We start from the raw sequence: 44,965 nt of genomic DNA, 5'->3' as shown, positions 1-44,965 counted from the left end.
AGCCAGGAGCGCGAGACGATTGTTTTCAAGAAACAAGCGTCGAGCCTAGAACAACAAGGCCATTGGCTGGCCTGCCACGAACATTTGTCCGCAATGCCGGAAGGGCTGCCATCCCCTTAGCCAAAACAGGTGACGCCTCACGCACGATGAGGCGCGCCTTTATGATCGGAGCAGATCATGAATAACAACAACAACGACCAAAGCCTTACGCAAATTGAAACCCACGGGGTCGAACAGATCCCGGACCACGAACGCAGCGCAGGCCCGACGGACTTGTTCCGGATGATCTTCGGTGGTTCGAATACCTTTGCCACCGCCGTGCTCGGCAGTTTCCCGGTGCTGTTCGGTCTGTCTTTTCAGGCCGGCGTCTGGGCGATTGTGTCGGGCGTGCTGCTCGGCTCGCTGATCCTCGCACCGATGGGCCTGTTCGGCCCGCTCAACGGCACCAACAATGCCGTGTCGTCCGGTGCGCACTTCGGCGTGCACGGGCGGATCGTCGGTTCGTTCCTGTCGCTGTTGACCGCCATCGCGTTTTTCTCGCTCTCGGTGTGGAGTTCGGGGGATGCGCTGATCGGTGGTGCGAAACGCCTGATCGGCTTGCCGGAAACCGACCTGACTCTGGGCCTGGCCTACGGTCTGTTCGCGATCCTGGTGCTGACCGTATGCATCTACGGCTTCCGCTTTCTGCTGTGGGTGAACAAGATCGCGGTGTGGAGCGCCAGCCTGTTATTCCTGCTGGGCATCTTTGCCTTCGCCGGTCCTTTCGACGCGCATTACGCTGGCACCGTCAGCCTCGGTCAGCCGGGCTTCTGGGCCGCGTTCATCGGCGCCGCGCTGGTGGCGATGAGCAACCCGATTTCCTTCGGTGCGTTCCTCGGTGACTGGTCGCGCTACATCCCGCGTGACACCTCCAAGCAACGGATCATGGCGGCGGTGGTGCTGTCGCAGATTGCCACGTTCATCCCGTTCCTGTTCGGCCTGACCACCGCGACCATCGTCGCGATCAAGGCGCCGGACTATATAGCGGCGAACAACTATGTCGGCGGTTTGCTGGCTGTGTCGCCGAGCTGGTTCTTCTTGCCGGTGTGCCTGATCGCGGTGATCGGCGGCATGTCCACCGGCACTACCTCGCTGTATGGCACCGGGCTGGACATGTCCAGCGTGTTCCCCCGAGTGCTGTCGCGAGTAAAGGCGACATTGCTGATCGGCGTGCTGTCGATTGCCTTCATCTTCATCGGCCGCTTTGCGGCGAACCTGGTGCAGAGCGTGTCGACTTTCGCCGTGCTGATCATCACCTGCACCACGCCATGGATGGTGATCATGATCATCGGTCTGTTGGTGCGCCGCGGCTTCTACTGCCCGGATGACCTGCAAGTGTTCACCCGTGGCGAACAGGGCGGACGCTACTGGTTCAGCCACGGCTGGAACTGGCGTGGTCTGGGCGCATGGATCCCGAGCGCGGTGGTCGGTTTGTGCTTCGTCAATCTGCCGGGGCAATTCGTTGGCCCGCTGGGTGAAATGGCCGGTGGCATCGACATCAGCTTGCCGGTGACTCTGGGCCTGGCCTCGGTGGTGTACCTGACGCTGCTAAGCCTGTTCCCGGAACCGCGCGAAGTGTTCGGCCCGAAGGATGCACGCAGCCAAATCCTGGAAAAACCTGAACTGCGCCAGACCGCCTGACGCAGATCCCCCGTGGGAACGAGCCTGCTCGCGAAAGCAATTTGTCAGACACATCTTTGTTGAATGTGCTGACGCCTTCGTCGGATCGCCGCCCGGAGCAGGCTCGCTCCCACAGTGGGCAGCATTGCTGAACCAAATTTGTTTCACCATAAAAAAGACAATCGGAGACACGCCATCATGGCTTTGGATTTATTCGTCGTCCTCATCTACGCCGCCGGCATGCTCTTGCTCGGCTACTTCGGCATGCGCAAGGCCAAGACCAACGAGGACTTTCTCGTCGCCGGTCGTAACCTCGGCCCAAGCCTGTACATGGGCACCATGGCCGCGACCGTACTGGGTGGCGCGTCCACCGTCGGCACCGTGCGTCTGGGTTACGTGCACGGCATCTCCGGTTTCTGGCTGTGCGCAGCCCTCGGTTGCGGCATCGTCGCGCTGAACCTGTTCCTCGCCAAACCGCTGCTGAAACTGAAGATCTACACCGTTACCCAGGTGCTGGAAAAACGCTACAACCCGATGGCCCGCTCGGCGAGCGCGGCAATCATGCTCGCCTACGCACTGATGATCGGCGTGACCTCGATCCTGGCGATCGGCACCGTCCTGCAAGTGCTGTTTGACCTGCCATTCTGGGTGTCGGTACTCGTCGGTGGTGGCGTCGTGGTGATCTACTCGGCGATCGGCGGCATGTGGTCGCTGACCCTGACCGACATCGTCCAGTTCATCATCAAGACCGTGGGCCTGATGTTCATTCTGTTGCCGATCTGCCTGTACCGCGTCGGCGGCTGGGACGAACTGGTGCTGAAACTGCCGGCGACCGCCTTCAGCTTCACCACCATCGGCTGGGACACGATCATCACCTACTTCATGATCTACTTCTTCGGCATCCTGATCGGTCAGGACATCTGGCAACGGGTGTTCACCGTCAAGACCGCCAAAGTCGCGCAATACGCCGGCAGCATCGCGGGTATCTACTGCATCCTCTACGGCCTGGCCTGCGCGCTGATCGGCATGGCTGCACACGTGCTGATCCCGGATCTGGACAACGTCAACAACGCCTTCGCCGCCATCGTCAAACTGTCGCTGCCGGACGGCATCCGTGGTCTGGTGATCGCTGCGGCACTGGCGGCAATGATGTCCACCGCCAGCGCCGGCCTCCTCGCCGCTGCCACCACACTGACTGAAGATCTGCTGCCGAAACTGCGTGGCGGCAAACAGTCGAGCCTGGGCATCAACCGCCTGTTCACCCTGCTGACCGGTGTGGTCGTGCTGGGTATCGCCCTCGTTGTAAACGACGTGATCAGCGCCCTGACCCTCGCTTACAACCTGTTGGTGGGCGGCATGCTGATCCCGCTGATCGGCGCGATTTTCTGGAAACGCGCGACCACCGCCGGCGCCATTGCCTCCATGGGTCTGGGTTTCGCCACTTCGCTGCTGTTCATGTTCAAGGACGGTCTGGATGCCAACACGCCGATCTACTACAGCCTCGGCGCAGGTCTGGTGAGTTTTGTGGTCGTCAGCCTGTTCTCCCCTCGCCCGGCAACCGTGGCGAGTGCGATCTAAGCTCTGATGTAACGACTTGATGCTTTCTTCGACGGGTGTGGCACGGGCGTGTCCTCCCTTATTTCCTGCACCGCGTTGCGCCTAAAAGCGAGCCAGGCAAGGCGCAGTCCGTAGGTAAGGGTTGTTCCTTGCCAAGGACTGCAACGCAGCCTGGCTCGCTTTTAGGCACAACCCGGAGGGCCGGAGCTGATGTCGTGCAGGGCTGCGTTGCTCGGAGCTTATTTGGAAAAACCAAACTACGCTCCTCGCGCCTTGCCCTGCACGACATCAGATCCGGCGCGGTGCAGGAAATAAGGGAGGACACGCCCACTTGCCACACCCGTTTTTTTCGTCTGGAGAAAAGTGAATATGAAGATCGTTTCGCGCGATCAGTGGTTTGAAGTGCAACACTTGAGCGATGGCATTCGGCTGATCCATGAGCCGTATATTCGGCCGTTCTACCGCTGCAACCTGTGGCATGTGCAAGGCCGCGACAAAGACCTGTTGCTGGATAGCGGTTCGGGGCTGGTCAGCCTGCGCGAGCAGTTGCCATGGATCACCGAGCGGCCATTGATGGCGGTGGCCAGCCATTGCCATTTCGACCATATCGCCGGGCATCATGAATTTGCTGAACGGCTGGTGCACCCGGCCGAGGCGGACATTCTGGCGGCGCCGGATGGCGAGAATGATCTGAGCCGCGCATTCGTTGGCGATGACATGTTCGAGGCGCACCCGGACTGCCCGTTGTGCTACGCCGAATACCGGGTCAAAGCCGCGCCGGCCACCGGGTTTGTCGAGGACGGCGATGTGCTGGATCTGGGCAATCGCACGCTGCAAGTGCTACACACACCGGGGCATTCGCCGGGCGGCATCAGCCTGTATGAAGCGGCCACTGAAACCCTGTTCAGCGGCGACATCATCTACGACGGGCCGCTGATCGAAGACGCCTACCACTCCAATCTTGAGGATTACGCCAGCAGTCTGCGACGTTTGCAGGCGTTGCCGATTCGCACGGTGCATGGCGGGCATTTCGGCAGTTTTTCCGGCGAGCATTTGCGCTCGATGATTGACCAATGGTTGCGCGGCCACGCCTGAGGCCTGCTTCACTCAAGCAGAACAACCATCAGAAAAATCTGTCATGAGAAGAGCTGCCGTGCGTGCCGCCGTGCACCGATATATCCAGCGTTTGCTGGAAACCCGCGAATTCAACGACAACACCAGCCTGGTGCAACTGGGGCTGGAGAAAGCCGACATCGAGGATTTGATCTTTCATCTGGAAGATGAATTCGGACTGACGGCGTTCACCGCCGAGGAAGACCGCATGCTCAAGACCGCGAAGACTGCGAATGACTTGAGCCGGTTCTTGCTTGAGATTGGCCGGCACTGAAAGCAAAAGATCGCAGCCTTCGGCAGCTCCTGCATTGATTCGTGCAGGAACTGCCGCAGGCTGCGATCTCTTGATCTTGAATCCTGTGATCTCGGATCGGTGGCGTTACCGGCGCCGTTGTTGACGGCGACGCTGCTCGTCATCGGTGCGGATCGGGACAGGCTGCAGAGGCGGTTCGATCAAGCCGAGGGCAACACCCAAGTCGTGTAGCCAGTTTTGAATTTTCTCTTTCATCGTCATGCCCCCTTCAGGGTGGTGCTGAGCGGCCGGAATTCTGAGGCCGCTTCGCACTGATAATAGTCCGAAGTCCTACGCAATGCTCGGCCAAATCCGCAATGATCTGTTACTGAATTGAACAGAATTCGCCGGCATTGGTTCAGGCTGTTTCGCGGGTTTCGATCTGAGCCGCAGGATAGACAGCTTGCTGCACCTCGACCCAGGCATTGAGGTTGGCGCCGACCATGCCTTTGCGCCACATGAGCCACGTTGTCGCACCCACGAATGGCTCGGCCAACGGGTGCGCCGCGACGCTCTCGCGACCCGGCAGACTGGCAAGCATCGACTCCGCCATCAACGCCACGCCGCTGCCGGCGATCACGCAGGCGAGCATGCCCTGATACGACTCGATCTCCATCGCCCGGCCCATCGCTGCGTGATAGTGGGCGTACCAGGCCTCCAGGCGCATGCGATAGGAACAGCCCTGACGGAAGGTGAACACCGAACGCCCTTCGACATCCTTGGCACTGCGCACGGGCGGATGATCGGTTTCGGTAATCAGCACCAGCCGCTCTTCACACAACGGCACACCGTCGAGTCCGGCCAGTTCCAGCGGGCCATCGACCAGCGCCGCATCGAGTCGACCGGTAAGCAGACCTTCGAGCAACTCGCCACTCGGCGCCGACTGCACCTGCAGGTTCACCGCCGGGTATTGCTTGTGATAACGCGCGAGCAACGCCGGTAAATGGATCGCCGCCGTGCTGTACATGGTGCCGAGGACAAAATCCCCCGCCGGCTGCCCGCCCATCACCGCCGCACTGGCCTGATCGCGTAACGCAAACAACTTGCCGGTGTAGTCCAGCAGGACTTTTCCCGCAGGCGAAAGCTGCAAACGCTGACGCTCACGGACGAAAAGTTCGACACCCAACTGTTCTTCCAGCTGTTTAAGCCGCGTCGACAGATTGGAAGGCACCCGGTGCAAGCGTTCGGCGGCGCGGGTGATCGAACCTTCCTCGGCAACGGCCTGAAAGATCCGCAATTGGCTGAACTCCACAAGCTTTCTCCATAACAGAACAAGTTACTCACTATTATTCAATTTTAAAGAAAGTCAATCAGTCCTAGCCTGACGGTCATTGATCGTTCATAGGAATCCCGACCATGTCGCCCCTGATTCGCTTATCCGCTTGTTTCGTAGCCCTGATGATGGCCATGGGCATCGGGCGTTTCGCCCTCACGCCACAAATGCCGCACCTGCTCAGCGAAGGTCAGTTCGACCTGACGGCCGCCGGTCTGATCGCTGCGGCCAACTACCTCGGTTACTTGCTGGGCGCGGTGGATGCGATGTTTGCGCATCGCCCGCAGCAGGTGCAGCGACGCCTGCACGGCGGCTTGTGGCTGTGTGTTTTGCTGACGCTGGCGTCGTTTTGGGCCACGGGCTTTTGGTCGCACTTGGTGCTGCGCTTCGGCACCGGGGTGGCGAGTGCCTGGGTGCTGGTGATGATCACGTCTTTAAGCCAGCCACTGGCAGCGGCAGCGGGTCGTCCACGTTTGGGCGCGTTGGTATTTGCCGGGCCTGGGCTGGGGATTTTTCTGACGGGGTTGTTGGCGCTGGTCTCCCACCTGCTCAATCAGACCTCGGCGACGCTGTGGCTGATTTACGCCGCTGCGGCACTGGTGATGATGCTCGGCGTCTGGCGCATTTTGCCGCAGCCGGTCGGTGGCTTACCGGTGGTTGTGACTGACGCCAACCCACCGAATCAAGGTATCGGCCGTCTGGCGACCATTTATGCCCTGTATGGCATCGGCTACATCATCCCCGCGACGTTCCTCTCGCAAATGGCCAACGCACAGTTCCACGGACAGTGGCAGGCGGATCTGTTCTGGCCGTGCTTTGGTCTGGCCGCCGCGCTCGGCGTGTTGCTGGTGAGCCTGCGTCGTCACGACCCCGCGACCACCCGGCATTGGTTGATGGCAACGTTATGGCTGCAAGCGGCGGGAGTATTCGCCTGCCTGCTGAGCAGCGGCCTCGGTCTGGCGCTGGGGGTCATTCTGTGTGGTACGCCGTTCCTCGCCTGCATGCAATTGGTCATGCAACGCTCACGGGAAATCGCGCCCCACGCAACGCAGCGCAACGCCGGACTGCTGACCGCGTGCTTTGCCGTCGGCCAGCTCAGCGGCCCATTACTGGCAGCATTGAGCAGCCATTTCAGCGGTGGCCTGCAACCGGCGCTGGTGATCGCCGGCAGCGGTTTGCTGATCGCCGGCGGCCTGGCGATGCAATCGACTAACGCTGGCCCAGCGCTTGGCGCAAACGCCTGCGCAGCCACTGCTCGGCGCTGACAAAGGTGATGCCGAGCAACACCAGCACGGCGCCGATGACGAAATTCACGCTCAGTTGTTCGCCCAACAGAATCACGCCGAAGGTGACGCCGAACAGCGGCGTCATGAACGAGAACACCGCCAGGTTGGCGGCCAGATAACGGCGCAGCAGCCAGAACCAGATCAGGTAGCTGAAGAACGACACCACCAGGCCCTGGAACAGCACGCTGGCCACCGCTACGGGCGTCAGGCTGACATGGGTGATCTGACCACTGAACAAGGCGATCAACAGCAGGCCGACAAAGCCGACCATCAATTGATAGAACAGGGTCAATGTCACCGGGGCTTCCGACAGTCGCGAGGCACGAACGACCACGGTGGTGGCCCCCCAACAGGCGCCGGCCAATATGCCGAAGGCATCGCCGAGCAGCATACGCCGGTCGAGGTTGTCCCACGACACACCGCCGGCGAAGGCGATTGCGATACCGATGAACGCCAGTAGAATCCCCAGCCACTGCAACGGCCGCAGGCGCTCGCTGGCCAAAAGAAAATGCACGCCCAACGCGGTAAAAATCGGCGCGGTGTAGAGGAAGACCGACATGTGCGCGGCGGTGGTCAGTTGCAAACCTTCAGCAATGAAGAAAAACTCCAGACCGAACAGCGCACCGGCCAGCAAACCGCCGCGCCAAGTAACGCCGACCTGGTCCCAGCCGCCCCTCCAGCAGATCAGCAAGCCGACCAGCAGTGCGGAAATCCCCGAGCGCGCCGCCGCTTGCATCACGGGTGCAATGTCTGGCGCGGCCCACTTGATCATTACTTGCTGCACGCCCCAGATCAGGCACAAGCCGATCATCACCTGCAAGGCAAAACGGTCGGCATTGCGCCGCTCGCTACTCACCGCAACACCTCGAACACACACAACATGGCAGGCCATCCAATGGTCAGAAATCAGTGTCGAGGATTATCAATCAGTCGGGCGGAAAAAGCCGTCTGGAAAAGACATTTTGTGCTTCAGTGGCGTCAGCGCTGAATGGCTGTCGGCTGCGCCGCCAATCGCGAGCAGGCTCGCTCCTACAGTTGATCGCGTTCCCCGGTAGGAGTGAGCCTGCTCGCGATGGCGTCAGTTCAATCGACGCGGGTTAGCGATCAGCTCCAGCAAACCGCCTCGCCAGCAAAAACCCGACAGCACAGGCGACCGCCGTGGCAAACGTGCCCCACGCCCAATCCATCAGCGTCACCTGCACCGACCAGCCACGCAACGTCGCCCAATTGGTCAGGTCGTACGTGCCATACGCCACCAGCCCCAGCAACGCGCCCCGCTTCGCCGCCCATTGCCATGTCACGGCCGGCAGCACCACAAACACCACACAACCGAAAACATACAGGCAATAAAAAACCGCTGCCGGAACCAGCAGCGGTTTATCGAGCATCAGCGGACCGAGCAGTTCGCGATAGGTCGGCGCCATCAACAGGCCGAGCCAGATGCCGTCGAGCAGCAGAAACGCAATCAGCGTCGCAACATATGCAACCAGAGTTTTCTTCATAACACCCGCCCTCATGTAGGAGCTGCCGCAGGCTGCGATCTTTTGACTTTGTTTTTAAAAGACAAGATCAACAGATCACAGCCTGCGGCAGCTCCTACATGGGGCCAGCGGTGGCTCAGGTTAGTTCAATGCGATCGGCGTGGATAACGATCTTGCCTTCCTTGTACAGCGCACCGATGGCCTTCTTGAAGTTGCCTTTGCTGACGCCGAACAGGCTGCTGATCAGCGCCGGATCGCTCTTGTCGCTGACCGGCAGCGTGCCGCTGTTATCACGCAACTTGGCGAGGATCTTCGAGTTGAGGCTGCTGGCCGCTTCCTGGCCAACCGGTTGCAGGCTCAGGGCAATTTTGCCGTCGGCGCGCACTTCCTTGATGTAGCCCTTCTCGCTCATGCCGGCGCGCATGAACTTGAAGATTTCGTTCTTGTGGATCAAACCCCAATGCTTGTTGTTGATGATCGCCTTGAAGCCCATGTCAGTGGCTTCGGCAACCAGCAGATCAACTTCCTGACCCAGGCTGTAGTTCGCCGGGGTCTTGTCGAGGTAGCGATCCAGACGCGCAGTGGCGGTGATGCGGCGGGTGTGCTTGTCGAGGTAGACGTGCACCACGCAATATTCACCGGCAGTCATCTGCCGTTTTTCTTCGGAGTACGGCAGCAACAGGTCTTTCGGCAAACCCCAATCGAGGAACACGCCGATGCTGTTGACTTCAACAACTTTCAGGCTGGCAAATTCACCGACCTGAACTTTTGGTTTTTCAGTGGTAGCGAGAAGTTTGTCTTCGCTGTCCAGATAAACAAATACGTTGAGCCAGTCTTCATCTTCGCTGGGAATATCTTTAGGGATATAACGGTTGGGCAAAAGAATCTCGCCATCGGCACCGCCGTCCAGATATAAACCGAAGTTAGTGTGTTTAACCACTTGCAAACTGTTGTAACGCCCGACTAAAGCCATTTCCAGAACCCTCATTGCGTGGGCGGCATTCTACCCGTTTTTGCCTGCGACGTCGGGCGGTAGATCGGCGGTTGCCGGGAATTCTGCGCAACGCCTTGATTTTCCTTGATCTGCGCCGCACCGGGTGCCACTCGTCAGTCGGCTGTGCGCCCTCGCGGCATATCGCCACACCGCTGAAATCCATTAATCTTCTTATTTAAAACAGCAGGTTAGCCAAGTATTTCGAATATTGAATCGAGCATACTGCAGTGCAGCGCTAGGTTATTCCCGGGGATATTTACCAAGCAATTGTCAAGTTATTCCTGTACGATGCCTGGCCGAGTTACTTTTCTACAGGTTAATGGCCGCCATGCGTGTAAAAGCATCCACCAGCAAAGCAAAGCCAGCTCCAGCCGTTGAAACCAGCGAATCGATCAACGATCAGATCGCAGCGTTCCTCAAGTCCGGCGGCGAGATCCAGCAAATTGCCAAAGGCGTCAGTGGCCAGACGTTCGGCCCGTCCAAGCAGATCAGCCTGGGCAAGAAGTAACACCCGGTTTTACCCCCGTCCAGAGGCGCTTTGAGCTTCGAAGCGCCTGGACTGGCACCGCGAAACACCCTCCCCGCTTTAAACAAATCAAATACCAAAAATTCTGAAAATCGACGAACGGCCATCAATGCCGAACATTCGCCGGTATCCTTGCACGCGTCTGGATCAAGCGTTTCAGCAGGCCCGCCGTCCTGCACTCGCTGTTCATGGAGTGACGCATGCGCAAAACATCCTGTTTATTACTCGTTGGCCTGCTGGCCGGTCCAACCGCGCACGCGCAAGTTTTCCAGCGTGAAATGGGCGACTTCGACCTCAAGCTCGGCACCACGCCAACGCGCAGCATGGCCCAAGGCCTGGTCAAACCCTCGGCGGCCGGGTCGTTTCATGGCGGCCTCGATCTGAGCCACGACAGCGGCCTCTATGTCGGCCAATACGCGCCGAGCATGGGCATCACGCCGGGCAAGAATCTCGAAATCGATTCCTACGTCGGTTTTAAACAACCCTTCGATCAAACCCTCGGCTACGAAGTCGGCATGATCCACTACAGCTATCCCAGCGTGGAAACCCTCGACAGCCAGGAGCTGTTCGGTGGCCTGACCCTGCTTGGCAGTCGTTTCGGCGTGGCATTGAGCAACGACCCGGATAAGCAGAACAACACCTTGTTTGCCGACCTTGGCGGCAATCAGCCGTTCGGCATCGGCGTCAGCATGAAATACACCACCCACCAATTGAACAAACCGGTGGCCGTGGACGGTGGTTATGTCAGCAGTTTCACCGATTGGTCAGTACAACTGTCGCGGCCGTTCATGGGTGTCGACCTTGACCTGATCTACAGCAACTCCAGCCTCAGCGGCAGCGATTGCTCGGCCTACTCCGGGCACAACAGCCAGTGCGACGGTCTCGTCACCCTCAAGGCCGAACGCGCATTCTATTGATCGGCTGAACTGCCGCGCGCATCCTGCATCACATAAGAATCAGACTCCCGAAGCCAGGCCATGCAAGGATTCGCTCATGTCTCGCTGGTTCAAACACATTGCCGCACTGTTGGTCTTCACCCTCGCCCTCGGCGCCTGCAGCCGAGTCGGCCTGGCTTATCGCAATCTCGACGTGATCATTCCGTGGACGCTCGGCGACTACCTGGATATGAACGGCGAGCAGAAAGACTGGTTCAACGAACGGCTCAAGGATCACCTGAGCTGGCATTGCACCACGCAATTACCGGGCTATCTGGACTGGCTGGATCGCTTGCAGACCATGGTCGAAACCAATCAGGTCACCGATGCCGCGCTACAGGCGCGCACCGTCGAAGCCAAGCAAGCGATTGCGCAAACGGCGAAGGAAATCACGCCTTCGGCCATCGAATTATTGCAAGGTCTGGATGACAAGCAAGTGGCCGAGATGAATGAGGCGTTTGCCAAGGATCTGCGCAAGCGTCAGCAGGAGTACCTGAAACCACCGCTTGATCAACAGATTGCCGAGCGTGGCGCGCGCATGGTCAAGCGCCTCAACGATTGGCTTGGGCCATTGAGCGCCACACAAGAGCAGCGGGTCATGGCGTGGTCGACCGCCCTGGGCGATCAGTACACCCAATGGATTGCCAACCGGGCCCATTGGCAGAAGCAGTTCAGTGCGGCTGTAGCGCAACGCAAAAGTCCCGAATTCCCACAGAGAATCGAGACCCTTCTGGTCAATCGCGAGAGTTTATGGACAGCGGATTACCGCAAGGCCTTCGCCGATACTGAGGCGCAGGGACGCTCGCTGGCGGTTGATCTGATGGCTGAGAGCTCGCCGCAACAGCGCCAGCGGTTGTTGAAGAAGATCGAGGGGGTGCGTAAAGACTTCAACGACCTCAAATGCCTCAAAGCCGCGAAGCAGAACTAGAAACAAAGATCGCAGCCTTCGGCAGCTCCTACAGAGATCGGTGTAGGAGCTGCCGAAGGCTGCGATCTTCTGCTTTCAGAGCCTCAGGCGATCTGGGCCTTCGAAGCCACTTCATCAAACGTCGCCTCGGCCAGCGGATCGTCCTGTTCATCCAGCACCTCACGCGGATGATCATTGCCGGGAATGCTGCTGTCTATCAGGCTCAACAGGCTGGAACCGCGAGGCGTCAGCACAAAATTGTTGCCGGTGCTGCCCTCTTCATCCGGACGCGGTGCGATGTAGCCACGCAACAACAGCAAGCGTTCATAGTCGCAAGCCAGCGTTTTCAGATGATCAAGGTTCTCGATCGGCTCGCCCGCACTGGCTTTCTCCGCCGCATAGTCTTCGGCGTAAGCCCGAGGGGCAAAACTGTGGCCGGCGCTGTTTTGCACTTCATGCAGCAAGCGTTCAATCAAATCCCAGTTATAAGTCGTCATCCTGATACAACCTCCGGTGCGCGTGATTTATGGCGCGTTCATAGGTTGTGACCGGAGCCGCTCGCAGCCGTTCAGCCGCATGTTGCGCGACCACCGACCGGCGGTCTGTCGATTTCCCGCAGGGTTAAACGACTAGTCTGAAACAGACGGTTTCAACCCCGCAGGAGAAATCATCATGAACGTTGAGAATCATCCGGTGGTATCGCGCGAAGAATGGCTCGCCGCCCGTAAGCAACATCTGGCCCACGAGAAAGCCTTCACCAAGGAACGCGACCGCCTCAGCGCAGAACGTCGCGCGCTGCCATGGCTGAAAGTCGACAAGGATTACCATTTTCAAGGCCCGAACGGCGAACTGAAACTCGCCGACCTATTCGGTAAACACAGCCAGTTGATCGTTTACCACTTCATGTTTGCCAAGGATTGGGAGGAAGGCTGTCAGGGCTGCTCTTTCCTCAGTGACCATATCGATGGCGCCAACCAGCATCTGGCGCATCACGACATTGCGCTGGTGGCTGTGTCCCATGCGCCATTCAACGAGTTTCAGGCGTTCAAACAACGGATGGGCTGGAAATTCGACTGGGTGTCGTCAGAAGGCTGCGACTTCAACTATGACTTCGGCGTGTGTGCCCGTGCCGACGATGTCGCGGCGGGAACGGCTACCTACAACTACGAAAAAACTGACAGCGCCGAGGAAGAAATGCCCGGGCTGAGCGTGTTTTATCGCGACGCAAATGGCGACATCTTCCACACCTATTCAACGTATGCACGTGGTCTCGACATGCTGGTCGGTGCCTACAACTATCTCGACCTCACGCCCAAGGGCAGGAATGAAGACGAGATCATGGAATGGGTTCGGCATCATGATCGATATGACGGGCAAACCCGATCCAGCTGCTGCCATGGCGACTGAACTTTTCGCAGCAAAAAGGGCTCAACCGGTTAACTCGCCTTAACCGGAACTGAGGCCCTCCCCATGAAAACCCTGATCAAGCTCACTCTCGCCGCCACTCTTGCCTGCGCCTTGCCCGTCTGGGCCTGTACGCCGGAAGAGGCCACCGCCAAACGCGAACAACTGGCCAAGGAAGTTGCCAAGCTCACCGAACAGAATCCGGCCAAGGCCAAGGAGATCAATGCCGAGTTGCAGAAGATGGATCTGGGTACGGCCAGTGCGGATCTGCCGGACAAGTGCCAGTTGATTGATCAGCGGTTGAAAGAACTCGGTACGGCCGAGAAGAAAGCCGAAAGTTAAAAACAAAAGATCGCAGCCTGCGGCAGCTCCTACGCCGATCACCGTAGGAGCTGCCGCAGGCTGCGATCTTTTGTTCATGAAAATGCATAAATGCATTTATTTAGTTGCACAAACGCATAACCCGTCTACGGTTACATCGAGCAAGGAGATCGGCAACCGCCATCGGAGATGGCAACCCTCAAGCGCCGATCGCTCGGCAACACCCCTTACAAGCGGGACGCTTGTTTTCATTCATGGAGGATTGAAAAAATGTTAACCACTGAAGCAAGACCCTATACCAGCGAATCACTGCCAAGGTGCCTCATCGGTCATCTGCTCGACCCACAACTGGTCGAAGTCGAAGCGGCAGAACACGCCAGCGCTTTTGCCGCTGGCAGCCTCAACTTCAGCATGCAGCAACAGACCCAGACCAACTGGTGCTGGGCCGCTGTTTCCGCCTCGGTCGGCAACTATTACGGCACCGGCAACTGGACTCAGTGCGGTGTGGCCAGCACTCAGCTCGACCGCAACTGCTGCAATCAGCCAGGGCCGTGCAACGTCTACGGCTATCTGGACTCGGCCCTGCAAACCACCCGCAGCTACAACGGTATGAATCAGGGTTCGCTGCAGATGTCGGCGATCCAGAACCAGATCAGCATGGGCCGCCCGGTCGGCCTGCGCTGTGCCTGGTACGGCGGCGGTGCGCATTTCCTGACGATCTACGGCACCAACGGCGATTACGTGCTGGTCGCGGACTCGATCTACGGTTATTCGACCCGTGCGCTGAATGCCTTTCCCCGTGCCTACAATGGCGGCGGCAACTGGACTCACACTTACTTCACGGTAAAAAACTAGGAGGGCGACATCATGCAACTGACTTATCCAAAGGCGCCTTCCAACGGCGTACAGACCTTGCGCCCGGCCCTGCAAGCCGCGCTGCAAACCCCGGGTTTTGGCGCCAGTCGCCAGTTCGCCAACGCTGTACCGGCGAAAATCAGCCTCAGCGAAGCCTACCGTGGCTATTCGCTCAGCCTGGATGACCTGAGCCAAGGCAAAGGCCTGAAAGACGCACGAATCGGCGACTGGCATTACCTGGTCTTTGCCGACGGCGTGACGATTGCCGATGCGCAATTGGCCGAGGTGCGCGGGCATGTCGAATTCGCCTCGCTGAATCACGGCGATCACGCCGCTGCTACGGTGAGTGCGCTGAAACTGGCAGAACAAGCGCCGCAACTTCAAGGCAAGAGCGTCGAGTTGCGTGTGCTGTTTGTCTCAGCCCTGCACGTTGTAGCGATCTGGCTGCATGCTGACGGTGAGGACGTGCTGATCCCGATCGAGCCGACGCCCAAGGAGTTGGCGGTTACCGGGTTGTACAGCGAAGCAACACTTCTCGGCGCATTGAAACCGGCAGCGGATCAAGCCAAGCGGCGCTTTGACGCCGACACCAGTGGCCAGCTCGGCAACTGATGGACGAAAAAAAACCCGGACATTGTCCGGGTTTTTCATGCACGCCTGAACCGCTTTACTCAGCCGCAGGCTCTGCTGGCTTGCGGCGCTTCAGCGGGGCCATGCCGTCGCTGCTCACCAGAGAATCCGGCTTCGGACGGTTGACGCTCTTGCGCTTGGTCGGCGTCTTCGCGGCGGTTTTCTTCTTGTCGCCCTTGGCGTCGGTCTTTTTCTTCTTCACGCCAACGGCTTTGCCCGAGGCCTTGACCTTTTTCGGCCCGCCGTAGGTGCCTTTGACTTCCTTAATGGTGCGGCGCTCGAAGCTCTGCTTCAGATAACGCTCGATGCTCGACATCAGGTTCCAGTCGCCGTGGCAGATCAGCGAGATCGCCAGACCGTCGTTACCGGCGCGGCCAGTACGGCCGATGCGGTGCACGTATTCGTCGCCGCTGCGTGGCATGTCGAAGTTGATCACCAGATCCAGACCATCGACGTCCAGGCCACGGGCCGCAACGTCGGTGGCAACCAGAATCTTCACGCCGCCCTGCTTCAGACGGTCGATCGCCAGTTTGCGATCCTTCTGGTCTTTCTCACCGTGCAACACGAACGCTTTGTATTCCTGAGCCACGAGGCGGCCGTAGATGCGGTCGGCCATGGCGCGGGTGTTGGTGAAGACGATGGCCTTCTGATAAGTCTCGTTGGCCAGCAGCCAGTTCACAATCTGCTCTTTGTGCTGATTGTGGTCGGCGGTGATGATTTGCTGACGGGTGGTCGAGTTCAGTTGGCTGACCGCGTTGAGCTGCAAGTGCTCAGGGTTGTTCAGCACCTTGCCGATCATGTCGCGCAGACCGGAACCACCGGTGGTGGCGGAGAACAGCATGGTTTGCTGACGGTTCGGGCATTCGTCGACCAGACGCTGCACGTCTTCGGCAAAACCCATGTCGAGCATGCGGTCGGCTTCGTCGAGTACCAGCACTTCGACTTCTTTCAGGTCGAGGTTGCCGGCGTTGAGTTGCTCGATCATCCGGCCCGGGGTGCCGATGAGGATGTCCGGCACTTTGCGCAGCATCGCGGCCTGGACCTTGAAGTCTTCACCGCCGGTGATCAGGCCGGACTTGATGAAAGTGAACTGCGAAAAGCGCTCAACTTCCTTCAGCGTCTGTTGGGCCAGTTCGCGGGTCGGCAGCAGGATCAGCGTCTTGATGCTGACGCGAACCTTGGCCGGGCCGATCAGGCGATTGAGGATCGGCAGAACGAAAGCGGCGGTTTTGCCGCTACCGGTTTGCGCCGTCACCCGCAGATCACGCCCTTGGAGCGCCAGCGGGATGGCCGCGGCTTGCACAGGCGTTGGCTCGACAAATTTCAGCTCGGCCACAGCTTTAAGCAGGCGTTCGTGCAGGGCGAATTGGGAAAACACGGGTGCTACCTCGAAGATATGCAAAAAAACAGCTGCATAGGTTACCGGTTTCGAGCGCTCAGGCCGAGTTTCTTTGTGCAAACGGACGTAATCAGTGGCTTTTTTGTTGCTCGATTTGTCTCCAACGGTAATACACGGCGTCTTAAATGCTCTAATCGCCCATCGCGTCTTACAGAAGAATCGTTGCTCATATGGATTTCAAACAGCTCTGGCTCAACGCCCAAGACCTCTGGGGCACCCTCGAACAGCATCCGCTTTTGCAGGCGGGGCTCGCGCTGACGGTGTTATTGGTGATCGCGCTGTTGCTCGGACGAGTGGCGCGCTATCTGATCCTGCACGCCAGCCGCATGCTCGGCCGCCAGCCGGCGCTGCACTGGATCAATGACTTTCGCCACAACAAAGTGTTTCAGCGTCTGGCGCAGATGACGCCGTCGCTGGTCATTCAGTTCGGCTTGCATCTGGTGCCGGAACTGAGCAAAACCGCCATGACCTTCCTCGGTAATGTGGCGCTGTCGTTCACCATTCTGTTCTTGTTGCTGGCAGTCAGCGCCCTGCTCAACGCCCTGCTCGACATCTATGCACGCACCGAACACGCCCGTACGCGCTCAATCAAGGGCTATGTGCAACTGGCGAAAATGGTCTTGTACGTGTTCGGCGCAATCATCATCGTTGCCACGCTGATCGACCGCTCGCCGCTGTTGCTGCTCTCCGGTCTGGGTGCCATGTCGGCGGTGATTCTGTTGGTCTACAAGGACACCCTGCTGTCGTTTGTCGCCAGCGTGCAGTTGACCAGCAACGACATGCTGCGGGTCGGCGACTGGATCGAGATGCCGCAAGTCGGCGCCGACGGCGATGTGGTCGACATCACCCTGCACACGGTCAAGGTGCAGAATTTCGACAAGACCATCGTCTCGATCCCGACCTGGCGGTTGATGTCCGAGTCGTTCAAGAACTGGCGCGGCATGCAGCAATCCGGCGGGCGCCGAATCAAGCGCAGCGTGTTCATCGACGCCAGCGGCGTGCGTTTCATCCGTGATGACGAGGAAGAAAAACTCTCGCAAGTGCACCTGCTGACCGACTACATGAGCCGCAAGAAAGCCGAGCTCAAGGCATGGAACGAGGCGCAGGGTAATGTCGCGGCGATGTCGGCCAATCGCCGGCGCATGACCAACATCGGCACCTTCCGCGCGTATGCACTGGCGTATCTGAAGAGTCATCCGGAGATTCAGCCGAACATGACCTGCATGGTGCGGCAGATGCAGACCACGGCGCAGGGCATTCCGCTGGAGATCTACTGCTTCACCCGCACCACGGCGTGGGCCGATTACGAGCGGATTCAGGGGGATATTTTTGATTATCTGCTGGCGGTGTTGCCGGAGTTTGGGCTGAGCCTGTATCAACAGCCGAGTGGCGGGGATTTGCGGTCGGGGTTGTTGCCGGCGGTGCTCGGCGCGGCGAGCATTCCCGAGCCGCAGAAGCACCTCATGTAAAACACAATTCCCCTGTAGGAGCTGCCGAAGGCTGCGATCTTTAGACTTTAAAGATCAAAAGATCGCAGCCTTCGGCAGTTCCTAAAGGGGTTATGCGGCGCGTCGGATGCCCAGTCGACTAATCCATACGGCGGCGAGGATGACGCTGCCACCAAGGAACAACCTGCCCAATTCCTCATGCTGATTCCAGATCAGCAGATTCAGCAGCAATCCCACCGGCACATGCAGGTTGTTCATCACCGCCAGCGTGCCGCCGTTGACCATGCACGCGCCTTTGTTCCACCAGTACATGCCCAACGCGGTCGAGACCAGACCGAGGAACAGCAGCACGCCCCACTGCAGCGGCGCTTCCGGCAGGAAATTCGCTTTGCCGAACATCAGGAATGCCGGCAGCACCACCGCCAGCGCGCCGAGGTAGAAGAAGCCGAAACGCCGGTAATGCGGCAGATCGCTCGGGTGCCTGGCTACCAGGTGTTTGTACATCACTTGCCCTGCGGCGTAGGTGAAGTTGGCCAGTTGCAGGAGCAGGAAGCCCATGAAGAAGTCCGGACTGATGCTGTCGAAGCGAATCACCGCGGCCCCGCTCACCGCCACCAGCGCGGCGATCAGCGCCCATGGGTTGAAGCGCCGGTTCAGCGCATCTTCGATCAACGTCACGTGCAACGGCGTGAGGATGGTAAACAGCAACACCTCTGGCACGGTCAGCACGCGGAAGCTCAGGTACAGGCAGACGTAAGTCACGCCGAACTGCAACGCGCCGATCACCAGCATGCCGCGCATGAACGAAGGTTCGACCGAGCGCCAGCGGGTCAGCGGGATAAACACCAGCCCGGCCAGCACCACGCGCACCAGCACCGCGAAGTAACTGTCGACATGACCGGCCAGGTATTCGCCAATCAGACTGAAGGAAAACGCCTGGATCAGCGTGACAAAAAGTAGATAGCCCATGCTCGCCCCTAATTTGAATGGCGGCGACGATAGCGGTTTTTCCACCCTGCAACCAACAAAAATCCCCCTGTAGGAGCTGCCGCAGGCTGCGATCTTTTGATGTTGATCTTAAAAAAAACAAGAGCAAAAGATCGCAGCCTGCGGCAGCTCCTACAGGGGATCGGTGAGTTACGGGCAAAAAAAAGCCCGATCTCGCTAATGCGTTCAATCGGGCTACAGCACTCAGGAGCAACAAGTGCAAAGGGAGGTTCGATGCGCGTAGAGCCTTGAAGGGGTTGCGCCAGGTCACTTAAACAATCGGCGATTATCTGGCGATTAACATATCAAGCGACCTGGGACAGCTTGGCGTTGGCCTGATTCAGGCCCTTCTCCTGGAAGTCGCCACCGAGGTTCATGCCTTCGGCGTGAATGAACGTCACGTCGTTGATACCGATGAAGCCCATCACTTGGCGCAGATAAGGTTCCTGATGATCAGCCGGGCCGCCGGCGTAGATGCCGCCGCGAGCGGTGAGCACGTAGGCACGCTTGCCGCTGAGCAGGCCTTGCGGGCCGGTTTCGGTGTACTTGAAGGTCACGCCGGCACGCAGCACGTGGTCGAGCCAGGCCTTGAGGGTGCTCGGGATGGCGAAGTTGTACATCGGCGCGGCCATCACCAGCACGTCGGCAGCGAGCAGTTCATCGGTCAGTGCGTTGGAGCGATCCAGCGACGCTTGTTCGCTGTCGTTGCGCTGTTCGGCAGGTTTCATCCAGCCACCCAGCAGGTTGCTGTCCAGATGCGGTACCGGATTCACGGCGAGGTCACGCACGGTGATCTGATCGGCCGGGTGCGCCGCTTTCCACTGACTGATGAAGGTCTGGGTCAGTTGACGGGAAACCGAGTCTTGCTGGCGGGCGCTGCTTTCGATGATCAGAACGCGGGACATGGTGTGTAGCCTCCATCCGAGAATGTTGTAGGTCGATGGAGTGAAGGTTAAACAGTGCCGCCTCGATGAAAAAGCGCAAATAATTGCTGCAAAGCATCGAATAATTCGTTTAGATGCACCTGAAACCTGTGGGAGCGAGCCTGCTCGCGATAGCGGTGTATCAATCTGACACACCGCTATCGCGAGCAGGCTCACTCCTACAAGGGATCGATCGTTACTTCGGGGTGCAGGTCAGCTTGATGCGCAGCTTGATGATCTCGCGGGTGAACTTGGCCGTGGCGTTTTTATGTTTGCCTGCCGGTACGTCGATGGTGCGAGTGCGTGGCGCCTCGGGGCCATTGCTGAAAACGGCCTTGCACACTGCATCGACATCGCCGTAGTTGGCCACCCGGATCGAGCCGATGTCGTTATCGGTGTCGAAGGTTTCGTAATCGATTTTCATGCCATTGAGATCTTTCTGCACATCGATCGGGTACGCAAAAGCAGTCAGCGGCAGCAACGCCAGCACCACACAACAGAATTTTTTCATTCGGCAGTCTCCATGAAGGACGGCCAGCTTAGGACAAGAGGAGCTATTGATGAAAGCGCCCCGCGTGACCCTGGATCAATGGCGAACATTGCAGGCCGTGGTCGACCACGGCGGATTCGCCCAGGCCGCCGAGGCCTTGCACCGTTCGCAATCGTCGGTGAGTTACACCGTCGCCCGCATGCAGGACCAACTCGGCGTGCCGCTGCTGCGGATCGACGGGCGCAAAGCCGTGCTCACCGAAGCCGGCGGCGTATTGCTGCGCCGCTCGCGGCAACTGGTGAAACAGGCCAGCCAACTGGAAGACCTTGCCCATCACATGGAGCAAGGCTGGGAGGCCGAGGTGCGGCTGGTAGTCGATGCGGCGTATCCGAGCGCGCGGATCGTGCGCGCGTTGACCGCGTTCATGCCGCAGAGTCGTGGTTGCCGGGTTCGCTTGCGTGAAGAGGTATTGTCCGGCGTGGAGGAAGTGTTGCTCGAAGGCGTGGCCGATCTGGCGATCACCGGCCTGAGCATTCCCGGCCACCTCGGGGCGGAATTGAGCGACGTCGAGTTCATCGCCGTCGCCCACCCCGATCACCCGCTGCACCGGCTCAATCGCGAACTGAGCTTTCAGGATCTGGAAACCCAGATGCAAGTGGTCATCCGCGACTCCGGCCGCCAGCAACCCCGCGACGTTGGCTGGCTCGGCGCCGAACAGCGCTGGACCGTGGGCAGTCTCGCCACTGCCGCAACCTTTGTCAGCAGCGGTCTGGGCTTTGCCTGGCTGCCCCGGCACATGATTGAACGAGAACTGAAAGATGGCTCGCTCAAGCTGCTACCGTTGGACAGGGGTGGCACTCGCAATTCCAGCTTCTACCTGTATTCGAACAAGGACAAACCCTTGGGCCCGGCCACGCAAATCCTCATCGAATTGCTACGCACCTTCGATACGTTACCTCTGGATGCGCCGTACGCCGCCCCCGAACAAGCCTGACACGGAGTTCACCGATGGCCTATTTCGAGCACGATGGTTGCAACCTGCACTACGAGGAATATGGCCACGGTACGCCGTTGCTGCTGGTTCACGGGCTCGGTTCAAGCACGCTGGACTGGGAAATGCAGATCCCGGCACTGGCCGCGCACTATCGGGTGATCGTCCCGGATATTCGCGGCCACGGTCGCTCGGACAAGCCGCACGAGCGCTACAGCATCGCTGGATTCAGCGCTGACATGCTTGCACTCATCGAGCATTTGAACCTTGGCCCGGTGCACTACGTCGGGCTGTCGATGGGCGGCATGATCGGCTTCCAGTTCGGCGTCGATCAGCCGCAACGGCTCAAGAGCCTGACCATCGTCAACAGCGCACCGGAGGTCAAATTACGCAGCCGCGACGATTTTTGGCAGTGGTTCAAACGCTGGAGCCTGATGCGCGTGCTCAGCCTCGCAACCATTGGCAAAGCCCTTGGCGGCAAACTTTTCCCGAAACCCGAACAAGCCGGTCTGCGGCAGAAAATGGCCGAACGCTGGGCAAAAAACGACAAACGTGCTTATCTCGCCAGCTTCGATGCGATTGTTGGCTGGGGCGTTCAGGAACGACTTTCCCGGGTGACCTGTCCAACGCTCGTCATCAGCGCCGACCGTGATTACACACCGGTGGCATTGAAAGAAACCTATGTAAAACTGCTGCCGAATGCGCGGCTGGTGGTGATCGCCGATTCGCGCCACGCCACCCCGCTCGATCAACCCGAACGCTTCAATCAAACGCTGCTGGAGTTCCTCGCCGCAGCCGAAATTCAATCTCAGGATCACTGACCCATGCTGAAAAAACTCGCCCTCGCCGCTGGCACCGTGCTGTTTGCCGCCAACCTGATGGCTGCCACGCCGGTCAAAGCACCGCACGTGCTGCTGGACACAACCAACGGTCAGATCGAAATCGAACTGGATCCGGTCAAGGCACCGATCAGCACCAAGAATTTTCTGGATTACGTCAACAGCGGTTTCTACACCAACACCATTTTCCACCGCGTGATCCCGGGCTTCATGGCTCAGGGCGGCGGTTTCACCCAGCAGATGCAGCAAAAAGAAACCAAGGCGCCGATCAAGAACGAAGCCAGCAATGGCCTGCACAACGTGCGCGGCACCTTGTCGATGGCGCGCACTTCCAACCCTGACTCGGCCACCAGCCAGTTCTTCATCAACGTGGCTGACAACGCGTTCCTCGATCCGGGCCGTGACGCCGGTTACGCGGTGTTCGCCAAAGTGGTCAAGGGCATGGACGTGGTCGACATCATCGTCAACTCGCAAACCACCACCAAAAGCGGCATGCAAAACGTGCCTGTAGACCCTGTGATCATCAAGTCGGCCAAAGTCATCGACTAAGCTGTACAGGGCGTATCGAGCGGCGCGGTTCAACACCGCGCCGCTCACACTGATAAAAGGAGAGCCCGGATTCCGGGCGGTTATCTGATGCTCTATCGCCGTTTCGAACAACTGATCGACGTGTTCCGCGATGCCCCCACGGCATCCCCGCCGGATCGCGTACTGCCCTTCTACACCTATTACCTCAAGCAGGTCTGGCCGAGTTTTGCCGCCCTGCTCACCGTCGGATTGTTCGGCGCCTTGATCGAAGTGGCGTTGTTCAGCTACCTCAGTCGCATCATTGACCTCGCCCAAGGCGCACCGAACCCGAACTTTTTTCACGAGCATGGCCTGGAGTTGGCCTGGATGGCCGTGGTCGCGCTGATCTTGCGCCCGGTCTTTGTCGGCCTGCACGATCTGCTGGTGCACCAGACCCTGAGTCCGAGCATGACCAGCATGATCCGCTGGCAAAACCACAGCTACGTGCTCAAGCAAAGCCTGAATTTTTTCCAGAACGACTTCGCCGGTCGTATCGCCCAACGCATCATGCAGACGGGCAACTCGCTACGCGACTCTGCGGTGCAAGCGGTGGATGCGTTGTGGCATGTGCTGATCTACGCGATCAGCTCGCTGGTGCTGTTCGCCGAGGCCGACTGGCGCCTGATGATCCCATTGCTGACGTGGATCGCCGCGTACATTGGCGCGCTCTGTTACTTCGTGCCACGGGTCAAGGAACGCTCCGTGGTGTCCTCCGATGCACGCTCCAAACTGATGGGGCGGATCGTCGATGGCTACACCAACATCGCCACCCTGAAGCTGTTCGCCCATACCAATTACGAGCAGCAATACGCCCGCGAAGCAATCGAAGAACAGACCGAAAAAGCCCAACTGGCGGGCCGCGTTGTGACCAGCATGGACATCGCCATTACCACCATGAACGGCCTGCTGATCGTCGGCACCACGGGCCTGGCCTTGTGGCTGTGGACGCAATCACTGATCACCGTCGGGGCGATTGCCCTGGCAACCGGCCTGGTGATACGCATCGTCAATATGTCCGGCTGGATCATGTGGGTGGTCACCGGCATTTTCGAAAACATCGGCATGGTCCAGGACGGTTTGCAGACCATCTCGCAACCGGTCAGCGTCACCGATCGCGAACAGGCCAAACCGCTGGATGTAGCCCAGGGCGAAGTGCGTTTCGAGCACGTGGATTTTCACTACGGCAAGAAGAAAGGCATCATCGGCGATCTCAACCTGAACATCAGACCGGGCGAAAAAATCGGCTTGATCGGGCCGTCGGGGGCCGGTAAGTCGACCTTGGTCAACCTGCTGCTGCGTTTGTATGACGTCGAGGGCGGGCGGATTCTGATCGATGGCCAGAACATCGCCGAAGTTGGTCAGGAAAGCCTGCGCGCACGCATCGGCATGATCACGCAGGACACTTCGCTGTTGCACCGTTCGATCCGCGACAACTTGCTGTACGGCAAACCGGAGGCGACCGACGCAGAGCTGTGGGACGCGGTGCACAAAGCCCGCGCCGATGAATTCATACCGCTACTGTCGGACGCCGAGGGCCGTACCGGCTTCGACGCTCACGTGGGCGAGCGCGGGGTGAAACTGTCCGGTGGTCAGCGTCAGCGCATTGCGATTGCGCGGGTGCTGCTCAAAGACGCACCGATCCTGATTATGGACGAAGCGACCTCGGCGCTGGATTCGGAGGTCGAAGCGGCGATTCAGGAAAGTCTGGAAACCCTGATGCAAGGCAAAACCGTGATTGCGATTGCGCATCGGCTCTCGACCATTGCCCGGATGGACCGACTGGTGGTGCTGGAGAACGGCAAGATCGCCGAGAGCGGCACCCACGCTGAATTGCTGGCTCACCGTGGGTTATATGCGCGATTGTGGGCGCACCAGACCGGAGGATTTGTCGGTATCGACTGACCCCTCCAAGATCGTTCCCACGCTCTGCGTGGGAATGCAGCCCGTGACGCTCCGCGTCACTGGACGCGGAGCGTCCCTTGAAGCATTCCCACGCAGAGCGTGGGAACGATCACCGCCAGAGTCCGCCAACCACGGGCGCTGGCGGTTTTTTTTGGCCGCTGGAAATCCGTAAAAACCCTGCTGTACTCAGCCAAGGTTCCAGAACGGGGCCTGTCGTAAGTCTGCAAGGATGCACAACTCGATGCAGTCTCGATAGCACGCCTATCAAGGACTCTCTCATGTCTCTGTTCAAACGTTCAGTCACTGAGTTGTTGGGTACGTTCTGGTTGGTATTGGGTGGTTGCGGCAGCGCGGTGATTGCCGCGTCCTCGCCGTTGGGAATCGGGGTGCTGGGGGTTGCCCTGGCGTTTGGTCTGACGGTGTTGACCATGGCATTCGCCATCGGCCACATCAGTGGCTGTCACCTCAACCCGGCCGTGTCGGTCGGACTGTTCGTCGGCGGTCGCTTTCCGGCCAAAGAGTTACCTGCTTACATCATTGCTCAAGTGCTCGGCGCGATCCTCGCGGCAGCGCTGATCGCTCACATCGCCAGTGGCAAGGAAGGTTTTGATATTGCCGCCGGCCTCGCGTCCAACGGTTATGGCGAGCACTCGCCGGGCAAATATTCGATGGCGGCGGGGTTTGTCACTGAGTTGGTGATGACCGCGATGTTCGTGATCATCATCCTCGGCGCCACCGACAAACGTGCACCGCCTGGGCTGGCGCCTATTGCCATCGGATTGGGCTTGACGCTGATCCACCTGATCTCGATTCCCGTCACCAATACCTCGGTAAACCCGGCGCGCAGCACCGGACCGGCACTGATGGTTGGCAGCTGGGCCATTGCGCAACTGTGGATGTTCTGGGTAGCACCGTTGATAGGCGCAGTGGCAGGCGGTGGAATTTATCGATGGCTGGCTGACGAAAAAAACTAAACTTCACGCAACTAAAAGGCCGTATTAGTTAAACTAAAAATACGGCCTTCAATTACATTCACACACTATATAAAATATTCTGAAACAGCGAAAACGCTGACAGACGCCTCTAAGCGTATTACCTTTGACCCCGCAAACAAAAGCAACTTTCTTCACCACCAACACACAAATCTCTCAAGGATTGAGGCATGAACACTTTAATCAACAGCATCATCGCTATTGCCTTGACTACTGGTCTGATGCAAAACAATGCTGTAGCCGATGATACCGGCACTAACGTTTATCGCTGCCAGCAATACAGCGAGGATTTCAAGGGCTACATCTGGAAGCTTAAAGGCTTTTATAGCGACGCGCCTACAGCCGAAGCGTTCATGGAGACCGAGTCCGCCAAGGCTCTGGACCTGAAAAAATGCAAGGTCTGGGTATTTGAAGATAATAGCAGCCACTGGGAGTGGTAAGTAAATGAAATATTACAAAAGTCTAATCGCCGCCGTACTGATCATTGCAACTTATTCAGGTTTTGCTTCTGCCATGCTGTCGCCAACGGTCAATAGCGACTCACCTCTGGAATTCAACATGGGTGAAGCGCTGTCTGAAGTTCGCCCGGAACTAAATTGTTCCGCCAACGCTAACACGGGAAAAGTCCAATGTGATCGACCGGAGTTCATATATACCTGTCAGGTAGCCAAAAAACCAAATCTGATGATTTATTATTATTCTTCGATTGCCACTCTTGAGGATTTTAACAACGTGTCCTCGCAGAAAGGGTTAAGCAATTGTGTAGCAGGTGCAAGCTGGTAACCGAGTGTATTTTTAGTTGAACCAACAAGGCCCGAGCAAACTGTCGGGCCTTGTTGTCAGCGGCTTTTTGCAGTTTCGCGTGCGATGCCAAAGCTCAAACCTGTTTGTAAGGCAACGCGGCAACTGCTTCCTGCGCATAGGCGAGCACACCTGCGCGCTCCTGGTGCAGGAAGTCTTTGACCGCAGCTTTCAATCCCGGATGACGCAGGTAGTGCCACGAATGCGTGATCACCGGTTCAAACCCCCGAATCAGTTTGTGCTCGCCCTGAGCTCCCGCATCGAAACGCTGAAAACCATGGGCAATCGCGTAGTCCATGCCCTGATAGAAACAGGTTTCAAAGTGCAGGCGATCGAACTCGGCCAGGCAGCCCCAATAGCGGCCGTAGAAACTGTCGCCGCCGACCAGACTGAACGCCATCGCCACCGGCCGTGAGCCATGTCTGGCCAGCACCACGCGGATCGACTCCGGCATGCGTTCGGCGAGCAAGCTGAAAAATTCCCGGGTCAGATAGGGCGCTTGCCGGCGCACTGCATAGGTGTTGGCGTAGCAAGCATAGACAAAATCCCATCGAGCCTCATCCAGTTCGTGCCCCTCCAGCCATTCAAACTCGAAGCCCTGCCCTGCCACTTGCTCGCGTTCCTTACGCATCTGTTTGCGCTTGCGCGAACTGAGTACGTCGAGGAAATCCTGAAAGTCGCGATAACCGCGATTTTGCCAATGGTACTGACAGCCGATGCGTTGCAACCAGCCCGGTTGCTCGGCCATCGCGGCGTCGGTGAAAAGGTCGGTGAAATTGATGTGCGCGCTGGATAGCCCTTCGATTTCCAGATACCCCGGCAGGCTCTTCAGCAGCTCGAAACCATCCTCGACACTAGCCGCCAACAACCGTGGACCGCTGACCGGGCTGAAGGGTACGGCAGTCAGAAGTTTAGGGTAGTAATCAATACCGGCGCGGGCGCAGGCATCGGCCCAGCCGTGATCGAACACGTACTCGCCATAGGAGTGCCACTTGCGATAGCTGGGTAAGGCGGCGATCAGTCGATCCGCTTCGATGTGCAGCAAATGCTCCGCTTGCCAACCGGTGTGTGGGCCGATGCTGCCGCTGTCTTCCAGCGCACTGAGAAACGCATGACGCAAGAACGGCTGGTTCTCCGGTACCAGTGCATCCCAACTGGCCGGGGCGATTTCTGACAGATTTTGCAGGCGTTGCAACGGCATCGACGGGCTCTCCATAACAGGACTTCAGCGCTGGACGAGTATCGCCGATTGCGCCGCAATACACACCCGCATTGGGGCGACAGCGCTCTAGATCAGTAGTTCACGAGCATTTTGTATCGTCATCATCCTGCCATCACTGTGCCACTGCTCTGTCATAAACCATCGCGATACTGGCGCCTGTTTTTAGAGCGCCGGGTTCTACCCGGACACTGTTTTCCGACGTTCACCGCGTCGGTTGTGCCCAGGATGGTTCAGCCATCCTCTCTCATCTTCGGAGATTGCTATGCGTCTTGCTTCCACGAAAACTGCGGCGGCCCTGTGCGGTGGCTTGTTGCTGGCCATGAGCGTTCCGGCCAGTGCTGCAGTCGACGCCAAACTGCTCGACATGCTCAAGGCTAACGGTTCGATTTCCCAGGCGCAGTACGTAGAACTGCAAACTGAACTGGCCAAGGATCAGAAGGCTCAGCAAATCGCGCAGCAGGCGCAGCAAGAGACCAACGAACAAGTCGCCGCCGTTGCGAAGAAAACCAACGAACAAAGCGTTTTCGACCAGAAACTGGCCTGGGCCGCGAAGACCCAGTTCAAGGGCGACGTACGTATTCGTCAGGAAACCATCAAGATCGACGGCGAGCCGAACAACGGCGGCCGCGACAAGGATCGTCAGCGTATCCGTGCCCGTCTGGGTGCCTACACCGAGATCAACCCGCAGGTCGACACCGGCATTCGTATCGCCACCGGCGGCGGCGACGATGCCCGTTCGACCAACCAGGATCAGGACAACTACTTCGACAAGAAGCAGATCTGGCTCGACCTGGGCTATATCGACTACCACCCCGATCAGATCAAGAACCTGCACATCATCGGCGGCAAGATGCTCCAGCCGTGGGTCAGCATGGGCGACGTGATCTGGGACAGCGACATCAACCCGGAAGGTCTGGCCGTTACCTACAAGTATCCACTGGGCAGCAGCGCCGAACTGTTCGGCAGCCTGGGTAACTACAACCTCAAGGACAACGTCGACGGCGATGGCGTGCAATTCCGTCACGACCTGCGTCTGACCGCCGGCCAGTTGGGTAGCCGCTTCAACATCACCGACAACCTCAAAGTGACTCTGGGCGGCAGCGTCTACGCCTACCAGAACGATGAAGACAGCCGCTGCACCGGGACTTCCACACCTTGCGCCCTGGCGGTCAACGGCAACTCGGCTGACAACGAATTCCGTCTGTATGAAGGCTTCAGCCAGGTCGACATCGGTGGTCTGCCAATGCCACTGTCGTTCTACGGTCAGTACGTGAAGAACAACGATGCCGTGACTGATCAGGACACTGCATGGCTGTTGGGTGCCAAGTCGAAAGTCTTCGGCCTGAACCTCGATTACAACTACCGTGACGTGCAGCGCAACGCCGTGGTCGGCGCCTTCACCGACTCCGACTTCGCCAACGGTACCACCGGTTCCCGGGGCCACAAGTTCAAGGTCGGTTACGACATCGACAAGAACTTCGCCATTGGCGCCACGTACTTCCTGACCAAGGCCGACTTTGCCAGCCGTACCCAGCGTGATGCTGACGCCAACACCCTGCAGCTGGATGCGGAAGCCAAGTTCTAAAAACGCTTCACGCTATAGCCCGGTGCGGGCGGAACGATCCCCATCATCCGTTCGTTTCATCCGCACCGAGCTATTCCCTTTACAGGAGCTGCCGGCGGCTGCGATCTTTTGATCTTAAAAAACAAGATCAAAAGATCGCAGCCTCGTTTCACTCGTCAGCTCCTACGAAAAGCGGTCTTTGCGACGTTGCTCGGCCAAGCGCTCTGCCAAGGTATCCACACCCTCTTGCGGCTTCTCCGGCATCGCCTTCAACGTGGCCTGCATCAATTTCATCTGCCGAATGAAGCGCCGGCAATTAGGGCAGAACATCAGGTGATGGCGCACCATCAGTTTTTCGCGAAAGCTCAACTGGCCATCGAGATAATCGCTGGAGCGCGCCACTTGTTCCTTACAGGTCAGCATTCGCCGGTCTCCTCAAAATGCTCCACCGTGGCGAAGACTTTCAGCCGCGCACGATGCAGCAGCACACGGACATTGGAGAGAGAGATCTCCAGTAGATTACAGATTTCCTCCAGCTCCAGGCCCTGACGCTCACGCAACAGCAACACACTGCTTTGCAGCTCCGACAGACTGAGCAAGGTGTGCTCCAGACAGTCACGCAATTCACCTTCGGTGAGCAAGGCTTCCGGGGTGTCCTGATGCCAGGCGAACGGGGCGATCAGCCAATGGCCGTCACCGGGAGAAAAGCGGTCATCATCGATGCTGCCGTGGGGCGACGGCAGGTCATCCATCAACACTTCACGACGATTTTGCTTGTAGCGGCTTTTCGCCGAGTTGGCGGTGATGGTCAGCAGCCAGGTCTTGAGACTGGAGCGGCCTTCGAAGCTGCCAATATGGCGCACCACGGAGAGCCAGGCGTCCTGCACCACTTCCTCGACATGACGCTGACCGACGATGGCATAGGCCACGGCGCGCATGGCGCTCTGGTAGGTGCTGACCAATTCCTTGAAAGCCTTTTGCTCACCGGCCAGCAGGCGTTCGAGCAGTTGAGTGTCGTCCATTGCGGCCATGCATTACCTCTCTGAAAGCAAAAGATCGCAGCCTGCGGCAGCTCCTGCAAGGGTCAGTGCAGGAGTTGCCGCAGGCTGCGATCTTTCAAGGCGCAATCAACGTTTGCGCAGGATCACGCTGCCAATGGAATAACCGGCGCCGAACGAACTCAGCACTGCCAGCGAACCGGCAGCCAGGTCGTCCTGATATTTGTGAAACGCAATCACCGAACCGGCGGAGCTGGTGTTGGCGTAGGTGTCGAGAATCACCGGGGCTTCTTCTTCGGTGGCTTCGCGGCCCAGCAGTTTGCGCACGATCAGGTGATTCATGCTCAGGTTGGCCTGGTGCAGCCAGAAGCGCTTCACATCGCCAACATTCAGCTGGTTCTCTTGCAGATGCTCGCCGATCAGTTCGGCAACCATCGGGCAGACATCCTTGAACACTTTTCGGCCTTCTTGCACGAACAGCTTGTCGCGGGCACCGATGCCCTCTTCAGCTGCCCGGTTGAGGAAACCGAAGTTGTTACGGATGTTGTTGGAGAACTTGGTCAGCAGCTTGGTGCTGACCACGTCGAACTGGTGCTTGGACGTCGCTGTGTCAGCACGCTCGATGATCACCGCAGTCGCGGCGTCGCCGAAGATGAAGTGGCTGTCGCGATCACGGAAGTTCAGGTGCCCGGTGCAGACTTCCGGGTTGACCATCAGGATTGCCCGCGCCTGACCCAGTTGCACACTGTTGGCCGCAGCCTGGATGCCGAAGGTCGCCGAGGAGCAGGCGACGTTCATGTCGAAGCCGAAGCCTTGAATGCCCAGGGCTTCCTGGACTTCGATGGCGATGGCCGGGTAGGCGCGTTGCAGATTGGAACAGGCAACGATCACGCCGTCGATGTCGGCTGCAGTTTTGCCGGCACGTTGCAGGGCCTGTTCGGCAGCGCCGATGGCCATCTGGCAAAGCACCGACCATTCGTCGTTGGAACGCTCCGGCAGGCGTGGGGCCATGCGTTGCGGGTCGAGGATGCCGTCCTTGTCCATGACAAAACGGCTCTTGATGCCGGAGGCTTTTTCGATGAAGGCGGCGCTGGATTCGGTCAGGGCCTGGACTTCGCCGCTGGCGATGGCCTGGGCGTTGTCAGCGTTGAACTGGGCGACGTAGGTGTTGAAAGACTGCACCAGCTCTTCGTTGGAGATGCTGTTGGCCGGGGTGTACAGGCCGGTGCCGCTGATGACGACGTTATGCATGGTCGTTTCTCTAATCTGTTCAGGCAGAAAGTGCTGGAACCGTCGTACCAACACACAAAGGGTCTATTCCCATCCGGGGGACGCAAACCTGGCATCGCTTTATTCCGTCTCGCACCACGGCCGAAGGCTCTGGGTCGCGAAACCGGCGTTTATGGTCGCGAAGTTTGCCATAAACGCAGGCTTTTGGCGCCTTTCTCCTGCTAAACGCGATCCCTGTAGGAGCTGCCGAAGGCTGCGATCTTTTGATCTTGACGTTGTAAAAAGCAAAATCAAAGGATCGCAGCCTTCGGCAGCTCCTACAGGATCGTTACGAGGCGTGGGATCAGGGTTCTACCTGGGTCCACTGCTTGTTCAGGCGTTTGTCGGAAATCGGCGTTTTCGTGCCCAACTGTTGAGCGAACAGCGACACCCGGTATTCCTCCAGCCACCAGCGGTACAACTCCAGCTGCGGATCGCGCTTGCCTTCCTGCGCATGCTTGGCGGCGCGAGCCTGGTATTGCGCCCAGAGGCCGGCGAGTTCGCCGCTCCAGACGCGATCCTTCTGCAGCTGCGCGCCAAGCTTCTCGAAACGCTGCTCGACCGCCTTCAAGTAACGCGGCAGTTCTTTGAGCCACTGCATCGGCGTTTCACGGACAAAACCCGGATACACCAGATGGCTGATCTGCTGCTTGATGTCATTCAGTGCCACCGCCTGAGCGAGGTCGATCTTGCCTTTGAAGCGTTTCTGCAAACCGTGCCACAGCTTGAGAATCTCCAGGGTCAGCCGCGCCACGCGCTCGGCGTGCTCGGTCCAACTGCCGCGCTTGCGCTCGGCCAGTGCCGCCAACCCGGCGCCGTCACGGGGCAGCGGATCTTCGCCTTCAAGAATGCAGCTATCGAGGCTGGCCAGCAGAATGTCCTCGACCAGCGCATCAACCCGGCCCAGCTCGCGATAGAGCAGGCCCAGTTCAGTCTGCCCCGGCAACTTGCTGCGCAGGAATTTCGCCGGTTCGGCCAGTTGCTGCATCAGCAGACGCTGCAAGGCGCGGCGATGCTGGAATTCGGCCTCGGCCGGGGTCGAAAAGCGCCCTTCCTTGACCGTGCCACCCTCTTCGACCAGCGCCGGATACACCGTCATCGACAGCCCGGCGATCTTCTGTTGGGTCTTCTCTGCCACCGGCGCGAAGACTTTCGCCTCCACCGGCTGCTGGCTCTTCGCACTCTGCGGCACGGCCAACGCGGCCTGACTGGCCTCGGCAAACCGTGCGGTCAGTTCGGCCAGATCGCGGCCTTCGCCAAGGAATTTGCCTTGGCCGTCGACGATTTCCAGGTTCATCCGCAGATGCCCTTCAACCCCTTGCTCGGCTTCTGCCCACGCTTCATCGCTGACCCGCGCGCCGGTCATGCGCAGCAATTCTCGGCCCAGTGCCTGCGGCAACGAACCCTCGGCAAAGGTCATGCGTTGCAACGCCGCTTTGATGAAGTCCGGCACCGGCACGAAGTTTTTGCGCAGCGCTTTCGGCAAGTTGCGCACGAGGGCGATGCACTTGGCTTCGATCAGCCCCGGCACCAGCCACTCCAGACGTTCCGGCGGCAGCATCGGCAACAGCGGCGCCGGCACCCGCAAGGTCACGCCGTCGCGCGGGTGATTGGGTTCGAAGTGATAGGTCAGCGCCAGTTCCAGATCGCCGATGTGCAGCGTGTCCGGGTAATCGCGCGCGGTGACTTCACTGGCCTCGCGGGCCAGCACGTCTTCTTCGCGCATGATCAACAGCTGCGGGTTCTTCTGGCTGTTGATGCGGTACCAACTGTCGAAAGTCGCGGTCTGGTGAATCTCCGCCGGCAAACGCGCATCGTAGAACGCGTACAGGGTTTCTTCGTCAGCAAGAATGTCGCGGCGACGGGCCTTGGCTTCCAGTTCGTCGAGCTGCTCCAGCAGTTGCTGGTTGGCGGTCAGGCATTTGGCCTTCGACTGAATCTCGCCACGCACCAGAGCTTCGCGGATAAACAGCTCACGGGAAACCACTGGATCGACCGGGCCGTAATGCACCGGACGGCGACCGACCACGATCAGCCCGAACAGAGTGATCTGCTCGTAGGCCACAACCTGGCCACGCTTCTTTTCCCAGTGCGGTTCGAAGTGGTTTTTCTTGATCAAGTGCCCGGCCAGCGGCTCGATCCAGTCGGCGTCGATCTTGGCGACCATGCGCGCGTAAAGCTTGGTGGTTTCCACCAGTTCGGCGGTCATCAGCCATTGCGGACGTTTCTTGCCGATGCCCGACGACGGATGAATCCAGAAGCGCCGCTGACGCGCGCCAAGGTAATCGCCGTCCTCGGCTTTCTGGCCGATCTGGCTGAGCAGACCGACCAGCACCGCTTTGTGCAGTTTCGGGTAATCGGCAGGCTCTTTGTTCAGGCTCAACTGCATGTCGCGGCAGATCAGGCTCAACTGGCGATGGGAATCGCGCCACTCGCGCAAACGCAGATAGTTGAGGAAGTTCTTGCGGCACCAGTTACGCAACGGGCTTGCCGTCAGCGCTTGGCGTTGTTCTTCAAAGCCACGCCACAAATTCACTAATCCAGCGAAGTCGGAATCAACGTCTTTCCATTGGGCATGAGCCTGATCGGCCGCTTGCTGACGTTCCGGCGGACGCTCGCGCGGATCCTGAATCGACATGGCACTGGCGACGATCAGCACTTCCTGCAAGCTGCCGAGCTTGGCCGCTTCAAGCAGCATGCGGCCCATACGCGGGTCGACCGGCAAGCGAGCAAGTTGGCGACCGAGCGGGGTCAACTGACTGTTGCGATCCACTGCCGAGAGTTCTTGCAGCAGATTGAAACCGTCACTGATCGCCTTGCCATCCGGCGGTTCAATAAACGGAAACGCAGTGATCTCGCCGAGGCGCAGATGCAGCATCTGCAAAATTACAGCGGCGAGGTTGGTGCGCAGAATTTCCGGATCGGTGAATTCCGGGCGACCGAGGAAATCTTCTTCGCTGTACAAACGAATGCAGATACCCGGCTCGACCCGGCCACAACGACCTTTACGCTGATTGGCGCTGGCCTGGGAAATCGCTTCGATCGGCAGACGCTGGACCTTGGCGCGATAGCTGTAACGGCTGATGCGCGCGGTGCCGCTGTCGATCACATAGCGGATGCCCGGCACGGTCAACGAAGTTTCGGCGACGTTGGTCGCGAGCACCACACGACGGCCCGGGTGCGACTGGAAAATCCGCTGCTGCTCGGCCGGCGACAGGCGCGCGTACAGCGGCAGGATTTCAGTGTGTTTGATTTGCGCCTTGCGCAGCATGTCGGCAGCGTCGCGAATCTCACGCTCGCCGGGCAGGAACACCAACACGTCACCGGGACTGCGGCGTTCGCTGCGTTCGTAGGCGGCGATTTCGTCGAGGGTCGCGAGGATCGCCTGATCGACGGTCAGGTCATCCTCGACGCGGTTGCCCTCTTCGTCCTGCTCCAGTGTCAGCGGGCGATACCAGGTGTCCACCGGGAAGGTGCGACCGGACACTTCAACAATCGGCGCATCATCAAAATGCCTGGAGAAGCGCTCCAGATCGATGGTCGCCGAAGTAATGATGACTTTCAGATCCGGACGACGCGGTAGCAGGGTTTTCAGGTAACCGAGCAGAAAGTCGATGTTGAGGCTGCGCTCGTGGGCTTCGTCGACGATGATCGTGTCGTAGCGTTCGAGGTAGCGATCGTTCTGGGTTTCCGCGAGCAGGATGCCATCGGTCATCAGTTTGATCAGGGTGTTGGAATCGCTCTGATCTTCGAAACGCACCTGATAGCCGACCAGCGAACCGAGCGGCGTGCCGAGTTCTTCGGCAACGCGGCTGGCGACGCTGCGGGCAGCGATTCGACGCGGCTGGGTATGGCCGATCAAGCCGTGCTGGCCGCGACCGATCTCCAGACAGATTTTCGGCAACTGGGTGGTTTTACCCGAACCGGTTTCGCCGGCGATGATCAAGACCTGGTGCTGTTCCAGGGCCTTCTTGATTTCGTCGCGCTTGGCGGCAATCGGCAAACTATCGTCGTAACGAATCACCGGCAGGCTGGCCTTGCGGGCCAGCACCTGATCACAGGACGCCTGCATGCGCGTCACCCATTGGGCCAGTTTGGCCTCATCGGGTTTCTTGCGCAGCTCAAGCAACTGCCGCCGCAGCCGGTGACGGTCGGCGAGCATGGCGTGGTCGAGGTTTTTCAGCAGTTTGTCGATGGAGGGCGATTCGTCGGTCATCGGGTAGGCAATTCGGTCGTCTATTTATGCAGGGGGCGGATTGTCGCAGATTTGCCTCCGATTGGCCTGCTTCCCCTGTAGGAGCTGCCGAAGGCTGCGATCTTTTGATCTTGTTTTTTAAAAGCAAAACCAAAAGATCGCAGCCTTCGGCAGCTCCTACAGGGGGAGTTATTCGTTATCGAGGCCTTTGCGGCGATATGGGAAGACGTCGATGACTTTGCCGGCGCGAATCGCTTCCTGCAGGCTTTTCCAGTAATCAGCGTTATACAACTCGCCATGCAACTGATCGAACAACTTGCGCTGTCCCGAGTCGGCGAACAGAAACGGCGGAAACTCCTCAGGAAACACGTCCAGCGGCCCGATCGAGTACCACGGCTCGGACGCCATTTCGTCCTCCGGCGTGCGCGGCGCAGGGATGTGGCGGAAGTTGGCTTCGGTCAGGAAACAAATCTCGTCATAGTCATAAAACACCACCCGCCCGTGACGAGTGACGCCGAAGTTTTTCAGCAGCATGTCGCCGGGAAAGATATTCGCCGCCGCCAGTTGTTTGATCGCCAGGCCGTAATCCTCCAGCGCCTCACGCACCTGTGCATCGTTGGCGTTCTCCAGATACAGATTGAGCGGGGTCATCCGCCGTTCGGTCCAGCAGTGACGGATCAACACAGTGTCGCCCTCGACTGAAACCGTCGACGGCGCCACTTCCAACAATTCCTCCAGACACGCCGGATCGAACTTGCTCAGCGGAAAACGGAAGTCGGCGAACTCCTGGGTATCGGCCATGCGCCCTACCCGGTCGACGCTTTTCACCAAGCGGTATTTTTCGATCACCGTGGCGCGGTCGACGTTTTTCGACGGCGAGAAACGGTCCTTGATGATCTTGAACACGGTGTTGAAACCCGGCAGGGTGAACACGCTCATGACCATGCCGCGTACACCCGGGGCCATGATGAACTGGTCGTCGGTGTTGGCCAGATGATTGATCAGCGCGCGGTAGAACTCGGATTTGCCGTGCTTGTAGAAGCCGATTGAGGTGTACAGCTCAGCGATGTGCTTGCCCGGCAGGATGCGCCGCAGAAAACCGATAAATTCCGCCGGCACCGGCACGTCGACCATGAAATACGAACGGGTGAACGAGAAGATGATCGACACCTCGGCTTCGTCGGTGATCAGCGCATCGATCTGGATCCCGCGCCCTTCGCGGTGCAGCAGTGGAATCACCAGTGGCCATTGCTCGTCGCGGGTGTAAATGCGTCCGACCAGGTACGCGCCCTTGTTGCGGTACAGCACCGAGGAAAACAGCTCGACGCTGAGTTCCGGGTCTTTGCACACCCAGTCCGGCAGGTTCTCGCGCAGTTGTGCTTCGAGCCGGAGCAAATCGCCGGGCAGATCGGCGTAGTCCTCGCTGAAACGGTAGTCGGCAAAAATGCTCGCGAGCATCCCCGACAATTGCCCTTGCGGTTTGTACGTACGGGTTTGCGCGGCGCGGGCACGGCGCAGGCTCGGACGCGTGGTGTGGATGAACATGCAGCCGTCGCTGATCAGGTCGTGGCTGAACAGCCCGCAGAAAATCGAGTTGTACCAGGTCTCGGACAGTTCATCGTCGAAACGCAGGTCGATAACGCTGATGTAGGCGCTTTTCACCAGTGGCCAGCAGCTGACATTCATCAGCGTTTCATCGTCGAAGTATTCGCGCAGGCGAGCGATGGTTTCGCCGACCTTTTCTTCATAGAGGTTGATCCGCGCCGCCGACGCGGTTTGCGTCTCTTGCCAGCGCGCCTGCTCGAAACGCTCCCGGGCGCCGTCGGTAATCCGCCGGAAATGCTCGCGGTAATCGTCAAAGCCATCGAGGATCATGCGGGCGATGTCGGTGGCTGGCCATTGCTGCGGCATAGATGAGACCTCGGCGTGCGTTGGAAAATCTGTGCCTGAGCTTAGCCACGGATGCGTGCGCAGGTGAAGTGCAATTTCTGCCAAATGCCATGCCAGTTGTAACCGACCGGGGTTTTCCGTGCAGACGCGGCGGCTACGGAAAATTAAATGTCCGATTAGCGGTTGCCATCATCTGGGGCCTCGGCAACACTCTCGTCCCGATCAAGGAAGGAGCCCCGCCGTGAGCCCTGTCGATATTTTCCGCATGTTGTCGCTGGCAGCCATCTGGGGCGCGAGTTTTCTGTTCATGCGCGTGATTGCGCCGGTGATCGGCTCGGTCCCGACGGCGTTCTTTCGCGTATCGATCGCCGCAGCCGGTCTGCTGGTCATTCTTGGGCTGATGCGCATCAGTCGGGATTTCAAAGGCAAACTGAAAACCGTGATGCTGCTGGGCGTGATCAATTCCGGGCTGCCGGCAACGCTCTATTCAGTCGCCGCGCAAGTGCTGCCCGCTGGGTATTCGGCAATATTCAATGCCACCACACCGTTGATGGGGGTGCTGATCGGCGCGTTGTTTTTCAGTGAGAAACTCACCATCGCCAAGTTCAGCGGCGTTTTTCTTGGTCTATTCGGCGTCGGTGTGCTGACCCGTGCCGGTCCCATGGCATTCGATCTGCAACTGCTGATGGGCGCCCTCGCCTGCCTGCTGGCGACCACTTGCTACGGCTTTGCCGGGTTCCTCGCACGGCGCTGGCTGGATCAGGCCGGCGGCCTCGACCCACGCCTGTCGGCACTGGGCAGCATGCTCGGGGCGACGTTGTTCCTGTTGCCGCTGTTCGCCTTCAGCATCATCAGCGCGCCACCGCTCAGTTGGGGTGGCTGGAATGTCTGGCTGTCGCTGCTCGGTCTGGGCCTGGGGTGCACGGCATTTGCGTACATCATTTACTTCCGCCTGCTCAGTTCGATCGGTCCGGTGAAATCAATGACCGTGACCTTCATGATTCCGCCGTTCGGCGTGTTGTGGGGGGCGTTGCTGCTGGATGAGCCGTTGTCGATGGCGCATGTGTATGGCGGGGTGCTGATTGCGGCGGCGTTGTGGCTGGTGTTGAAGCCTGCTGCGCTAAAACCTCTTGAAATGAATACCCGGTAGGAGCTGCCGCAGGCTGCGATCTTTTGATCCTGTCTTTAAAAACAAGATCAAAAGATCGCAGCCTGCGGCAGCTCCTACCGGGGTTCGCGTTATCGGGATTTACGGAATACGAATGCCAGGCCGATGACGATCAACAGCATGCCCAGCACACTCAACGCCGCCAGGCGATTGCCGAAAATCAGATAGTCCATCACCGCCGTCACCGCCGGCACCAGATAAAACAGACTGGTGACATTCACCAGATTGCCCCGCGCGATGAGCCGATACAGCAACAGCGTTGCCAGCACAGAGACCACCAGCCCCATCCACAACACCGGCACGATAAAACCTGTGCTGTGCTCAAAGTGGAATGGCTGAAACGGCACGAAAATCCCACATAACAACAGACCGGCCAAGTACTGCACCGGCAGCGTGCCGAGGGGATTGTCGGTGATGCACTTCTGCATGATCGAGCCCAGGGTCATGCTCGCCAGCGCCAGCAGACCAAACAGCATCCCCGCCCAGGACATCCCGGCCAGACCGATGCCTTGGTAAACCACCATGATCAGCCCGGCCAGCCCCAGCGCCAGACCGAACAGGCGACTCGCCGAGCGCTGCCGCTCCATCAAGACCACGGTGAGAATCGGCTGCACGCCCATGATGGTCGCCATCACGCCCGGAGTGACCTTGGTGTTCAGCGCCAACAGATAGAAAATCTGATACGCCCCCAACAACACCAAGCCCGTGGCAATTGCGTACAGCATCGGCTTGCCACCCTTGGGCAGATTCAATTTGAGCAGCGGCGCCAGCAGCACCAGCCCGCACAAGGCAATCGCGAAGCGAATCAGCAGAAAGGCAAACGGCGAAGCGTGGGCCAGCCCCCATTTGGAGAAGATCGCCCCGCTGCTCCACAGCAGAACGAACAGGCTCGTGGACGTCGCCGCGAGCGCGGATTTTTTCGACAGGACAAACATGAATACCACCTGTAGTCAGGCAAGAAGCCAACTCAGCCGAAGCTGAAATTCAGTAGTTTTTTCTGGCGGGCGCAGGGGGCAGCAGAAACTGCCGATCAGCCCGAAACGCCAACGCCCGGCGGTGATACGACTGCGCACACCGGCGTGCTACTGACAGGTGGGGGGTAATGACTGATCTGCCTGGGCTGCTGATTCCCGCACGGCACGACGCCAGCGTTGACCGCTGAATCGACTACCGCGTTGATGAGGGATGCAGGCATTGGCGCAGATCTTTTTTGAAGGGGTGGGGCGTGAGCGGTGCGGCTCACGAGCGCCGACTATAACCAGCGTGGGACATGTATTGCAATGAGTTGGGCAAAGCGCCAGCAGGGACAGTTGGCTGCAAGGTGAATAGGCTGGATCGCAATTGCGACACCCCACCATGGAGGACAAGGAATGCACGGGATCACATGCCAAGGGAACGGACGTATTTGCGCTACCAAGTGTATAAATCACAGGCCAGGAAACAGGCCGGGGTTACTTTCGCAAAGCTGCACAAAGACTTGTTGCAGCAAGGGATAGTGGATGTTGATCACTCCAGAGTTCGTTTCGAAGCAATCGATGCTCAAGCGCTGAGTGCCTATGAAGAATGGTTCGATCCTCATTTCTCTTGGCAAGATGTAGTCAGGTGGAAGGCCAAAGAACCACTTGGCTTCGATTTGGCAATCTGGTTTGATCAGGAGTTATGCGGACTTTGCTTTGCAAACCCTAATCAGAGCCGGTTGCGAGTGAAAATTGTGCGTCTGGAAGGAAAGCCCGATAACGACCACCCTCTCAAAAGCCGAGTTGCGACATTTGCCTTGACCGCCGTGACTCACTTCGCGCGAATCATCGGTAGTACCCAAATTGAAATACAGGAACCTCTCCCTGGAGTGATTTCCCTGTACCGGCAACTGGGTTTTGAATTCGATTCGGAGGGTAGGCTTGTGAAGCTGATTTGGTAAGACTAGTATCGAGCAACTGCTCATTTAATGATCAACGCCGGAGGCACCATGAAGGCTGCCGTTGAAAAAAAGGCGCCAGGCGCCAGATCGATAAAAGCTGATAGAAAACGCTCTTCCGGGAAGTTGTCTGAACGGGAGTTGCACCGAATCAGAGAAGCATTGGTGAATCCAGCCGCGGAAGAGCCAGGAGGCGTCCTCGCTGGCGCTTCGTTCACCTTCTCTTCATAAAAAAACCGCTCACAAGGAGCGGTTTTTTATTGTCTGATCCAGCTTCAGCCGAACAACCAATACCCCAACAACGTCAACACCAGCACCGCCAGCACCGGACGCATCACGCGGTAGGCTTTCGGATGACGGCGTTTCCACTGTTTGACCACGCCACTGAACTTGTCGCTGAAGTTCTTGCTCCAGGCGTAGGCCTGGTTGATCCCGCCGACGCGTTCGTCATCAAGGTTCTGCGGTGCGGTGGCACGGCCGAGCCAGGCGCTGATCGCGCGGTTGATGCGGGTCATGAGGCGGTTGCTCAGCGGACGCTCGACGTCGCAGAACAGAATCACGCGGGTTTGGTCGGTTTCGTTCTTGACCCAGTGCACGTAGGTCTCGTCGAACATCACGTCTTCGCCATCACGCCAGGCGTACACCTGACCGTCGACGAAGATCCGGCAATCATCGGAGTTTGGCGTCGACAAACCGAGGTGATAGCGCAGTGAGCCGGCAAACGGATCGCGGTGCGGGTTCAGGTGACTGCCACCCGGCAGCAAGGCAAACATCGCGCCTTTGACATTGGGGATGGCACTGACCAGCGCCACGGTTTTCGGGCACAGGGTTTCGGCCGAGGGCAGCGGCTTGTCGTACCACTTGAGGTAGAAACGCTTCCAGCCCTTTTTGAAGAACGAGCCAAAACCGGCGTCGTTGTTCTTCTCGGCGGCGCGAATGTAGCCTTCGTCGAACAGATGCAATGCTTCGTCGCGAATGGTTTCCCAGTTATCGCGCAGCACATCCAGCTCCGGAAACTTGCTGCGATCCAGGTACGGCTTGGACGGCACGCCAGAAAACAGGTACATCAAGGCGTTGTACGGGGCGAACAACGCCGAGTGGTTGACGAACTGACGCAGTACCGGCAAACGCGCCTTGCCGCGCAAATGCACATAGAGCGTGCTGCCCAGAAACAGCAACAGCACAAACGCCTTGGCGGCAAACGAAACGGTCATCAACAACTCCTTGAATAAAGACAACGCTGCGCAATGCCCCTTTACCCGGCATGGCAGCCGGCCATGATAAACACTACCGGCCTCGGGAAAAACCCGCTCAACCCAAGAATCAGTGTTAAGAATTGCGCAACAAAGCATTTATTAACATAACGATCCTGAACCCTGGCTGACCTGAATCAAATGGATCTACTGCTGAGTTTCCTGCTCGGTAAACAGATCACTGAACAGCATGCTCGATAGATAACGCTCACCCGAGTCTGGCAGAATCACCACAATGGTCTTGCCCTGCATCTCCGGGGTTTCCGCCAAACGCACCGCGACGGCCATCGCGGCGCCGCAGGAGATACCGCAGAGAATCCCTTCTTCCTGCATCAGACGCAGGGCCATGGCTTTGGATTCTTCGTCGGTGACCTGCTCAACCCGGTCCACCATCGACAGATCGAGGTTTTTGGGAACGAAACCGGCGCCAATACCCTGGATCTTGTGCGGACTTGGCTTGATCTCTTCACCGGCCAATGCCTGAGTAATCACAGGTGAAGACACCGGTTCCACGGCCACCGATAGAATAGGTTTGCCCTGGGTATTCTTGATATACCGCGAAACGCCGGTGATGGTTCCGCCGGTGCCGACACCCGCTACCAGCACATCGACCGCACCATCGGTATCGTTCCAGATTTCCGGGCCGGTAGTCTTTTCGTGAATGGCCGGGTTGGCCGGGTTATCGAACTGCGCCGGCATGAAGTATTTGTCGGCATCACTGGCGACGATCTCGGCCGCCTTCTCGATGGCGCCCTTCATGCCTTTCGCCGGTTCAGTCAACACCAGTTCGGCGCCCAACGCCTTGAGGACCTTACGCCGTTCAATGCTCATGGACGCCGGCATGGTCAGCATCAATTTGTAACCACGGGCGGCCGCAACGAAAGCCAGGCCAATACCGGTGTTGCCCGAGGTTGGCTCAACGATGGTCATGCCGGGCTTGAGTTTGCCGCTGCTTTCGGCATCCCAGATCATGTTTGCGCCGATCCGGCACTTGACCGAATACCCGGGGTTGCGCCCTTCGATCTTGGCCAGGATGGTCACGCCACGCGGCGCAATGCGGTTGATCTGCACCAGCGGCGTATTACCGATGGAATGGGCGTTGTCAGCGAAAATGCGGCTCATGGCTGGGTCCTTATGCAGCGTTGAATTCAGCCTTCCAAGGTAAGCCTGTTGCCCATCGCAGTCCAGTCGGGTCGAACGACTGCGCGGCGTAATAGTCAATCGCTTACATCGTCAGGGAATTGCCGTCATGAAGCGTCGCTACAGTTGGCCACTAGGGATTTTCGCCGTCGTCGTTGTGTTGCTGATAGCGCTGCACATCGCCCTGCCCTACATGGTGCGCGACTATCTGAACGGCAAACTGGCGGACATGGGTGACTATCGGGGCCAGATCACTGATGTCGACCTGGCCCTATGGCGCGGCGCCTACAAGATCAACGGTCTGAAAATCGTCAAGGTCGACGGCAAGGTGCCGGTGCCGTTCGTCAATGCGCCGCTGATCGATCTGTCGGTCAGTTGGCATTCGCTGTGGTACGACCATGCCGTCGTGGCGCAGGTGAGATTCGTAAATCCTGAAGTCAATTTCGTCGATGGTGGCGCTAACAAACAGAACTCACAAACAGGTCAAGGCACCGACTGGCGCGCGCAACTGGGCAAATTGCTGCCGATCACTCTCGACGAAGTACAGATTCAGGACGGCAAGATCAGTTTCCGCAACTTCAATTCAAAACCTCAAGTGAACATGAACGCGACCAATGTTGACGCGAGCATCTACAACCTGACCAACGTGGTCGACAAACAGGGCAAACGCGACGCCCGCTTTGAAGGCAAAGCCCTGCTGCTGGGGCACGCACCGCTGGAAACCACCGCAACGTTCGACCCTCTGAGCAACTTCGAGGACTTCGAATTCCGTCTGCGCGCCAAAGACATCGAACTCAAGCGCATGAACGACTTCGCCTCGGCCTACGGCAAGTTCGACTTCAACGCCGGCCACGGTGATGTGGTGATCGAAGCCCAAGCCAAAAAAGCCCAGGTCAACGGCTATATCAAACCACTGCTGCGCGACGTCGAAGTGTTCAACTGGCAGCAGGACGTGGAAAACAAGAACAAGAGCATCTTCCGCTCGGTCTGGGAGGCATTGGTGGGCGGCACGGAAACCGTGCTGAAGAACCAGGCGAAAAACCAGTTCGCCACCAAGGTAGAACTCAGCGGCAACGTGCATCAGCAAAATATCAGCGCATTCGAGGCGTTTTTGCAGATTTTGCGCAATGGCTTCGTCCAGGCATTCAATGCCCGCTATGAGCGGCCGAAGCCTGATGCGGGTTAGGGTTCATTTCTGGAAAAGCATCCAGATATAGAGTATCGGCGCCAATCTGAATATCCGGGGCCGGCCATTCAACGGTCCAACCTTTATCGCCCAAGATGGCAGTCGCAAAGACTTGGGGATCAAGCAAGGGCTGCAACTGCTTATACGTTTGAATATCTCGACTCAAATCGAGTGTCAGCGCGCGACCATCAACAAAGCAGAGTGCAAGCCGACTATCAGAGAGCGCAGTAACTGCCGCCAAGCGTGGTCGTTTCATGGATAACATCAATTCAGCGCCTCCGGGCAGATGGGGACTGCTTCGCAGCCCAGCGGGAGCAAGCTCCCTCGCCACAGATTCAGTAGACATCCTGAAGGCTATCGCCAAATCGGCGATACCTGAATACTGGCCATCGGCCGAGACTGAGTCAACATGTGACGCCCCATTCAGAGACTGAATAAGCCGTCTGCGTTCACAGTCGACCGGCCTGCGCGTTATAGTCGGGCATCCGATTATTTCGCCCCCGCCCTGCCCGTTCAGGTCGGCGTTACCGTTCGAGGATTAGCAGATGAAGTTAGACGGCACACAGGCCTACGTCGCCACCCATGACCAGAAG

Annotated in this window: 43 protein-coding genes and 2 pseudogenes; 25 read left to right on the top strand and 20 right to left on the bottom strand. The window is 58.5% G+C overall.

The window, feature by feature from the left end; all coding sequences use genetic code 11:
- From ACIPIZ_RS08825 to ACIPIZ_RS08805, 5 genes and pseudogenes are all read left to right on the top strand, one after another.
- Positions 1-120 (top strand): annotated as a pseudogene (locus ACIPIZ_RS08825) (DUF4440 domain-containing protein); the annotation flags it as partial.
- Positions 121-177: 57 nt separating this feature from the next.
- Positions 178-1,680, top strand: a complete 1,503-nt coding sequence (locus ACIPIZ_RS08820) for a cytosine permease (RefSeq protein ID WP_064388316.1) — start codon at positions 178-180, stop codon at positions 1,678-1,680.
- A gap of 177 nt (positions 1,681-1,857) precedes the next feature.
- Positions 1,858-3,237, top strand: a complete 1,380-nt coding sequence (locus ACIPIZ_RS08815; protein WP_401164990.1) for a sodium:solute symporter — start codon at positions 1,858-1,860, stop codon at positions 3,235-3,237.
- Positions 3,238-3,585: 348 nt separating this feature from the next.
- On the top strand, positions 3,586-4,311 hold the full coding sequence (locus ACIPIZ_RS08810; RefSeq protein ID WP_150647058.1) for an MBL fold metallo-hydrolase: 726 nt from the start codon (positions 3,586-3,588) through the stop codon (positions 4,309-4,311).
- Positions 4,312-4,354: 43 nt separating this feature from the next.
- Positions 4,355-4,603 carry a phosphopantetheine-containing protein gene (locus ACIPIZ_RS08805; RefSeq protein ID WP_064388321.1) on the top strand — a complete coding sequence of 83 codons (249 nt, stop codon included), beginning with the start codon at positions 4,355-4,357 and terminating at the stop codon, positions 4,601-4,603.
- A gap of 105 nt (positions 4,604-4,708) precedes the next feature.
- Here the strand turns inward: ACIPIZ_RS08805 and ACIPIZ_RS08800 are convergent, their stop codons facing one another.
- Both ACIPIZ_RS08800 and ACIPIZ_RS08795 read right to left on the bottom strand, forming a co-directional pair.
- Positions 4,709-4,837: a PA1414 family protein gene (locus tag ACIPIZ_RS08800; RefSeq protein WP_007914492.1), complete on the bottom strand. Its 129-nt coding sequence runs from the start codon at positions 4,835-4,837 to the stop codon at positions 4,709-4,711.
- A 142-nt stretch (positions 4,838-4,979) separates the two neighbouring features.
- Entirely contained in the window at positions 4,980-5,873 is an 894-nt protein-coding gene (locus ACIPIZ_RS08795) for a putrescine utilization regulator PtrR (protein ID WP_064388323.1), read from the bottom strand.
- Positions 5,874-5,977: 104 nt separating this feature from the next.
- Here ACIPIZ_RS08795 and ACIPIZ_RS08790 point away from each other — a divergent pair, with 104 nt between their 5' ends.
- Entirely contained in the window at positions 5,978-7,159 is a 1,182-nt protein-coding gene (locus tag ACIPIZ_RS08790) for an MFS transporter (protein WP_122661570.1), read from the top strand.
- Here ACIPIZ_RS08790 and ACIPIZ_RS08785 read toward each other — a convergent pair.
- The 3 genes from ACIPIZ_RS08785 to ACIPIZ_RS08775 all read right to left on the bottom strand — a co-directional run bounded on the left by ACIPIZ_RS08785 (position 7,104) and on the right by ACIPIZ_RS08775 (position 9,634).
- On the bottom strand, positions 7,104-8,036 hold the full coding sequence (locus ACIPIZ_RS08785; RefSeq protein ID WP_064388326.1) for a DMT family transporter: 933 nt from the start codon (positions 8,034-8,036) through the stop codon (positions 7,104-7,106). The two genes, ACIPIZ_RS08790 and ACIPIZ_RS08785, sit on opposite strands and share 56 nt — an antisense overlap.
- A gap of 241 nt (positions 8,037-8,277) precedes the next feature.
- Entirely contained in the window at positions 8,278-8,682 is a 405-nt protein-coding gene (locus tag ACIPIZ_RS08780; RefSeq protein ID WP_105708527.1) for a DUF2177 family protein, read from the bottom strand.
- 115 nt (positions 8,683-8,797) lie between these two features.
- On the bottom strand, positions 8,798-9,634 hold the full coding sequence (locus ACIPIZ_RS08775; protein ID WP_064388332.1) for a S1 RNA-binding domain-containing protein: 837 nt from the start codon (positions 9,632-9,634) through the stop codon (positions 8,798-8,800).
- Between the two features lie 340 nt (positions 9,635-9,974).
- On the opposite strand from ACIPIZ_RS08775, the gene ACIPIZ_RS08770 reads away from it, so the two are divergent.
- The 3 genes from ACIPIZ_RS08770 to ACIPIZ_RS08760 all read left to right on the top strand — a co-directional run bounded on the left by ACIPIZ_RS08770 (position 9,975) and on the right by ACIPIZ_RS08760 (position 12,044).
- Positions 9,975-10,163: a hypothetical protein gene (locus ACIPIZ_RS08770; RefSeq protein ID WP_016985943.1), complete on the top strand. Its 189-nt coding sequence runs from the start codon at positions 9,975-9,977 to the stop codon at positions 10,161-10,163.
- Positions 10,164-10,381: 218 nt separating this feature from the next.
- Positions 10,382-11,098: a TorF family putative porin gene (locus ACIPIZ_RS08765; RefSeq protein WP_064388333.1), complete on the top strand. Its 717-nt coding sequence runs from the start codon at positions 10,382-10,384 to the stop codon at positions 11,096-11,098.
- 76 nt (positions 11,099-11,174) lie between these two features.
- Positions 11,175-12,044: a DUF6279 family lipoprotein gene (locus ACIPIZ_RS08760; RefSeq protein ID WP_064388335.1), complete on the top strand. Its 870-nt coding sequence runs from the start codon at positions 11,175-11,177 to the stop codon at positions 12,042-12,044.
- Positions 12,045-12,127: 83 nt separating this feature from the next.
- Here the strand turns inward: ACIPIZ_RS08760 and ACIPIZ_RS08755 are convergent, their stop codons facing one another.
- Positions 12,128-12,520, bottom strand: coding sequence for a hypothetical protein (locus tag ACIPIZ_RS08755; protein WP_064388337.1), 393 nt, complete (start codon positions 12,518-12,520; stop codon positions 12,128-12,130).
- A gap of 175 nt (positions 12,521-12,695) precedes the next feature.
- Here ACIPIZ_RS08755 and ACIPIZ_RS08750 point away from each other — a divergent pair, with 175 nt between their 5' ends.
- The 4 genes from ACIPIZ_RS08750 to ACIPIZ_RS08735 all read left to right on the top strand — a co-directional run bounded on the left by ACIPIZ_RS08750 (position 12,696) and on the right by ACIPIZ_RS08735 (position 15,215).
- On the top strand, positions 12,696-13,430 hold the full coding sequence (locus tag ACIPIZ_RS08750) for a thioredoxin family protein (RefSeq protein ID WP_253479742.1): 735 nt from the start codon (positions 12,696-12,698) through the stop codon (positions 13,428-13,430).
- Positions 13,431-13,493: 63 nt separating this feature from the next.
- On the top strand, positions 13,494-13,769 hold the full coding sequence (locus ACIPIZ_RS08745; RefSeq protein ID WP_064388340.1) for a hypothetical protein: 276 nt from the start codon (positions 13,494-13,496) through the stop codon (positions 13,767-13,769).
- 249 nt (positions 13,770-14,018) lie between these two features.
- On the top strand, positions 14,019-14,603 hold the full coding sequence (locus ACIPIZ_RS08740) for a papain-like cysteine protease family protein (protein ID WP_064388343.1): 585 nt from the start codon (positions 14,019-14,021) through the stop codon (positions 14,601-14,603).
- Positions 14,604-14,615: 12 nt separating this feature from the next.
- Positions 14,616-15,215: a hypothetical protein gene (locus ACIPIZ_RS08735; RefSeq protein ID WP_105708516.1), complete on the top strand. Its 600-nt coding sequence runs from the start codon at positions 14,616-14,618 to the stop codon at positions 15,213-15,215.
- A gap of 55 nt (positions 15,216-15,270) precedes the next feature.
- Here the strand turns inward: ACIPIZ_RS08735 and ACIPIZ_RS08730 are convergent, their stop codons facing one another.
- Positions 15,271-16,611, bottom strand: a complete 1,341-nt coding sequence (locus tag ACIPIZ_RS08730; protein ID WP_401164984.1) for a DEAD/DEAH box helicase — start codon at positions 16,609-16,611, stop codon at positions 15,271-15,273.
- Between the two features lie 191 nt (positions 16,612-16,802).
- Here ACIPIZ_RS08730 and ACIPIZ_RS08725 point away from each other — a divergent pair, with 191 nt between their 5' ends.
- Positions 16,803-18,101 (top strand): mechanosensitive ion channel family protein, encoded by a 1,299-nt coding sequence (locus tag ACIPIZ_RS08725; RefSeq protein ID WP_105708514.1) that lies wholly within the window; start codon positions 16,803-16,805, stop codon positions 18,099-18,101.
- A gap of 90 nt (positions 18,102-18,191) precedes the next feature.
- Here ACIPIZ_RS08725 and ACIPIZ_RS08720 read toward each other — a convergent pair whose 3' ends face one another.
- The 3 genes from ACIPIZ_RS08720 to ACIPIZ_RS08710 all read right to left on the bottom strand — a co-directional run bounded on the left by ACIPIZ_RS08720 (position 18,192) and on the right by ACIPIZ_RS08710 (position 20,501).
- Positions 18,192-19,049, bottom strand: a complete 858-nt coding sequence (locus ACIPIZ_RS08720) for a carboxylate/amino acid/amine transporter (RefSeq protein WP_122661574.1) — start codon at positions 19,047-19,049, stop codon at positions 18,192-18,194.
- Positions 19,050-19,372: 323 nt separating this feature from the next.
- Positions 19,373-19,972: an FMN-dependent NADH-azoreductase gene (locus ACIPIZ_RS08715; RefSeq protein ID WP_064388351.1), complete on the bottom strand. Its 600-nt coding sequence runs from the start codon at positions 19,970-19,972 to the stop codon at positions 19,373-19,375.
- 214 nt (positions 19,973-20,186) lie between these two features.
- Positions 20,187-20,501 carry a hypothetical protein gene (locus tag ACIPIZ_RS08710; protein WP_064388352.1) on the bottom strand — a complete coding sequence of 105 codons (315 nt, stop codon included), beginning with the start codon at positions 20,499-20,501 and terminating at the stop codon, positions 20,187-20,189.
- A gap of 49 nt (positions 20,502-20,550) precedes the next feature.
- On the opposite strand from ACIPIZ_RS08710, the gene ACIPIZ_RS08705 reads away from it, so the two are divergent.
- From ACIPIZ_RS08705 to ACIPIZ_RS08675, 7 genes are all read left to right on the top strand, one after another.
- Positions 20,551-21,474: a LysR family transcriptional regulator gene (locus ACIPIZ_RS08705; protein ID WP_008086429.1), complete on the top strand. Its 924-nt coding sequence runs from the start codon at positions 20,551-20,553 to the stop codon at positions 21,472-21,474.
- Positions 21,475-21,488: 14 nt separating this feature from the next.
- Entirely contained in the window at positions 21,489-22,292 is an 804-nt protein-coding gene (locus ACIPIZ_RS08700; protein ID WP_064388355.1) for an alpha/beta fold hydrolase, read from the top strand.
- A 3-nt stretch (positions 22,293-22,295) separates the two neighbouring features.
- Positions 22,296-22,859, top strand: a complete 564-nt coding sequence (locus ACIPIZ_RS08695) for a peptidylprolyl isomerase (protein WP_064388358.1) — start codon at positions 22,296-22,298, stop codon at positions 22,857-22,859.
- 87 nt (positions 22,860-22,946) lie between these two features.
- Positions 22,947-24,779, top strand: coding sequence for an ABC transporter ATP-binding protein (locus ACIPIZ_RS08690; protein ID WP_064388360.1), 1,833 nt, complete (start codon positions 22,947-22,949; stop codon positions 24,777-24,779).
- 278 nt (positions 24,780-25,057) lie between these two features.
- On the top strand, positions 25,058-25,753 hold the full coding sequence (gene aqpZ / locus ACIPIZ_RS08685) for an aquaporin Z (protein WP_064388362.1): 696 nt from the start codon (positions 25,058-25,060) through the stop codon (positions 25,751-25,753).
- Positions 25,754-25,941: 188 nt separating this feature from the next.
- Entirely contained in the window at positions 25,942-26,211 is a 270-nt protein-coding gene (locus ACIPIZ_RS08680; protein WP_064388364.1) for a hypothetical protein, read from the top strand.
- Between the two features lie 4 nt (positions 26,212-26,215).
- Entirely contained in the window at positions 26,216-26,554 is a 339-nt protein-coding gene (locus ACIPIZ_RS08675; protein WP_146117560.1) for a hypothetical protein, read from the top strand.
- A gap of 94 nt (positions 26,555-26,648) precedes the next feature.
- Here ACIPIZ_RS08675 and ACIPIZ_RS08670 read toward each other — a convergent pair whose 3' ends face one another.
- Positions 26,649-27,773 (bottom strand): GNAT family N-acetyltransferase, encoded by a 1,125-nt coding sequence (locus ACIPIZ_RS08670; RefSeq protein ID WP_401164977.1) that lies wholly within the window; start codon positions 27,771-27,773, stop codon positions 26,649-26,651.
- A 283-nt stretch (positions 27,774-28,056) separates the two neighbouring features.
- On the opposite strand from ACIPIZ_RS08670, the gene ACIPIZ_RS08665 reads away from it, so the two are divergent.
- Positions 28,057-29,379 (top strand): putative porin, encoded by a 1,323-nt coding sequence (locus tag ACIPIZ_RS08665; RefSeq protein WP_401164974.1) that lies wholly within the window; start codon positions 28,057-28,059, stop codon positions 29,377-29,379.
- Positions 29,380-29,541: 162 nt separating this feature from the next.
- On the opposite strand, the gene ACIPIZ_RS08660 is transcribed toward ACIPIZ_RS08665, so the two are convergent.
- The 5 genes from ACIPIZ_RS08660 to aceK form a co-directional block, all read right to left on the bottom strand.
- Positions 29,542-29,781 (bottom strand): anti-sigma factor, encoded by a 240-nt coding sequence (locus ACIPIZ_RS08660; protein ID WP_064388368.1) that lies wholly within the window; start codon positions 29,779-29,781, stop codon positions 29,542-29,544.
- The gene (locus ACIPIZ_RS08655) at positions 29,775-30,389 is read right to left on the bottom strand and encodes an RNA polymerase sigma factor (protein WP_064388370.1); all 615 of its coding nucleotides are present in this window, start codon (positions 30,387-30,389) and stop codon (positions 29,775-29,777) included. Before ACIPIZ_RS08655 ends, ACIPIZ_RS08660 begins: the two co-directional genes overlap by 7 nt.
- Before the next feature lie 96 nt (positions 30,390-30,485).
- On the bottom strand, positions 30,486-31,607 hold the full coding sequence (locus tag ACIPIZ_RS08650) for a beta-ketoacyl-ACP synthase III (protein ID WP_122662661.1): 1,122 nt from the start codon (positions 31,605-31,607) through the stop codon (positions 30,486-30,488).
- 322 nt (positions 31,608-31,929) lie between these two features.
- A complete protein-coding gene (hrpA, locus tag ACIPIZ_RS08645) occupies positions 31,930-35,841 on the bottom strand; it encodes an ATP-dependent RNA helicase HrpA (RefSeq protein WP_401164971.1) in 3,912 nt (1,303 codons plus the stop codon).
- A gap of 168 nt (positions 35,842-36,009) precedes the next feature.
- Positions 36,010-37,731 carry a bifunctional isocitrate dehydrogenase kinase/phosphatase gene (gene aceK / locus ACIPIZ_RS08640; RefSeq protein WP_064388375.1) on the bottom strand — a complete coding sequence of 574 codons (1,722 nt, stop codon included), beginning with the start codon at positions 37,729-37,731 and terminating at the stop codon, positions 36,010-36,012.
- Between the two features lie 220 nt (positions 37,732-37,951).
- Between aceK and ACIPIZ_RS08635 the strand changes: the two genes are divergently transcribed.
- Positions 37,952-38,860 carry a DMT family transporter gene (locus ACIPIZ_RS08635; protein ID WP_401164968.1) on the top strand — a complete coding sequence of 303 codons (909 nt, stop codon included), beginning with the start codon at positions 37,952-37,954 and terminating at the stop codon, positions 38,858-38,860.
- Positions 38,861-38,949: 89 nt separating this feature from the next.
- Here ACIPIZ_RS08635 and ACIPIZ_RS08630 read toward each other — a convergent pair whose 3' ends face one another.
- Complete coding sequence (locus ACIPIZ_RS08630) at positions 38,950-39,813, bottom strand: DMT family transporter (protein ID WP_401164965.1); 864 nt, start codon at positions 39,811-39,813, stop codon at positions 38,950-38,952.
- Positions 39,814-40,262: 449 nt separating this feature from the next.
- Here ACIPIZ_RS08630 and ACIPIZ_RS08625 point away from each other — a divergent pair, with 449 nt between their 5' ends.
- On the top strand, positions 40,263-40,796 hold the full coding sequence (locus ACIPIZ_RS08625) for a hypothetical protein (protein ID WP_064388380.1): 534 nt from the start codon (positions 40,263-40,265) through the stop codon (positions 40,794-40,796).
- A 272-nt stretch (positions 40,797-41,068) separates the two neighbouring features.
- Here ACIPIZ_RS08625 and ACIPIZ_RS08620 read toward each other — a convergent pair whose 3' ends face one another.
- Together ACIPIZ_RS08620 and cysK are read right to left on the bottom strand one after the other, a co-directional pair.
- A complete protein-coding gene (locus ACIPIZ_RS08620) occupies positions 41,069-42,007 on the bottom strand; it encodes an aspartyl/asparaginyl beta-hydroxylase domain-containing protein (RefSeq protein ID WP_064388381.1) in 939 nt (312 codons plus the stop codon).
- Positions 42,008-42,193: 186 nt separating this feature from the next.
- Positions 42,194-43,168, bottom strand: coding sequence for a cysteine synthase A (gene cysK / locus ACIPIZ_RS08615; RefSeq protein WP_064388383.1), 975 nt, complete (start codon positions 43,166-43,168; stop codon positions 42,194-42,196).
- A 127-nt stretch (positions 43,169-43,295) separates the two neighbouring features.
- On the opposite strand from cysK, the gene ACIPIZ_RS08610 reads away from it, so the two are divergent.
- Positions 43,296-44,372, top strand: coding sequence for a DUF748 domain-containing protein (locus ACIPIZ_RS08610; RefSeq protein WP_401164962.1), 1,077 nt, complete (start codon positions 43,296-43,298; stop codon positions 44,370-44,372).
- Between the two features lie 7 nt (positions 44,373-44,379).
- Here the strand turns inward: ACIPIZ_RS08610 and ACIPIZ_RS08605 are convergent.
- Positions 44,380-44,637, bottom strand: a pseudogene (locus ACIPIZ_RS08605) (DUF2442 domain-containing protein); the annotation flags it as partial.
- Positions 44,638-44,965: the final 328 nt, after the last annotated feature.

Origin of the sequence: Pseudomonas sp. NPDC087690, from assembly GCF_044743175.1 — a bacterium.
Lineage (GTDB): Bacteria > Pseudomonadota > Gammaproteobacteria > Pseudomonadales > Pseudomonadaceae > Aquipseudomonas.
Note: the sequence above shows the minus strand (reverse complement) of the source record. Positions and strands in the feature narration are given on the sequence as shown.

What these genes read in the sequence shown, in the direction of transcription:
- hrpA (WP_401164971.1), bottom strand. Translation starts at nt 35,841, where the DNA reads ATGACCGACGAATCGCCCTCCATCGACAAACTGCTGAAAAACCTCGAC.
- ACIPIZ_RS08760 (WP_064388335.1), top strand. Translation starts at nt 11,175, where the DNA reads ATGTCTCGCTGGTTCAAACACATTGCCGCACTGTTGGTCTTCACCCTC.
- ACIPIZ_RS08695 (WP_064388358.1), top strand. Translation starts at nt 22,296, where the DNA reads ATGCTGAAAAAACTCGCCCTCGCCGCTGGCACCGTGCTGTTTGCCGCC.
- ACIPIZ_RS08660 (WP_064388368.1), bottom strand. Translation starts at nt 29,781, where the DNA reads ATGCTGACCTGTAAGGAACAAGTGGCGCGCTCCAGCGATTATCTCGAT.
- ACIPIZ_RS08770 (WP_016985943.1), top strand. Translation starts at nt 9,975, where the DNA reads ATGGCCGCCATGCGTGTAAAAGCATCCACCAGCAAAGCAAAGCCAGCT.
- ACIPIZ_RS08665 (WP_401164974.1), top strand. Translation starts at nt 28,057, where the DNA reads ATGCGTCTTGCTTCCACGAAAACTGCGGCGGCCCTGTGCGGTGGCTTG.
- ACIPIZ_RS08625 (WP_064388380.1), top strand. Translation starts at nt 40,263, where the DNA reads ATGCCAAGGGAACGGACGTATTTGCGCTACCAAGTGTATAAATCACAG.
- ACIPIZ_RS08750 (WP_253479742.1), top strand. Translation starts at nt 12,696, where the DNA reads ATGAACGTTGAGAATCATCCGGTGGTATCGCGCGAAGAATGGCTCGCC.
- ACIPIZ_RS08805 (WP_064388321.1), top strand. Translation starts at nt 4,355, where the DNA reads ATGAGAAGAGCTGCCGTGCGTGCCGCCGTGCACCGATATATCCAGCGT.
- ACIPIZ_RS08690 (WP_064388360.1), top strand. Translation starts at nt 22,947, where the DNA reads ATGCTCTATCGCCGTTTCGAACAACTGATCGACGTGTTCCGCGATGCC.
- ACIPIZ_RS08680 (WP_064388364.1), top strand. Translation starts at nt 25,942, where the DNA reads ATGAACACTTTAATCAACAGCATCATCGCTATTGCCTTGACTACTGGT.
- aqpZ (WP_064388362.1), top strand. Translation starts at nt 25,058, where the DNA reads ATGTCTCTGTTCAAACGTTCAGTCACTGAGTTGTTGGGTACGTTCTGG.
- ACIPIZ_RS08710 (WP_064388352.1), bottom strand. Translation starts at nt 20,501, where the DNA reads ATGAAAAAATTCTGTTGTGTGGTGCTGGCGTTGCTGCCGCTGACTGCT.
- ACIPIZ_RS08715 (WP_064388351.1), bottom strand. Translation starts at nt 19,972, where the DNA reads ATGTCCCGCGTTCTGATCATCGAAAGCAGCGCCCGCCAGCAAGACTCG.
- ACIPIZ_RS08815 (WP_401164990.1), top strand. Translation starts at nt 1,858, where the DNA reads ATGGCTTTGGATTTATTCGTCGTCCTCATCTACGCCGCCGGCATGCTC.
- ACIPIZ_RS08705 (WP_008086429.1), top strand. Translation starts at nt 20,551, where the DNA reads ATGAAAGCGCCCCGCGTGACCCTGGATCAATGGCGAACATTGCAGGCC.
- ACIPIZ_RS08735 (WP_105708516.1), top strand. Translation starts at nt 14,616, where the DNA reads ATGCAACTGACTTATCCAAAGGCGCCTTCCAACGGCGTACAGACCTTG.
- ACIPIZ_RS08620 (WP_064388381.1), bottom strand. Translation starts at nt 42,007, where the DNA reads ATGACCGTTTCGTTTGCCGCCAAGGCGTTTGTGCTGTTGCTGTTTCTG.
- ACIPIZ_RS08675 (WP_146117560.1), top strand. Translation starts at nt 26,216, where the DNA reads ATGAAATATTACAAAAGTCTAATCGCCGCCGTACTGATCATTGCAACT.
- ACIPIZ_RS08755 (WP_064388337.1), bottom strand. Translation starts at nt 12,520, where the DNA reads ATGACGACTTATAACTGGGATTTGATTGAACGCTTGCTGCATGAAGTG.
- ACIPIZ_RS08820 (WP_064388316.1), top strand. Translation starts at nt 178, where the DNA reads ATGAATAACAACAACAACGACCAAAGCCTTACGCAAATTGAAACCCAC.
- ACIPIZ_RS08745 (WP_064388340.1), top strand. Translation starts at nt 13,494, where the DNA reads ATGAAAACCCTGATCAAGCTCACTCTCGCCGCCACTCTTGCCTGCGCC.
- ACIPIZ_RS08650 (WP_122662661.1), bottom strand. Translation starts at nt 31,607, where the DNA reads ATGCATAACGTCGTCATCAGCGGCACCGGCCTGTACACCCCGGCCAAC.
- ACIPIZ_RS08700 (WP_064388355.1), top strand. Translation starts at nt 21,489, where the DNA reads ATGGCCTATTTCGAGCACGATGGTTGCAACCTGCACTACGAGGAATAT.
- ACIPIZ_RS08655 (WP_064388370.1), bottom strand. Translation starts at nt 30,389, where the DNA reads ATGGCCGCAATGGACGACACTCAACTGCTCGAACGCCTGCTGGCCGGT.
- ACIPIZ_RS08800 (WP_007914492.1), bottom strand. Translation starts at nt 4,837, where the DNA reads ATGAAAGAGAAAATTCAAAACTGGCTACACGACTTGGGTGTTGCCCTC.
- ACIPIZ_RS08790 (WP_122661570.1), top strand. Translation starts at nt 5,978, where the DNA reads ATGTCGCCCCTGATTCGCTTATCCGCTTGTTTCGTAGCCCTGATGATG.
- ACIPIZ_RS08775 (WP_064388332.1), bottom strand. Translation starts at nt 9,634, where the DNA reads ATGGCTTTAGTCGGGCGTTACAACAGTTTGCAAGTGGTTAAACACACT.
- ACIPIZ_RS08670 (WP_401164977.1), bottom strand. Translation starts at nt 27,773, where the DNA reads ATGCCGTTGCAACGCCTGCAAAATCTGTCAGAAATCGCCCCGGCCAGT.
- ACIPIZ_RS08610 (WP_401164962.1), top strand. Translation starts at nt 43,296, where the DNA reads ATGAAGCGTCGCTACAGTTGGCCACTAGGGATTTTCGCCGTCGTCGTT.
- ACIPIZ_RS08765 (WP_064388333.1), top strand. Translation starts at nt 10,382, where the DNA reads ATGCGCAAAACATCCTGTTTATTACTCGTTGGCCTGCTGGCCGGTCCA.
- ACIPIZ_RS08720 (WP_122661574.1), bottom strand. Translation starts at nt 19,049, where the DNA reads ATGGGCTATCTACTTTTTGTCACGCTGATCCAGGCGTTTTCCTTCAGT.
- cysK (WP_064388383.1), bottom strand. Translation starts at nt 43,168, where the DNA reads ATGAGCCGCATTTTCGCTGACAACGCCCATTCCATCGGTAATACGCCG.
- ACIPIZ_RS08725 (WP_105708514.1), top strand. Translation starts at nt 16,803, where the DNA reads ATGGATTTCAAACAGCTCTGGCTCAACGCCCAAGACCTCTGGGGCACC.
- aceK (WP_064388375.1), bottom strand. Translation starts at nt 37,731, where the DNA reads ATGCCGCAGCAATGGCCAGCCACCGACATCGCCCGCATGATCCTCGAT.
- ACIPIZ_RS08630 (WP_401164965.1), bottom strand. Translation starts at nt 39,813, where the DNA reads ATGTTTGTCCTGTCGAAAAAATCCGCGCTCGCGGCGACGTCCACGAGC.
- ACIPIZ_RS08810 (WP_150647058.1), top strand. Translation starts at nt 3,586, where the DNA reads ATGAAGATCGTTTCGCGCGATCAGTGGTTTGAAGTGCAACACTTGAGC.
- ACIPIZ_RS08780 (WP_105708527.1), bottom strand. Translation starts at nt 8,682, where the DNA reads ATGAAGAAAACTCTGGTTGCATATGTTGCGACGCTGATTGCGTTTCTG.
- ACIPIZ_RS08740 (WP_064388343.1), top strand. Translation starts at nt 14,019, where the DNA reads ATGTTAACCACTGAAGCAAGACCCTATACCAGCGAATCACTGCCAAGG.